51 protein-coding genes and 3 pseudogenes (2 of these 54 running past the window's edge) are annotated in these 57,272 nt (G+C 70.5%); 41 read left to right on the top strand and 13 right to left on the bottom strand.

The window, feature by feature from the left end; all coding sequences use genetic code 11:
• The 4 genes from EST54_RS02000 to EST54_RS01985 all read left to right on the top strand — a co-directional run.
• Positions 1-93 carry the end of a response regulator gene (locus EST54_RS02000; protein WP_129244315.1) on the top strand. It extends 3,918 nt beyond the left edge of the window, so 93 of the gene's 4,011 nt are visible here — the last part of the coding sequence; the start codon falls outside the window, past its left edge; the stop codon is at positions 91-93.
• Positions 83-676 (top strand): response regulator, encoded by a 594-nt coding sequence (locus tag EST54_RS01995; RefSeq protein WP_129244313.1) that lies wholly within the window; start codon positions 83-85, stop codon positions 674-676. The genes EST54_RS02000 and EST54_RS01995 overlap by 11 nt, the downstream gene beginning before the upstream one ends.
• A 552-nt stretch (positions 677-1,228) precedes the next feature.
• Positions 1,229-1,789 carry an ATP-binding protein gene (locus EST54_RS01990; protein WP_161989243.1) on the top strand — a complete coding sequence of 187 codons (561 nt, stop codon included), beginning with the start codon at positions 1,229-1,231 and terminating at the stop codon, positions 1,787-1,789.
• Between the two features lie 404 nt (positions 1,790-2,193).
• Positions 2,194-3,321 (top strand): HAD family hydrolase, encoded by a 1,128-nt coding sequence (locus tag EST54_RS01985; RefSeq protein ID WP_129244309.1) that lies wholly within the window; start codon positions 2,194-2,196, stop codon positions 3,319-3,321.
• Positions 3,322-3,442: 121 nt separating this feature from the next.
• On the opposite strand, the gene EST54_RS01980 is transcribed toward EST54_RS01985, so the two are convergent.
• Both EST54_RS01980 and EST54_RS01975 read right to left on the bottom strand, forming a co-directional pair.
• Positions 3,443-4,465 carry a TolB family protein gene (locus tag EST54_RS01980; RefSeq protein ID WP_129244307.1) on the bottom strand — a complete coding sequence of 341 codons (1,023 nt, stop codon included), beginning with the start codon at positions 4,463-4,465 and terminating at the stop codon, positions 3,443-3,445.
• A 100-nt stretch (positions 4,466-4,565) separates the two neighbouring features.
• Entirely contained in the window at positions 4,566-5,846 is a 1,281-nt protein-coding gene (locus EST54_RS01975; RefSeq protein ID WP_129244379.1) for an MFS transporter, read from the bottom strand.
• A 637-nt stretch (positions 5,847-6,483) separates the two neighbouring features.
• On the opposite strand from EST54_RS01975, the gene EST54_RS01970 reads away from it, so the two are divergent.
• The 7 genes from EST54_RS01970 to metX all read left to right on the top strand — a co-directional run bounded on the left by EST54_RS01970 (position 6,484) and on the right by metX (position 15,065).
• Positions 6,484-8,070 carry an alkaline phosphatase family protein gene (locus EST54_RS01970; RefSeq protein WP_161989242.1) on the top strand — a complete coding sequence of 529 codons (1,587 nt, stop codon included), beginning with the start codon at positions 6,484-6,486 and terminating at the stop codon, positions 8,068-8,070.
• A gap of 632 nt (positions 8,071-8,702) precedes the next feature.
• Positions 8,703-9,611: a DMT family transporter gene (locus EST54_RS01965; protein WP_161989241.1), complete on the top strand. Its 909-nt coding sequence runs from the start codon at positions 8,703-8,705 to the stop codon at positions 9,609-9,611.
• Positions 9,608-10,786, top strand: a complete 1,179-nt coding sequence (locus EST54_RS01960; protein WP_129244301.1) for a type III PLP-dependent enzyme — start codon at positions 9,608-9,610, stop codon at positions 10,784-10,786. The genes EST54_RS01965 and EST54_RS01960 overlap by 4 nt, the downstream gene beginning before the upstream one ends.
• 10 nt (positions 10,787-10,796) lie before the next feature.
• Complete coding sequence (locus tag EST54_RS01955; protein WP_129244300.1) at positions 10,797-11,864, top strand: fatty acid desaturase; 1,068 nt, start codon at positions 10,797-10,799, stop codon at positions 11,862-11,864.
• Positions 11,851-13,182 (top strand): O-acetylhomoserine aminocarboxypropyltransferase/cysteine synthase family protein, encoded by a 1,332-nt coding sequence (locus tag EST54_RS01950; RefSeq protein ID WP_129244298.1) that lies wholly within the window; start codon positions 11,851-11,853, stop codon positions 13,180-13,182. Before EST54_RS01955 ends, EST54_RS01950 begins: the two co-directional genes overlap by 14 nt.
• Positions 13,179-13,913, top strand: a complete 735-nt coding sequence (locus tag EST54_RS01945) for a gamma-glutamyl-gamma-aminobutyrate hydrolase family protein (protein ID WP_129244296.1) — start codon at positions 13,179-13,181, stop codon at positions 13,911-13,913. Before EST54_RS01950 ends, EST54_RS01945 begins: the two co-directional genes overlap by 4 nt.
• A 15-nt stretch (positions 13,914-13,928) precedes the next feature.
• Positions 13,929-15,065 (top strand): homoserine O-acetyltransferase MetX, encoded by a 1,137-nt coding sequence (gene metX, locus EST54_RS01940; RefSeq protein WP_203525399.1) that lies wholly within the window; start codon positions 13,929-13,931, stop codon positions 15,063-15,065.
• Between the two features lie 153 nt (positions 15,066-15,218).
• Here the strand turns inward: metX and EST54_RS01935 are convergent, their stop codons facing one another.
• Complete coding sequence (locus tag EST54_RS01935; protein WP_129244294.1) at positions 15,219-15,863, bottom strand: isochorismatase family protein; 645 nt, start codon at positions 15,861-15,863, stop codon at positions 15,219-15,221.
• 628 nt (positions 15,864-16,491) lie between these two features.
• Here EST54_RS01935 and EST54_RS01930 point away from each other — a divergent pair.
• From EST54_RS01930 to EST54_RS01895, 9 genes are all read left to right on the top strand, one after another.
• The gene (locus EST54_RS01930) at positions 16,492-19,338 is read left to right on the top strand and encodes a helix-turn-helix transcriptional regulator (RefSeq protein WP_129244292.1); all 2,847 of its coding nucleotides are present in this window, start codon (positions 16,492-16,494) and stop codon (positions 19,336-19,338) included.
• 290 nt (positions 19,339-19,628) lie between these two features.
• Positions 19,629-19,826, top strand: coding sequence for a hypothetical protein (locus tag EST54_RS01925; protein ID WP_129244290.1), 198 nt, complete (start codon positions 19,629-19,631; stop codon positions 19,824-19,826).
• A gap of 96 nt (positions 19,827-19,922) precedes the next feature.
• A complete protein-coding gene (locus EST54_RS34230) occupies positions 19,923-20,786 on the top strand; it encodes a hypothetical protein (protein ID WP_161989240.1) in 864 nt (287 codons plus the stop codon).
• The gene (locus tag EST54_RS01920; RefSeq protein WP_161989239.1) at positions 20,783-21,805 is read left to right on the top strand and encodes an alpha/beta fold hydrolase; all 1,023 of its coding nucleotides are present in this window, start codon (positions 20,783-20,785) and stop codon (positions 21,803-21,805) included. The genes EST54_RS34230 and EST54_RS01920 overlap by 4 nt, the downstream gene beginning before the upstream one ends.
• Positions 21,805-22,449 carry a hypothetical protein gene (locus tag EST54_RS01915; RefSeq protein WP_129244286.1) on the top strand — a complete coding sequence of 215 codons (645 nt, stop codon included), beginning with the start codon at positions 21,805-21,807 and terminating at the stop codon, positions 22,447-22,449. Before EST54_RS01920 ends, EST54_RS01915 begins: the two co-directional genes overlap by 1 nt.
• Positions 22,446-23,213 (top strand): class I SAM-dependent methyltransferase, encoded by a 768-nt coding sequence (locus EST54_RS01910; RefSeq protein ID WP_129244284.1) that lies wholly within the window; start codon positions 22,446-22,448, stop codon positions 23,211-23,213. The genes EST54_RS01915 and EST54_RS01910 overlap by 4 nt, the downstream gene beginning before the upstream one ends.
• A 302-nt stretch (positions 23,214-23,515) precedes the next feature.
• Positions 23,516-23,830, top strand: coding sequence for a type VII secretion target (locus tag EST54_RS01905; protein ID WP_129244282.1), 315 nt, complete (start codon positions 23,516-23,518; stop codon positions 23,828-23,830).
• A gap of 5 nt (positions 23,831-23,835) precedes the next feature.
• Complete coding sequence (locus EST54_RS01900) at positions 23,836-24,963, top strand: WXG100 family type VII secretion target (protein ID WP_129244280.1); 1,128 nt, start codon at positions 23,836-23,838, stop codon at positions 24,961-24,963.
• Positions 24,964-24,977: 14 nt separating this feature from the next.
• A complete protein-coding gene (locus EST54_RS01895) occupies positions 24,978-25,595 on the top strand; it encodes a hypothetical protein (RefSeq protein ID WP_129244278.1) in 618 nt (205 codons plus the stop codon).
• 233 nt (positions 25,596-25,828) lie between these two features.
• Here EST54_RS01895 and ychF read toward each other — a convergent pair whose 3' ends face one another.
• Positions 25,829-26,917, bottom strand: coding sequence for a redox-regulated ATPase YchF (gene ychF / locus EST54_RS01890; protein WP_129244276.1), 1,089 nt, complete (start codon positions 26,915-26,917; stop codon positions 25,829-25,831).
• A 364-nt stretch (positions 26,918-27,281) separates the two neighbouring features.
• On the opposite strand from ychF, the pseudogene EST54_RS36000 reads away from it, so the two are divergent.
• Positions 27,282-27,782, top strand: a pseudogene (locus EST54_RS36000) (DUF6542 domain-containing protein); the annotation flags it as partial.
• 61 nt (positions 27,783-27,843) lie between these two features.
• On the opposite strand, the gene ppgK reads toward EST54_RS36000, so the two are convergent.
• Both ppgK and EST54_RS01880 read right to left on the bottom strand, forming a co-directional pair.
• On the bottom strand, positions 27,844-28,737 hold the full coding sequence (gene ppgK / locus EST54_RS01885; protein WP_129244274.1) for a polyphosphate--glucose phosphotransferase: 894 nt from the start codon (positions 28,735-28,737) through the stop codon (positions 27,844-27,846).
• A gap of 85 nt (positions 28,738-28,822) precedes the next feature.
• Complete coding sequence (locus EST54_RS01880; protein WP_129244272.1) at positions 28,823-29,854, bottom strand: 4-hydroxy-3-methylbut-2-enyl diphosphate reductase; 1,032 nt, start codon at positions 29,852-29,854, stop codon at positions 28,823-28,825.
• Positions 29,855-29,934: 80 nt separating this feature from the next.
• Here EST54_RS01880 and EST54_RS01875 point away from each other — a divergent pair, with 80 nt between their 5' ends.
• The 4 genes from EST54_RS01875 to EST54_RS01860 all read left to right on the top strand — a co-directional run bounded on the left by EST54_RS01875 (position 29,935) and on the right by EST54_RS01860 (position 34,054).
• Complete coding sequence (locus EST54_RS01875; RefSeq protein WP_129244270.1) at positions 29,935-31,419, top strand: APC family permease; 1,485 nt, start codon at positions 29,935-29,937, stop codon at positions 31,417-31,419.
• Between the two features lie 149 nt (positions 31,420-31,568).
• A complete protein-coding gene (gene xseA / locus EST54_RS01870) occupies positions 31,569-32,804 on the top strand; it encodes an exodeoxyribonuclease VII large subunit (protein WP_174857375.1) in 1,236 nt (411 codons plus the stop codon).
• Between the two features lie 59 nt (positions 32,805-32,863).
• Positions 32,864-33,172, top strand: a complete 309-nt coding sequence (locus tag EST54_RS01865; RefSeq protein WP_239012746.1) for an exodeoxyribonuclease VII small subunit — start codon at positions 32,864-32,866, stop codon at positions 33,170-33,172.
• A 288-nt stretch (positions 33,173-33,460) separates the two neighbouring features.
• Entirely contained in the window at positions 33,461-34,054 is a 594-nt protein-coding gene (locus EST54_RS01860; protein WP_129244266.1) for a malonic semialdehyde reductase, read from the top strand.
• A 241-nt stretch (positions 34,055-34,295) separates the two neighbouring features.
• On the opposite strand, the gene EST54_RS01855 is transcribed toward EST54_RS01860, so the two are convergent.
• On the bottom strand, positions 34,296-34,832 hold the full coding sequence (locus EST54_RS01855) for a DUF4245 domain-containing protein (protein WP_129244372.1): 537 nt from the start codon (positions 34,830-34,832) through the stop codon (positions 34,296-34,298).
• A 255-nt stretch (positions 34,833-35,087) separates the two neighbouring features.
• Here EST54_RS01855 and glpX point away from each other — a divergent pair, with 255 nt between their 5' ends.
• Positions 35,088-36,119, top strand: coding sequence for a class II fructose-bisphosphatase (glpX, locus tag EST54_RS01850; protein WP_129244264.1), 1,032 nt, complete (start codon positions 35,088-35,090; stop codon positions 36,117-36,119).
• Positions 36,120-36,245: 126 nt separating this feature from the next.
• Here the strand turns inward: glpX and EST54_RS01845 are convergent, their stop codons facing one another.
• The gene (locus EST54_RS01845) at positions 36,246-36,605 is read right to left on the bottom strand and encodes a WhiB family transcriptional regulator (protein ID WP_040898418.1); all 360 of its coding nucleotides are present in this window, start codon (positions 36,603-36,605) and stop codon (positions 36,246-36,248) included.
• Positions 36,606-36,842: 237 nt separating this feature from the next.
• Complete coding sequence (locus EST54_RS01840) at positions 36,843-37,706, bottom strand: DUF1707 SHOCT-like domain-containing protein (protein WP_307825438.1); 864 nt, start codon at positions 37,704-37,706, stop codon at positions 36,843-36,845.
• A gap of 167 nt (positions 37,707-37,873) precedes the next feature.
• Here EST54_RS01840 and EST54_RS01835 point away from each other — a divergent pair, with 167 nt between their 5' ends.
• Positions 37,874-39,547: a fumarate hydratase gene (locus EST54_RS01835; RefSeq protein ID WP_129244262.1), complete on the top strand. Its 1,674-nt coding sequence runs from the start codon at positions 37,874-37,876 to the stop codon at positions 39,545-39,547.
• Positions 39,548-39,628: 81 nt separating this feature from the next.
• Here the strand turns inward: EST54_RS01835 and EST54_RS34390 are convergent, their stop codons facing one another.
• Both EST54_RS34390 and EST54_RS01825 read right to left on the bottom strand, forming a co-directional pair.
• The gene (locus tag EST54_RS34390) at positions 39,629-39,820 is read right to left on the bottom strand and encodes a hypothetical protein (protein WP_129244260.1); all 192 of its coding nucleotides are present in this window, start codon (positions 39,818-39,820) and stop codon (positions 39,629-39,631) included.
• Positions 39,817-40,059, bottom strand: a complete 243-nt coding sequence (locus EST54_RS01825) for a hypothetical protein (protein ID WP_129244258.1) — start codon at positions 40,057-40,059, stop codon at positions 39,817-39,819. The genes EST54_RS34390 and EST54_RS01825 overlap by 4 nt, the downstream gene beginning before the upstream one ends.
• Positions 40,060-40,254: 195 nt before the next feature.
• On the opposite strand from EST54_RS01825, the gene EST54_RS01820 reads away from it, so the two are divergent.
• The 8 genes and pseudogenes from EST54_RS01820 to EST54_RS01785 all read left to right on the top strand — a co-directional run bounded on the left by EST54_RS01820 (position 40,255) and on the right by EST54_RS01785 (position 48,990).
• Positions 40,255-41,103, top strand: coding sequence for a helix-turn-helix domain-containing protein (locus tag EST54_RS01820; RefSeq protein ID WP_129244256.1), 849 nt, complete (start codon positions 40,255-40,257; stop codon positions 41,101-41,103).
• On the top strand, positions 41,082-41,297 hold the full coding sequence (locus EST54_RS01815; RefSeq protein ID WP_129244254.1) for a DUF397 domain-containing protein: 216 nt from the start codon (positions 41,082-41,084) through the stop codon (positions 41,295-41,297). The genes EST54_RS01820 and EST54_RS01815 overlap by 22 nt, the downstream gene beginning before the upstream one ends.
• Before the next feature lie 51 nt (positions 41,298-41,348).
• Positions 41,349-42,770, top strand: a complete 1,422-nt coding sequence (locus EST54_RS01810; protein ID WP_129244252.1) for a class II fumarate hydratase — start codon at positions 41,349-41,351, stop codon at positions 42,768-42,770.
• A 137-nt stretch (positions 42,771-42,907) separates the two neighbouring features.
• Complete coding sequence (gene fomD / locus EST54_RS01805; RefSeq protein ID WP_174857374.1) at positions 42,908-43,651, top strand: cytidylyl-2-hydroxypropylphosphonate hydrolase; 744 nt, start codon at positions 42,908-42,910, stop codon at positions 43,649-43,651.
• Between the two features lie 210 nt (positions 43,652-43,861).
• Positions 43,862-44,149, top strand: a pseudogene (locus EST54_RS01800) (class I SAM-dependent methyltransferase); the annotation flags it as partial.
• A 157-nt stretch (positions 44,150-44,306) separates the two neighbouring features.
• Positions 44,307-44,687: pseudogene (locus EST54_RS01795) on the top strand (SAM-dependent methyltransferase); the annotation flags it as partial.
• A 525-nt stretch (positions 44,688-45,212) separates the two neighbouring features.
• Positions 45,213-47,345: a SpoIIE family protein phosphatase gene (locus tag EST54_RS01790; RefSeq protein ID WP_239013079.1), complete on the top strand. Its 2,133-nt coding sequence runs from the start codon at positions 45,213-45,215 to the stop codon at positions 47,343-47,345.
• Positions 47,346-47,529: 184 nt separating this feature from the next.
• The gene (locus tag EST54_RS01785; RefSeq protein WP_129244248.1) at positions 47,530-48,990 is read left to right on the top strand and encodes a catalase; all 1,461 of its coding nucleotides are present in this window, start codon (positions 47,530-47,532) and stop codon (positions 48,988-48,990) included.
• Positions 48,991-49,057: 67 nt separating this feature from the next.
• On the opposite strand, the gene EST54_RS01780 is transcribed toward EST54_RS01785, so the two are convergent.
• The gene (locus tag EST54_RS01780) at positions 49,058-50,050 is read right to left on the bottom strand and encodes a GntR family transcriptional regulator (protein ID WP_129244246.1); all 993 of its coding nucleotides are present in this window, start codon (positions 50,048-50,050) and stop codon (positions 49,058-49,060) included.
• A gap of 187 nt (positions 50,051-50,237) precedes the next feature.
• On the opposite strand from EST54_RS01780, the gene EST54_RS01775 reads away from it, so the two are divergent.
• On the top strand, positions 50,238-51,347 hold the full coding sequence (locus EST54_RS01775; protein WP_129244244.1) for an FAD-dependent monooxygenase: 1,110 nt from the start codon (positions 50,238-50,240) through the stop codon (positions 51,345-51,347).
• 92 nt (positions 51,348-51,439) lie between these two features.
• On the opposite strand, the gene EST54_RS01770 is transcribed toward EST54_RS01775, so the two are convergent.
• Positions 51,440-53,728, bottom strand: a complete 2,289-nt coding sequence (locus EST54_RS01770) for a transglycosylase domain-containing protein (protein ID WP_129244242.1) — start codon at positions 53,726-53,728, stop codon at positions 51,440-51,442.
• Between the two features lie 309 nt (positions 53,729-54,037).
• Between EST54_RS01770 and EST54_RS01765 the strand changes: the two genes are divergently transcribed.
• The 5 genes from EST54_RS01765 to EST54_RS01745 all read left to right on the top strand — a co-directional run.
• Complete coding sequence (locus EST54_RS01765) at positions 54,038-55,009, top strand: SPFH domain-containing protein (RefSeq protein WP_129244240.1); 972 nt, start codon at positions 54,038-54,040, stop codon at positions 55,007-55,009.
• A 73-nt stretch (positions 55,010-55,082) separates the two neighbouring features.
• Positions 55,083-55,346, top strand: coding sequence for a hypothetical protein (locus EST54_RS01760; protein ID WP_129244238.1), 264 nt, complete (start codon positions 55,083-55,085; stop codon positions 55,344-55,346).
• Between the two features lie 169 nt (positions 55,347-55,515).
• Entirely contained in the window at positions 55,516-56,040 is a 525-nt protein-coding gene (locus tag EST54_RS01755; RefSeq protein ID WP_129244237.1) for a PadR family transcriptional regulator, read from the top strand.
• Entirely contained in the window at positions 56,037-56,726 is a 690-nt protein-coding gene (locus EST54_RS01750) for an ABC transporter ATP-binding protein (protein ID WP_129244235.1), read from the top strand. The genes EST54_RS01755 and EST54_RS01750 overlap by 4 nt, the downstream gene beginning before the upstream one ends.
• Positions 56,723-57,272: the beginning of an FtsX-like permease family protein gene (locus EST54_RS01745; RefSeq protein WP_129244233.1), read on the top strand. Its footprint extends 1,871 nt past the window's final position; only the first 550 of its 2,421 coding nucleotides appear in the window; the start codon lies at positions 56,723-56,725; its stop codon lies beyond the right edge, outside the window. Before EST54_RS01750 ends, EST54_RS01745 begins: the two co-directional genes overlap by 4 nt.

The following is a 57,272-nucleotide window of genomic DNA, read 5'->3' as shown; positions in this document are numbered from 1 at the left end:
GCGGCACCGCTGGTGAACCGCATCGAAGCGGAGTACCGCGCCGCGAGAGACGGGCTGGTCGCCCAGAGAGCGGAGCTTGGCCATGACCGATAGCAACGCCATCACGGACGGAACCAACGTGACCGACGGAACCAGAACGAAAGGGCGCATCCTGGTCGTGGACGACGACCGCACGAACCGCATGGCGCTCACCTATCGCCTGGAAATGGCCGGGCTGGAGACCGCGACATCCGAGGACGGGTTCCAGGCTCTGCGGATGCTGCGCGAGGGCGACTTCGATGTGGTGCTGCTCGACATCCTCATGCCGGGGATGGACGGCTACGCGACGCTCGACGTGATGAAGCACGATCAGCAGCTCAGCCGCACGCCCGTGATCATGATGTCGGCCGTGGGCGAGCTGGACAGTGTCATCCGCTGCCTCGAAATGGGCGCCGAGGACTATCTGCCGAAGCCCCTGGACCACCTCCTGCTGACCTCCAGGGTCAACAACATCCTGCTGAAGATCCGGCTGGAGCAGGTGGAAAAGGCGCTCGCCGAGCTCACCGAAGCCGTGCGGACCATGGCCGGCGGTCCCCTCCCGGCCGGGGCCCTGGACCGGGTCGCCGGGCAAACCGACCCGGTCGGCCGGCTGGCACGACAGCTTCAGCACCTCGCGGCCGTGACGTCGGAGCGGTAGGCCCACGACGACGTCGAGCGGTGGGCCCACGACGACGTCGGAGCGGTGGGCCCACGACGACGTCGGAGCGGTGGGCCCACGACGCCCGGGAGCGGCCCGCCACTCTGAGTAACCCCGCCCCCGGCACCCGGCGCCCCGTTTGGGGGTCGTACTAGGGGGTTCCCCTAAGGACTGCCACCGGGCGCCGGGGGCACGGTAGAGGCATACGTCAGCTCCCCGACACAGCCGACGGCACGGAAAGAGGTGGGGTGGACGTGATGACCCGGGCCGTGGTGCGCACACCACGGCGCTCCCGGGTGCCCCACCGGAGCCCGCGTGGCCCCCTGGCTCCACCGGCCGCCCACGGTCCCGGAGAGAAGCGAGGGCAGACACATGGTCCCGGAACCGGAATCGCGCCCGGGCACGGCCCGACGGTCCACGGCGGGCACCGACCTGGCTCCGTACGTCTCCCCCCGGTCCGGGCCGCACGCCAGTGCTCCCGAACGGCAGCCCTCACCCCTGCCGCTCCGGCCTCCCACTGCGGCGGACTCCGCTCCGCCGGACCGCCTCGTCATGATGACCGCCCTTCGCACCCGCTGTGTCGCCGTACGTGAGGGCGTACTGCTCCCGCTGTGCCGACTGCTGGGGCGGCAGGCGGCGACCGTCGCCGCGCGGGTCGCTCAGCTGGCCCGGTACCTGAGGAGGGCACGCGGCAAAGTGGTCTCGCAGCGGCTCGAATCGCATGTACGCGCCGTGCCGCAGGCCCGGCGGATCATCCGGACCGAGCTGGCCCGATGGGGGCTGGCCGAGCATGTCGAGATCGCCGAGCTCCTGGTGAGCGAACTGGTCACCAACGCGGTCCAGCACGCCTGGGGCCCCCTCCAACTGCGGATGTCCCACTCCCCCGTTGACCGGACGCTGCGCTGCGACGTCGCCGACGGCTGCCCCGCCGCTCCGCCCGCCGACCGTCCACCCGCCCGCGCCGACGAGGACCACGGCCGGGGGCTGCACCTGGTCGACCAGCTCTCGACCCGCTGGGGCGCACGGCACACCGCCGCGGGGAAGACCGTCTGGTTCGAACTGCGCACCCCCGGCAGGGCCCGTCGGCGGGGGGACCTGCGGCGGCGAATCTGACCGGTGACCGGAGGGACACACGTCTGGGTCGTTCTGCCAGGTGCCGGGCAGGTAGATGCTGAAGCAGTACCAGTACCCTCCGCGTTGCTGAAGTGAGGTACCCCGCAGCATTCCTGACGTAGCATCAGGAACTGCCCGGTGCCGACGCCGGGCCGGCGTTCTCGATGAGGCGGCAGACCACTGCCCCCTCGCCGCGCCCGGTGGCCTGCCGTCGGCGACACCTCGACCCGCATTCCTCCGGACCAAGAGTCGAACTCCCCTGTCGATCCCTGTTGCGAAATGCAAGAGCCGTGAGCCGTGATCTCCCCCACTTGACGTGGTAACCGAGCCTCGTTAGCGTCCCGCCTCACTCCGAGGCGGCGGAGCGATGGGCGGACGTTCCACTCTCCTTGAGGAGGGGCCAGATGACACGACGTGGGCGAAGACGGCTGAGCCTGCTGGCTGTGGTGAGCGCGCTGGCAGCGCTGCTGATCGCGAGCGCCGTCGGGCTGTGGCCGCGCCAGGAAGCGACGGCCGCGGGCACGGACGGGCAGGCCGCGGCGGCCCGGCTGAAGCACTGGCCCGCTCCGGTCGCCGAGAAGCTCGGCAAGGTCATCGAAGAGCATGCCCACCAGGGCGCGTACGCGGTCTTCGACGCCGACAACACCACCTACCGGTACGACCTGGAGGAGTCCCTGCTCCCCTACCTGGAGATGACGGGGAAGCTCAAGCGCTCGACGATGGACCGCTCCTTGAAGCTCATCCCTTTCAAGGACACCTCGGACCACAAGGAAAGCCTCTACAGCTACTACAACCGGCTCTGCGAGATCGACGACCAGGTCTGCTACCCCTGGGTCGCCCAGATCTTCTCCGGCTTCACGCTGAAGCAGCTCAAGGGCTACGTCGACGGCCTGCTCGCATACGGCAAGCCCGTCCCGGCCGAGTACTACGACGGTGACCGGCTGACCAGGACCCAGGTACAACCGCCGCAGTTCTACCGCGGCATGCAGGAGCTGTACCACGCCCTCCAGGACCACGGCATCGAGGTCTACGTCGTCAGCGCCGCCGGCGAGGAGCTGGTCCGGGACATGCTGTCCGACCCCAAGTACGGCTACGACGTCAAGCCGCAGAACGTCATCGGCGTCTCCATGCTGCTCAAGGACCCGGCCACCGGGAACCTCACCACCGCCCGCAAGGAGATCGCCGAGGGCCGCTACGACCCGCGCAAGCTGGCGAACGACAAGCTGACCCCGGCCCTGTGGGCCCCGCTGACCTGGTACGAGGGCAAGCCCGCCGCCATCAACACGTACATCGACCAGTGGCGCAAGCCCGTCCTGGTCGCGGGCGACACCCCGGTGAGCGACGGCCCGATGCTCTTCCACTCCACCGACGTGGAGCACGACGGCACTCGGGTCTGGGTCAACCGCAAGGACAAGTACTTCACGCAGATCCAGGACATGCAGAAGGCCAACGCGGCCCGGCAGGAGGAACTCGGCCAGCCGGTGACGGCCGACAAGAACTGGCTCGTGGTCAAGCCGGACGAGATCCGCTGACGTTGACGTACCACTGCGCGCGCGGGACGGGCACAGACCCGTCCCGCGCCGCGTCAGGGCCCCGCCCACACCCCGCACAGCCGGCGGCCTCGGCGAGGCCGCAACGACAGGATTCCGGCGGTCAACCGATGAAAGCCGGGGTCGACGCCGCGCTCGCCAGCCGTTGTGGTGTCCCGCTGCCTTGGGCAGGCACGGTCCACAGGTCCGTGCCGGACTTCCCGGGTAGGGCATAAACGAGGGTGGTGTCCGTCGCCCAGACCGCCTGATCGTCCACGGTGCGGTGTTCGGCCGTTGCCGTCTCCCTCATGGTCCGCAGATCCAGCACGTACAGCCGCCAGGGCGAGTCGGCCGGCAGGCCGGGCACCCGCTTCTTGTAGGCGATCCGGGTGCCGTCCGGGGAGAGCGAGGGGCATTCGACATTGCTGTGCACAGTGGTCAGCGAGTGCGCCGCGATGTCGCCCTTCGCCAGGTAGGTCTGCCCGCGGGTGGACACCGTGGCGTAGAAGTGGCCGTCGTCGGCGAAGGTCACGCCCCAGACGTTCACATCGAGGGACCGGTACCAACTGCCGTCCACCTTCAGGTCGTACTCCTCCAGGTTGTCCTGGAGCTTCCACGTGCGGGTGTCCAGGATGGAGGTGCGCGTGGAGAAGGCCGTGGCGCCGTAGGAGTCCCCACTGACGAAGACCGTCCATGCGACCAGGCGCCCTGACGGCGAGACCCGGGCCCGGCTGGGAACCCCTGGCAGGGGGTAGCTGCGCCGCTCGTTCAGCCGCTCGTCGACGACCACCGCTCGGTAGCTTGCCCGCAGCGGCCCTGGCGCGCTCTGCAGGCAGATCCCGGTGCCGCCCGCGGCCGAGAAGCGCAGGCACGTCAGCTTCGACGTGGCGCGCTGTGCCTCCGGCCGGTCGGTCGGCACCGAGGCGAGTTCGTCGCGGTGTGGGCCGCCGGCCGTATTACGGAAGATCATGCGCCGCCCCGCGCCCGCGGGCGCGGCCAGCCATACCCGGCCGTCGGCGGCTGCCGGTGGCTGCGGACGACCGCGGCCGCCGGCCCGTTCGACGGCATGGTGCACCGCGAAGGCGGCGACCGAACCCAACACGAGAACGGCGCCGAGGAGAAGGAGAAGGCGGCCCTTGCCGGTCATCAGGCCCTGCCTTTCTGCGGGAACCGAGTCGACCCTTCGCAGTGCCGGCCCTCCCGGAGGTGTCCGATGCGGGTGAGGACGGAGCGGCTGGACAACGGCATCACGAGGCGCGCTCCGTCGTCACTTGGCTGTCGGTGAGGCGCAGTACGACCATCGCGGCCGCTGTGCAGACAGCGAGCCCACCCGTGGCGGCGGCCAGTGCGATGCCGGTGCCCCAGGCGGACCAGAAGGCGCCGAAGGCGAGTGAGCCGGTGAAGCGGGCCAGCGCCTGGCCCGTACCGACCAGGGCGAGTCCCGCGCCGCGCTGGGCCGGGGGGAGGGTGTCGGCCGCGGCCGCGGCCAGCACCCCATCGGTGGCGGCATAGAACGCCCCCTGCAACACGAGCACCGGCAGGACCCCCGTCCACCCGTCGGAGAGCGGCACCAGCAGCAGTCCGTACCCGACGAGCAGCAGGAGATGGCCCATGGCGAAGAGACGGCGTCGGCCGATCCGGTCGGCGGCCATGCCCAGTGGCACGGCGAGCACCAGAAACGCCGCGGCAGTGCCCAGTGGGAGCAACGGGAGGAGATGCGCGGGAAGACCGAGTCGGCGCTGGATCAGCAAGTACAGGAAGGAGTCGCTGATCGTGGTCAGGCCCAGCAGCGCCGCGCAGACGGTCAGGCGCCGCAGTCCACGCAATCTCAGCAACTGCCACGTGGCCCGCCGTCCGCGCGCGGACCCGGACGGTCGGGGAGCACCGGGCACCGTCCGCCGGTGCCCGGGCACGAAGAGCAGCAGGATCAGCACACCCAGCGCGGCGATGCACCCGCTCACCGCGAACACGGCGTCGTAGCCGTCAACCGCCAGGCGCAGCACGGCGAAAGCGGCCAGGGGTCCGAGCAGCGCCCCGGTGGTGTCCATGGCCCGGTGCACGCCGAAGGCCCGGCCCCGCTGTGCCGGCTCGGTGGCCAGGGAGATCATGGCGTCCCGGGGAGCGGTGCGCAGCCCCTTACCGGTACGGTCGACCGCCAGCACGGCACCGATGAGCGGCCCCGTGTGGGCGAGCAGGAGCAGCGGCTTGCACAGGGCGGACAGCCCGTATCCCGCGGCAGCCACGGCCTTGTGACGGTTTCCGCCCCGGTCACCGAGGTATCCGCCGAGCAGCCGCACCAGCGCGCCGACCCCGTTGTAGATCCCGTCCAGGAAGCCGAAGCCGAGCGGGGACAGGCCGAGCCCGACCACCAGGTACAGCGGCATGACGGCGGTGACCATCTCCGACGACACATCGGTGACCAGGCTGACGGTGCCGAGCGCCAGCACGGTGCCGGGCACGGCGGACCGCCGTCCAAGGACGGCGGGGGTGGGCGAGGGCGGAGTACTCCGGCTGTCGGCGAGGTACAACGGCACCACCTCCTGGCGAGAGCCGTCCGTGAGGCAATCAGAGTGACGTGCGGGAACTGCTGTGTCGAGCCCCTGGAGTCAACGGACCGCCGGTTCCCGACGCGTGCGGCGCGCCGGCGGATCCTGCCGCACAGCCGGTCCTGAGCAGCCTCGATCCGCCCGGTGACCGGGCGCTGTCCGACCTGACGTGTGGCCGCCATGCAGCGGACGCGCCCCGTTCTCGGGGCGGCTGCCGTCGCGCGGTAAAAGAGCACATAGCACCGTGAAGGGCGTTGCGCCATACGATTTCCGTCGCATCCATTGAAACAACCTGACGCCCGGCAGTAGGGTGCGGCCGACCGATAGCCAGGTCGACAGTGGCGTGTGACAGCCAGGTCGACAGTGGCGTTGTGGTGGGGGCGTCACAGGGGCGTGATCCACCTCGACGCCCCCGCACCCCATCCCCCACCTCACTACCGCCGCACGCCGGTGACGGACGCGCGACGTGACTCCTCACGGGCCGGCGGCATCCCCACAGGCCCCCCGGTGAGCCAACCACCCTGGGGCCGCACCCAATTGTCATGCACGCGCCCCCATCATGAGGAGTGGAGACATGGTTGGCTCCCGAAGACGCACACGGTTCAGACTTCTGTGTTGGTTGCTCACGCCCATAGCGCTGCTCATCGCGTTCAACGCGGCACCCGCCTCGGCCACTGCGGACACGCTCGCCCTTGACAAGACGACGTACATGCAAGGGACGACGATCAATGTCTCCTACACCACCACAGCGAACAACAACAACTGGGTGGGCATCTACAAGGCGGGTGACACGCCCGGATCGGTCAGCTCGGTCAAGTGGGCCGATGCCCAGAGTGCCTCAGGGACGCTGACCTTCGCCGTCAGCGGTGCCCCGGGCAAGTCCGAGGGGGACAGCAACCGGGCGGCCGGCACCACCCTGGTTCCAGGGGAGTATGTGGCCTACCTCTTCCAGAACGGTGGCTACACCCAACTGGCCGTCCGCCACTTCTGGGTGGGGCCCACCCTGAGCCTCGACAAGTCCAGTTACACGGCCGGGGACACCATCACGGCCACGTACAGCGTGCCGGACCAGTGGGGACTCGCGAACAACTGGATCGGCATCTACCGCGACACCGACCCCGTCGACAGCGCGCACCACGTCAAGTGGGCCTACGCACCCAACGCCTCAGGGACGGTGACCCTGCCGACGAGCGGCCTGGCGGACGGGGGGTACGTGGCCTACTACCTGTACAAGGACGGATACAACACCGACCTCGCCACCGACCCCAAACTCGGCGATCTGTACAGCGTGCCGGTGCACTTCTACGTCGGTTCGCCCCCCGCGGCGGCGGGCAAGGTTCCGGCCCTCGACCACGTCTTCATGGTCATGATGGAGAACAAGGCACCCACCGACATCTTCGGCACGAGCAACAACAAGCCCAACTGTGCCTCTCCCAATACGGCGCCCGCCCCCTACCTCTCCCAGCTCGCCTGCAACAACATCTCCCTCACCAACTCACACGGCCTGATGCACCCGAGCGACCCCAACTACGTCGCACTGGCCTCCGGCCAGCTGGGCATCCAGGGCAACAACTTCTCCTCGCTGAGCAGCGTCGGGGGCATCAACACGAAGCACCTGGGCTCGATCGCCGAGGACGCGGGCAAGACGTGGAAGGGCTACATCGAGGGCACGAACAGCAGCTGCGACCTCACCGCCAAGTCCCCGTACGACCCCGACGACCTGCCGTTCCTCTACTTCAAGGGCGTGGGGAACGACACCACGTACTGCCAGAACCACCTGAAGCCGATCTCGGACTTCTGGACGGACCTCGCGAGCACCACCACGAAAATGCCCAACTACGTGTGGTTCGTGCCCAACAGCGACAACACGATGCACAACAACTGCGGCACCCTCTCGACGTGCGTGACCGCCGGCGACAACTGGATGAAGAACAACCTGCCGAAGCTCCTCAACTCCACCGCGTTCACGAAGGAGAAGTCGCTACTGGTCATCACCTGGGACGAGGACAGGTACTGGACGCCCGCCAACCCCATTCCCACGATCCTCGTCGGGTCCCCAGGCCTGTTGAAGGCGGGCGGGTCGACGTCGAACACCTACTACAACCACTACAACGTGACCCGGACGGTCGAGGACGCGCTCGGTCTGACGCCGATGACCTCGAACGACAAGAACGCCGTCCCGATCTACGACATCTGGGCACCGTAGCCCGGCGCCGCACCACGTCCTGGTGAAGGATCCCACCTGCGGAACCGGCATCGCGCACCATGCCCGATGCCGGTTCCGCGGGCACATCGAACCGAACCGAGAGACCCGCCTCGCCCGGGGTGGCGCGGTGCCGCCCCCTCCGCCAAGGCCGCCGCGCACGGGATTCACCGCGCCGGATTCGGCTCCGGCTTCGAAATGCCGAGGCGGCCCGCCACGACAGTGGACGCACCGGCCGCGCAAGCCCCGATCTCCACTGATTTCGAAGTTCCACGCTGTCGCGGTGACGGCGGAACAAGCACGGCATCGGAATTTCCCGGGAAAGGCGGCCGTACGGATTCCGTGGCACCCCGGCCAAGCTTTGTCGGGTCTTTACCGTCGGGGCATTCGTAAATCGTGACAGATGCAGCCTGAGACGCCCAAAGGGCAGCTCTTCGAGGGGCGCGGCGACAGGACCAAACCCCTTGACAGTCAAGTGAGTTGACCTCCAGGATCATGATCACCGGCCATCAAATGTGCGGCCGCTCCGTCTCTTTTCTTCAGCATCCAGGGAGAAAGTGCGAACGGATCCCTCCGACTTCACCGCAAGAGCCGTTCCTGGAGTTGAATTGCATCGCTTACGGCCTTATGGGGCCTTGATCGCCGCTGCGGGAAGCTGGGGTGTGGCTACCGCCGTAGCGAAATACGCCGTGGACGGGATCGGCGCATTCACCACCCTTTTCATCGAGGTCGGCACCGCCGCGGCCGCGCTGTGGATCGCCATGCTGCGGGTGCGTCCCCGCAGGACCGTACCGCTGCGCCACTACCTTTTTCTCGGGCTGCTGGAGCCGGTGGTGGCTTACGGCGCGCTCGATCTGGGACTGCAGCACACCGGCGCGGCGGATGCCGCACTCCTGGACGGCCTGCAATCCGCGATGGTCCTGGTCATGGGCGTCGTCTTCATCAAGGAAGCCGTCAACCGCCGCAGCGTGGCGGGTGTTCTCGTCGCCACCGTCGGCGCCGCGCTGCTGACCGGTGCGCATTTCACCCTCAGTGGCAGCATCGGTGATGCCCTGGTGCTCCTGGGAGCTCTGGGCGCGTCGGCGTCGGTGATCGTGGTCAGCCGTCTCGCCGCGGAGGCGTCGGCACTGGAACTCACCGCCTATCAATTCGGATTCGGGTTCCTCTTCACGATTCCCGTCATGGCCGTCGTATGGGGCACCGGCTCCGAGAAGGTTCCCGACGCCGCGCAACTGCCGCATATCGTGGCCGCGATGGCCATCGGACTGGTCAGTTTCGCGCTGGGCTACCTCGCCTACAACTACGCGGTGTCCCACGTGGCCGTCGGCGTGGCCGGCATGGCCCTCAACCTGATACCGCTCTTCGGTGTCGTGGTCGCCGTGCTGTGGCTCGGTGAGGATCTCTCCATGCCCAAGGTGATCGGTGGCGCGCTGATTCTCGTCGGAGTTTTTCTCTTTCCCTACGACACGGACACCGAGTCCCCGAAAGATTCCGAGAAGCCGACGGCTTCGGAAGTCGCGATTCCTGAGGAGGCAACATCATGACGGACCGCCATATACCCGAGCCGGCTTATTCCCGGCATGACGCATACTTCCGTAGGCACAATCTGCCCACCCCCTGCCTGCTGTTCGACCTCGACGTGGTGTCCGGCAACATCGACCGGCTGCGCGATGCCATTCCCCAGGCCGAGATCTACTACGCCGTCAAGGCCAACGCCGAGCCGGCCCTGCTGAAGCTGCTGGCCGCATCCGGCTGCTCCTTCGACGTGGCAAGCCCAGGAGAAATCGACCTGTGCCTGGCGGCCGGCGCGGATCCCGGGCGGATCAGCTACGGCAACACCGTCAAGAAGGCCAAGGACATCGCGTACGCGTATGAACGCGGGGTGCGGCTGTTCGCCTTCGATTCGGCCGAGGAACTCGACAAGCTCGCGTCGGCCGCGCCGGGCGCCCAGGTGATCTGCCGGGTCACCGTGGTGACCACCGGCGCCCAGTGGCCGATCAGCAGGAAATTCGGCTGCTCGCAGGAGGACGGCACAGCGCTGCTGCGCCGGGCCCGCGACCTCGGACTCCAGCCGTACGGTGTGACGTTCCACGTCGGTTCGCAGCAGCGGAATCCCGAAAGCTGGGACGAAGGCATCGGCATCGCCGCCGAGTTGTTCGCCGCGTTGTCCGCCGACGGAATCGAGCTGGAGCTGCTCAATCTCGGCGGCGGCCTGCCGGCCGGATACGACGCCGGGGTGCAGGCTCTGGAGGCGTACGGCAAAGCCATCCGCGAGTCGCTCGGCCAGCACTTCCCGGACCCGCCGCGGCTGATCATCGAGCCGGGCCGCTTCCTGCCGGCCGAAGCGGGCATGGTGCGCTCGGAAGTGGTCCTGGTCACCCAGCGCAGCGAGCCGGTCGAGAAGCGATGGGTGTACGTCGACGCGGGGCGCTTCGGAGGACTCGCCGAGACCGAGGACGAGGCAATCCGCTTCCCGCTCGGCGTCAGCCGGAACGGCGCGCCCGTCGCTTCCCCCTCCGGTCCGGCGGTCCTGGCAGGGCCCACCTGCGACAGCGCCGACGTGCTGTACGAGCGGAATCCCAGGACCCTGCCCCTCGATCTGCGGCCGGGTGACCACATCGACTTCCTGGCAGCGGGCGCGTACACCGTCCCGTACGCGTCCGTCGGCTTCAACGGCTTTCCTCCGCTGCCCGCCTACTGCTTCTCCGGCGAGGTCTGAGGAGGAAAAAATGAGCGCAGACGAGACGACCTGGGCATACACCGGCCGCAGATACACCATGTATCGCTTCCCGGCCGCCGTGGAAAGCGGCATCAAGGAACTGAACAAGCCCGACAACTGGCATGTGCTGGCCGCCTGGGTCGAGGATGCCGTCTGGATGGCCGGCTGCGTACTGCTGTGCGTCCTCGGTTCGTACTGGTTCTATCCGCTGGCGGCGCTTCTCATCGGAGCGCGCCAACGGGGGTTGTCCACATTGCTGCACGACTGCGCGCACGGTGTCGGTATCGCCAACCGGAAATTACAGATGACCGTCGGCACCGTGCTCACCGCGTATCCGATTTTCCAGCAGCACTACGCCTACAAGGTGTCGCACGTCTACACGCACCACCCCCGTCTCGGCAGCCCGGACCTCGATCCCGACCTCCGGTTCTTCATCGAGCAGGGCGCCTATCGGCGGTCCGCCACGGGATCGTATGTGCGGCGGGTCGTGCTCATGCCGCTGCTCGGCTCACAGACCTGGGGCTATCTGCGCTATCTGATACGCAACCGCTACCGGGTGCTCAAAGGTGCCGAGAAGCCGTCCACGGCCGCGAATCCGGTACAGCGCCGCAAGAAACTGCTGGACCGCCTGGGCTTCTGGGGCTTTTGGGCCACCGTTGTGGGTCTCGCCTGGTACGGCGAATGGCTCACCGGACTGCTGCTCTTCTGGGTCATCCCCTACCTGACGAGTTTTCAGATCCTCGGCTGGTACATCGAGTTGTCCGAACACACTCCGCTGGTCCGGGATTCCGCGGTGGATCTCTACATGACGCGGAACCGCAAAAGCCGTCTGTGGGAGCGGCTGCTGACCGGTATTCACCACGATCACTATCACCTGGAGCACCACCTCGACCCGCGAACCCCCTACTACAACCTGGCCAAGGCCCGGGAGATCCGTATGCAGGACCCCGCATACGCCGCCGTCGACGCGCAGTTCGGCGGTCTCTTCCACCGCGGGCCGGAAGGCCAGCAGAGCGCGATCTCGGCCATTGTCCGATCGATGACCACGACCGAGGAGCCCGCCCGTGCCGACGCATGACCTGCCTGCCGACCGCAAGGCATTCCGCACCCCGGAGTCCGCCGCCATCCACGGCGGATACGAATGGCGCACGGGGATCACCCCGCCGGTTGTCACGCCGATCTTCCAGACGTCCGCCTTCGAGCTGCCGAGCACCGCGGCAGCGGCCGGGATCTTCGATCTCCAGCAGGACGGCCATGCGTACACCCGCCTCAACAACCCCACCTGCGATGTCCTTGAGGAACGCATGGCGGCGGTGGACGGAGCGGCGGCCGGGCTGGCCGTCGCGTCCGGCCAGGCCGCCGTCTCCCTGGCCCTGCTGAACATCTGCCAGGCCGGCGACAACATCGTCAGCTCGGACGAGCTCTACGGCGGCAGCTGGAACCTGCTCGCCAACACCTTCGCCAGGTTCGGCATCGAGACCCGTTTCGTCAGCCCGTCCGATCCCGAGAACTTCGCGGCGGCCACCGACGAACGGACGCGCTGCTACTTCGGCGAGACGCTGCCCAACCCCCGTCTCCGCCTGTTCCCGATCGAGGCGGTGTCCGACCTCGCGGAGCGGGCGGGCGTGCCGCTGGTCCTGGACAACACGATGACCCCGTACGTGTGCCGGCCGATACGCCACGGGGCCCACATCGTCGTGTACTCCGCGACCAAATACATCGGCGGGCACGGCTCCACGCTCGGCGGACTGATCCTCGACTCCGGCCGGTTCGACTGGCACCGGCACGCGGACCGGCACCCGCTGATGACCACCCCGGACGCGGCCCACGGCGGCGCGGTCTGGACCCGCACCGGCAGTGGCCTGAACAGCCCGCTGGGCCGCAGTGGCTATCTGCTCAAGGCACGCGAAACGCTGCTCCGCGACCTCGGACCGTGCCTGAGCCCCTTCAACGCCTGGCTTCTGCTGCAGGGACTGGAGACGCTGCCGCTGCGCATGCGCGCCCATGGGGAGAACGCCCGACGGATCGCGCAATTCCTCTCCGGCCACCCCAAGGTCGAAGCGGTGCGTCACACGAGCCTGGCCACCGGCGAGGAAGCCGCTCTGGTGGAGCGCTACCTGGACGGCAACAGCGGTCCGCTCCTGCAATTCGAGCTGGTCGGCGGCCGGGCCGCGGGCTGCCGGTTCATCGAGTCCCTCCGCCTTGTCTCGCACGTCACCAACATCGGGGACGTCCGCTCCCTGGCCACCCACCCCGCGTCGACGACCCACGCCCAGCTGCCGGAGGCCGAACAGCTCGCGGCCGGTGTCACCCAGGGGTCGATCCGGCTGTCCGTCGGGGTCGAGCACATCGACGACCTGCTGACCGACCTGGAGAGGGCACTCGAAGCCTCATGACCCGACCGCTTGTCGCCCTCGCCTGCACGACCGAGACATGGGACGGAGTCCCGCACACGGCGGTCCGCAGCGCCTACGTCAAAGCCCTGGAGGACGTGTCCGGCTGCGCCGTCGCCCTGATACCCGGCCCCGGCCCGGCCTGGCACATCGACGACCTGGCCGGACGGTTCGACGGGCTGGTCCTCGGCGGTCACGAGAGCAATGTGGCCCCCGAGCACTACGGCGGCCCGCCCGCCCCCGGACCCCGCGACCCGGACCGCGACACCCTCGCCCTGCGCGCCGTCCACCCGGCGATCGACGCCGGACTGCCCCTCCTGGGCATCTGCCGGGGACTGCAGGAGCTGAACGTCGCCCTGGGCGGATCGCTCCGCGATCTCGGCCCGTCGTCCGCCCACCGGGAAGACCTGTCGCTGCCGCGGGACGAGCAGTACCTGCCCGCCCACGACGTGCAACTGGCCGAGGACGGAACGCTGCGCCGGCTTCTCGGCGGCGAGGGGACCGTACGGGTCAACTCCCTGCACCAGCAGGCGATCGACCGTCTCGCACCCCACCTGCGGGTCGAGGCCACGGCACCCGACGGAGTGATCGAAGCCGTGTCCGCGCCCGGAACGGACTCCTTCGTCCTCGCCGTCCAGTGGCATCCCGAGTGGTACGCCGCCGACGACCCGGTGTCGCGGCAGATCTTCCATGCCTTCGGAACAGCCGCGGAAAAGCATGCGGCGGCCCGCTGAACACGGAGCACAGAAGTGGATGAATTCCCCGCCCCCACCAGCCCGTACATCCAGTTCGCCGGCCTGTTCTCCCCGGACCGTCCCCTGGTGCTGGAGTCCGGGAAGACCCTGCCGCACGTCCAGGTCGCCTACGAGGAGTACGGGCGGCCGGACGCATCCGGTGAGAACACCATCTTCGTCTGCCACGCCCTCACCGGGGACTCGCACGCCGCCCGCCACACCCCGGACGACCTGCCGGGCTGGTGGGACACCATGGTCGGCCCCGGCCGCCCGGTCGACACCGACGTCTTCCATGTCGTGTGCGCCAACGTGCTCGGCGGCTGCGCCGGCACCACCGGCCCCTGCTCGGCGGGCCCGGACGGCCGGCCCTACGGCCCGGAATTCCCCGCCGTCACCGTGGGCGACATGGTGGCCGTACACCGAGAACTCCTCGCACACCTCGGAATCTCCCGCCTTCACTCGGTGATCGGCGGATCGCTCGGCGGCATGCAGGCCCTGGAATGGCTGCTCCAACACCCCGGCGACGCACGGAACTTCACCCTCATCGCCACCGCCGCCCGGTCGACCGCCGACAATCTCGCGGCGAACGCGGTGTGCCGCGCGGCAATACGGTCCGACCCCGGCTTCAGCGACGGGCGGTACGCGGAAATCCCCGGTCATCCAGGTCCGGTCGACGGTCTCGGCACCGCCCGGATGATCGCTCACCTCACGTATATGTCGGCCGAATCCCTGGAAACCAAATTCGGCCGGCGCAGACAGCCGGCCAAGACCGGCACCGGCCCCTCGTACGGCCCCTACGCCGTGGAGCGATACCTCGAACACCAGGCACGGAAACTGGTCGCCCGCTTCGACGCCAACAGCTATCTCTGCCTGACCGCCGCCATGGACGCTTACGACGCGTTCGCCCGCCCCCATGCCGTCGACCCCGGCACCGCGCCGTCCGTTCACCTCTTCAGCTTCGCCTCGGACCGGCTCTTCGGCGCGGAGTCCACCCGCCACCTCCACGAGCAGCTGTCAGCGGCCGGATTGACGGTGAGGGAATACCGCGACACCTCCTCGGCCGCCGGCCACGATGCCTTTCTCCTCGAAGTCCCGGGATACCTGGCGCACATGGACACGCTTCTCGCGCCCACTGATCACATACGGGTATAGCGAAACCCGTCGGCAAGGCCGGCTTCACGATCGGTCTGCTGCTCCCGGGGCGAGCGCCGGATCGCTTTGACGAGTTCGACCAGCCGCTGCGTGAGAAGAGCTTCCTGCCTCCCCCGTGCCGGGCAACCGAGTCCGGGGCGGGGGCTGTTGGCTTCAGCCTTCCGGCGCTGTGGCACGGGCTTGCAGTAGTTCTTCGACGGCGAGGACTCGACCGCTCATGGTGCCGATCAGGTCCAGAGCTGCGGTATGGCGGTAGGCCGTGTAGTCGGCGGTGGCGTCGAAGGGGATGAACGTCTGGATGTCACGCGCGACGGCGTCCAGGCTCGTGGCCAGGATCCCGTGGCTGGCGTACACCCCGGTGATGATCAGCTGGTCGCGGCCCCGGCGGCGGAGTTCCGTCTCAAGGTCGCTGGCGTAGAAGGCGCTGTAGCTGCGCTTGATGATGCGGGTGACGTCGGGAGCGCCGAGCCTGGCTACTGCCGTCTGTGCGGCCTGCGCCGGGGACAGGCCCATCCCCCAGCATGTGCCCAGGAGCCCGCGCTGGATCAGGTGGGATGCCGGCCGTGGGCCGCTGGCGAGTACGGGGACCGCGTTGTCGTCGGCCCAGGCCAGGACACGCTCGACCTGTGTGACGAGGAAGTGACGGGACCGAGCGGAGAGCGCGTCGAGGTAGTGCGGCTGAAGGTCGTGGGCGAGCAGCGCCGTTCGCGCGGGTTCGATGTTCCACGACGGGCCGCCACAGTGGTCGCGCAGGCAGGCGACGTCGTAGTCCTCGGACGGCACGGAGAAAGCGCTCATGAATCCCTCACTGTCGTGACCACCTGTGATGGCAGCACCGGTTACTGGCTCTCCCCGCTGTGGGCGAGGGCCAGGTCGAGCGTAAGAGTTGGCCTCCGGTCGAAGACACGGGAAGGGGCCACAAGGGCGTCTCCTGCACCATGCTCCTCCGGCTCGCCCTGCACGCCGGAATCTCCGCTTCCGCCCTGACGAACGAGCGAGGCCAAATCCTGTGGTTCGCCACACCCCGTGTCCGAGGGAACCACGAAGTTACCGAAGGCGCGTTGATCGAAAGGCCGACGCCGTGTTCCTCTTTTCTGCAGAATGTCCGGGTCCTCTCATCCGGGCCTCGTGCCGCTTCTGCCGCAATTGAGGAAAATCCTTGCGCGCGGATTCCGGGGGTTACGGACCCTGCCCGAGTGGATGCGGTGGGTCATGCGCTGTGGTCGGCGGAGGTTGTAGTGCGACGGGTCCAGCGGCGCGCCGCGGCTCAGGGTGTGCGCGGCGGGCGGCCGGAAGTGCCTGGGGCCGGCACGATCAACCAGGGGCCGTGTGGTCACCCCGCCCCGCAGCGACCGGCGGGGCCACAGGCTTCGGGCGGTCCTCGGATCCTGTCGGCACGTCCGCGCACAGAACGACAGGAGCGCTGATGGTCGCCAGGCTCCCGAGATTGCTCGGCCGGGACCACGAGCTGGCTCGCGCAGGGCAGCATCTCGCGGCGGCGGCCGACGGCGTCTCAGGTCTGCTGGTCGTCCACGGGGAAGCCGGGGCGGGCAAGACCTCGCTGCTCAACGAGGGCCTGGCGATGGCGCGGGAGCGTGGCTTCACCGTGCTGTCCGCGCACGCCAGCCCGGGCGAGCGGGCGTTCCCCTTCGGTGTCGTGCGCCAGCTGTTCGAGCCGCTGCTGTACGCGGCCTCGGAGCAGGAGTGGGACGCGCTGTGTGACGGCGTCGCCGACCCGGCGGTGCGCATCCTGCGCAAGGAGACCCTGGAGAACGCCGAACCCGGTCGGCAGGCATCCTTCGCCGAACTGCACGGCCTCTACCGCCTGTTGATCAACCTGGCGCACCGCGGACCGGTGCTCGTCATGGTCGACGACCTCCAGTGGGTCGATGTGCCGTCCCTGCGCTGGCTGAGCTCGTTGCCCTTCCGTATCCAGGGCCTGCCGGTCGCCGGACTGGCCGGAGTCTGCGACGGCGAACCCTGCGACGACGACGCCCTGCTCGACGAGCTGCTCAGCCGCGCCCACGAGATCCGGGTCGGCCCACTGGACCCGGCGAGTACCGGGGAGCTGGTCGCGACCGCTCTCCGCTCGGCCCCGGCGCCGGAGTTCGTGCACGCCTGCGCGACCGCCACCGGCTCGAACGCCCTCCTGCTGAGCAGGCTGCTCGCCCTGCTGGCCGACCGCGGGACCGAGCCGACGGCCGAGGCGGTGGCGGTGATCGAGGAACTCGACCTCCGGCGGCTGCTCCCACCGCTGTACGCCCGGCTGCGCCGGGCCTCCCCGCACGGTCTGGACCTGGTCAGGGCGGCGGCGGTGCTCGACGCCCCGGCCCGCCTCGACCACCTGGCCGCCGTCGCGGACCTGGAGGCCTCCACAGCCGCGGTCGCCGTCGACAGGCTGTCCCGCATGGGCCTGCTGCACGGGAACCACGACGCCCTGGTCTTCGCCCACCCCGTGTTAGCGACAGCGGTGCTGCAGGACATGACCGAGGGCGGGCGGGCTCTCGCCCACTCCCGCGCCGCCCATCTGCTGCGGGAGACGGCCGCGCCGACCGAGCAGGTCGCCTTCCACCTCCAGCGGACCCAGGCGGTCGACGCACCGTGGGCGAGCGACGTGCTGCGCACCGCGGCGCGCAACGCCCTGACCGCAGGGGCGCCGGAGGAGGCCGCCGCCCATCTGCGGCGCATGCTGCGGGAGCCGCTGGACGACCCCGAGCGGGGAGCCGCACTCGTGGAGCTCGGCAATGCCGAGCTCCACGTGGGATTCGACCCCGCGGTGGAGTACCTGCGCAGCGGACTGGAACACCTCGACAACCCGCTCCCGCGCGCCGAAGCGGCGTACCAGACGGCCCGGGCCCTGTGGCTGACCGGCTGCCACGACGAGGCAATACGCCTGCTCGATTCGGCCGTCGACGGCCTCGGCAGCCGGGATCCCGCCACGACCCGGCGGCTCAGGCTCAGCCGGATCGCCCACACGGCGATGCGGCTGTCGACCGTGGACCGGGCGGTCGCGGAGCTGGCGGAACTCGAACGAGCCCACCCCGCGGGAGCGCCGGACGAGCAGCCAGCGCCCGCCCTCGCCGCACTGCTCAGCTGCCACGAGAGCCAGCTGGGGCACCGCGCGCAGACCACCGTGCTCCTGGCCCGGCGCGCACTGGACCAGAGCCTCCTGCACGACGACAACGAGCCCATGGTGAACGCCGCCCTGATCATCGCGCTGCTACGGGCGGACGAGCTGGAGGCGGCGTGGAGCCACTGCGACCGGGAGGTGCACGAGGCCCGGCGGCGGGCTTCCCCTCTGATGCTCGCGGTGACCCACGCTCTGCGCGCCCTGGTCGCCCACCGTACCGGTCGGGTCCCCAGGGCCCTGGCCGATGCACCCGCTGCCCTGGGCCACTGCGAGGAACTGGGCCTGAAGCCGGGAGAGGGCTTGTCCGTATGGGCGCTGGCCGCCTTGCTGGACGCGCTCGTCGAGCGGGGAGAACTCTCCCGGGCCGCCGAGGAGCTCGACGCGCGCGGCCTCGCCGGGCCCCTCCCCGAACTGCTGCCGTTCAACGACCTCCTGTTCAGCCGGGGGCGGCTGCGGGTCGCAGCGGGAGACTTCCGGCAGGGCCTCGACGACCTGCTGCTGTGCGGGAGCCGCTGGGCCGCCTGGCAAGCCCCCAGCCCCGCGGTCGCCCCCTGGCGATCCCAGGCGGCGCTCGCCTGTGCTGCGCTGGGCGACGCCGCCACCGCACACCAACTGACCTGCGAGGAAACGAAGCTGGCGCGGCAGTGGGGCACGCCGAGAGTGCTGGGCATCGCCCTGCGCGGCGACGGTGTCGTGGCCCGCGGGCCCGCGGGCCTGGAACTGCTCCGTGAGTCCGTCGGCGTACTGGAGGGCGCCTCGGCCCCGCTGGAGCTGGCTCGGTCACTCGCCGAACTGGGCGCCGGGCTGCGCAGGTCGGGCCGCCGGACCGAGGCTCGTGGGCCCCTGCGCCGCGCGGCGGAACTGGCCCGGGATTGCGGAGCCGACGCGCTCGTCACCCGCGCCCGTGACGAGCTACGGGCCTCCGGCGGCCGCCTCCGCAGAACGCACCGGTCCGGCGGCGGCGCCGGACTGACCGAGGCCGAGCGCCGGGTCGCCGTCAGGGCGGCCGGAGGACAGACCAACCGGGACATCGCCCGGGAACTGCACGTCACCAAGCGGACAGTTGAATTCCACCTCACCAACGTCTACCGGAAGGCCGGCGTCTCCCGGCGTTCCGAACTGGCCGCCGCGCTCGACCTCTGATCACCGGCACGCCGCAGCGTCGCCTCCCGTGGCCCACGCACCGCCCCACCCTCCGGGCCTGCACCCATGCACCTCGGCGCACCGTCCCCGAAGGCCGACCGGTGTGCTGTGGCTTCGGTCGCCGCCGCTAACACTGCGGTCCTGACCGTCGTGCCCGGTCCGGGGCCGCTCCGGCAGATTCTCTTTCACACCACCCGACGGTGGTGGACGGCACGGGCGTACGGCAGCCGCCCCGGCGGCCTCGGGCCGAGGTGCCGTGCATTCAGGCAACACCCTCAAGGAGGAACACAGTGAACACGATGCTGCACAAGGTGAACACCAGCGAGGAACTGCGCCGGCTCCCGATCCGCTCGGACGAGACCACGGGCCGCGACGTGTCCGCCCCGGTGCTCGCCACCCCCGCCATCGCCGCGACTGTGGGCGCGGTTTCCGCGGTGGCCGACGTCGTCGGGGCCACCTATGCCTTCGCCAAAGCCGTCGGCGGCTGAGACCGGGTCCGCAGCGTTACACCAACCCCATGATGAGCCGTTGAATTCGGACGTCATCTGAACCGGTGGCCGGGGACGGAAACGGAAAGACAACAGATGAAGATTTCCTCAGCTGCGAGGAGCCTGTTCTCCTCCCCGGCCATCGGCCGGAACCAGGCGCTGACCGCCGCGGAACAGATCAGCGCCACGACGCACCTCATGAGCAGCCTCGAACTCCTGGCGACCGACAGGGACCGCCGCGAGGGAGGGTTGAACAACTGGGCAGTGGCACGAGGCAATTTCGCCACCGGGTCGCCGCGGGTGCGCAGAATTCTCGATGCTGTCGCACACCGCAGAAGCACCCACGTCATTCACGTGACCAGAGCGATTGCCGCGGCCTCGCTGCTGGTGCCCGGAACGCACCGCCGGCACCGTGCGGCGGCGAACGGGTTCCTCGCCCTGACCTCCGTCGCCACCCATCCGCGGCATCACTACGGGAGCGACGGCTCGGACCAGCTCTCCTTTCTCGTACAGCTGGTGGCGACGGTGGCCAGGCTCGGCGAGCGGCAGCCCAGGATCGTGGACGCCTGCCTGTGGTACGTGGCCCTGCAATCCACGCTGTCGTACGCGGTATCCGGATGGGTCAAGGTCACCAGCCCGGTGTGGCGTTCCGGCGCTGCGCTGCCGGGCATCATGCGCACCGAGACGTACGGGGACGAGAAGGTCTACCGCGTCATCCAAAGGCACCCGCGGATTTCCACCGCGGTGGGGCACCTGGTACTCGCCATGGAATGCGGCTTCCCGGCGGTGTTCCTGGCCCAGGGAAAGTACGCGCCTGCCGTATTGACGGTGAGCGGCGCGTTCCATCTGGCCAATGCACGCGTGATGGGCCTGGGGCGGTTCGTGTGGGCGTTCCTGGCCACGTACCCCGCCGTGCTCTATACCGCCGGGGGCGGAGCGCACTCCGGAGGTGGGCGGTGAGCGACCGCATCGATGCCCTGCCCCGTCTCGCGGGCGGCCTGCTGGGAGCCGGGATCGCGGCGGGGACGGTGAGCCAGTTCCTGCGGCACCGCAGGGTGATGCACGGCCACGGTGACGAGCCGACGCTGGAGACCGGAGCAGGAAACCTGCTGTCCTACCGGTTCAGCGAACCGGAACGCCCCGTCGCACCGGACGCTCCTGTGCTGGTCTTCGAGACCGCGCTGCTGTCCACGGCCGAACACTGGGCCTGGCTGGAGACCGCGCTGGCCACCGACCACCCCGTACTGTCGTACAACCGGGCGGGCTACGGCCCCAGCGAATACCGTAAGTCCGCACCGTTCACCCTCGGTTCGGCCGTCGCCGACCTCGTGGACCTGGTCCGGGGGGTCTGCGGTGCGCGCCCCGTGGTGCTCACCGGGCATTCCCTCGGCGGGTACCTGGCCCTGCGGGCACTTCGGCCGCTGCGCGAGGCCGCAGCCGGCGCCGTACTCATCGACCCCAGCCACCCGGCCGAACTGCTCAGGTCGCATCGCCAGGCCGAGGGAGCCCGGCGCCTCGGCCCCACCCTGTCGCTCATGCCCACGTCCATGCGCCTGGGGCTGGGCGCGCTGCTCTCCCCGCCGCAATGGCTGGGCCGGCTCCCCACGGATCTGCAGCGGCTCGCGCTGGCCCAGTACCGGGACTGGAAGCTGTGGCAGGCCGGCGCCCGGGAATGGGAGGCGACGTATGGCGAGTTCCTCCATCACGACGGGATCCTTCCCGAGATCGGTGTCCCGCTGCGTCTGGTCGCCGCCACCAGGACCCACGAACGGGACCCGACCCAGGCGGAACTCCACCAGGAAATCGTCGCCGCGGCACCGCACGGCGACCAGTTCCTGATCGACGACACGGACCACGACGCGCTGCTGCTCGACCGGCGTCCGGCCTGCCGGATCGCGGAACTGATCAGCGATTTCGTCACCGGTCTGAGCACGAAGGATCTCAGCACGACGGATCCGAGCACGAAGGCGAGGCACTGATGCCCATGCTGGGAAAGGAGCGGGCGCGACCGGCTTCGGGGGACGCCGCCGGGCGGGCAGTGGAGTTCGCCCTGGCCGCGTGGCTGCTGGTCACCGTAGTGAGCCACCATCCGCACCAGATCTTCGACCGCCTGCGCCCGTACGACAAGGCCGGCCTGCTCATTCCGAACTGGAGGTTCTTCGCCCCCTTCCCGGCCCAGCACGACTTTCACGTGCTGTACCGGACGCTCTCGGTCTCGGACCAGGAGTCACCGTGGCAGGCGGCCTCCCGGATCAACCGGAGGAAGTGGTCCCAGGTCTTCTGGTTCCCGGGACGGCGCCAGGAGAAGGCGGTGTTCGACATCTGCCACGAACTGGTCGGGACGGCGCCGGAGAACATCCAGATGTCCACCACCCCAGCGGCCCGGCTGCTGAGCGACTTCGTACTCCGGCACATCAAGGAGCACGACGCGGAATGGCCCGGCATCACCGGATTCCAGTTCCTGGTGGCTCGCTACAGCGGCCACGACGATTCGGAGGACCCGCAGTACGACTTCGTCTCCCCGTTCGTGCCGCTGACGGAGGCGGACCGCCACGAGGGCGGAACCAAGGGCCACGCGGGCAGACCGTACGACCGTACGGAACGAAGGGAGGGCGCCGCATGATCCCCCTCGGCAACATCGCTTACGGCCGCCAGTTCGCGGACTTCTACGACCAGGTTTTTCCCAAGGACGAGTCGGCCGACCGGACGGCCGCGGCCCTGGCCGCTCTCGTGAAGGAGGACGGCACCGCCCTGGAGCTCGGGGTGGGCACCGGACGGATCGCGATCCCGCTCGCACAGCGGATCGGCTCGGTGGTCGGTGTCGACTCCTCCCCGGAGATGCTCGATGTACTCCGGCGTGACGTGGCGCAGAGCACGGCACACGTCGTACCGGTCCACGCCGACCTGTGCGGGTACGTGGACGAATCCGAGTACGCGCTGGTGTACAGCGTGTGCGGCACCTTGTCGATGCTGCTCGACGCCGAGCAGCAGCGCCAGGCGGTGCGGCACGCGGCGGACCGTCTCGCCCCCGGTGGCCACCTCGTGATCGAGACGCATCACGCCGCCGCCGTGCTGGCGCTGGCCAACGGCGACCGGACCGCGACCTTCTTCGTCCCGTACCCCGAGCCGGACACCGGCCTGCTCACCTCGTGGACGTTCGACACCGAGGCATCGCTGTGGCAGGCGTCGCACATCTGGTTCGACCACGGCACCGTCCGCATCGGTACCGAACTGAGCAGACTGACCTCGCCGGAGGAGATCGGCTCCTACACCGCCGAAGCGGGGCTGGAACCGGTCGGATGCCATGCGGACTGGAGAGGCAGCCCGTTCACCGAGAAGAGCCCGATGTTCGTCGGGATCTACCGGAAACCCGAGCGCCGCCGGTGAGCGCGGGCGAGGACTTCCAGGGCTTGGAGGTCGTCGGCCTGGTCGAGGACTTCGGCAGCAAACGGGTGCGAACCACCCAAGGAGGGCGACCAAAAGCGGCTGACAGCCGCCCAAGCACTCGGTCCGGTCCGCTGCACGAGCTGTCGGATATGCATCGGGACCAGGTGTTTTTGCCTTTCAATGGCCTCTCTCATTCTAAAAATTTCCCAGCCTTGTCACGGCCTTAATGCATGCGCGGCACTGGCCCGACCTGTCGCCCGTTAGCGTGTTCGGCGAAGATCACGTTCATCAGGGGGAGCCTCATGGCGCACGAACACTTCACCGTTCATCCAGAAAAACTCCGGGCACTGTCCAAGGACTTCACCCACACCGGCGCCCGGCTCGACGCACAGATCAAGCACTTCGCCGACAAGGCGGAGAATGTGGACGACGCATTCGGAGTTCTCAGCGAATCCACCGAAACGCTGGAGAAATACGTGGAGATGACGCAGGCCACGGTGACCAGCCTCCAGCAATTACGCCAGCAACTGGCCGGATATGCCAAGGGACTCGACCACTCAGCGGCCAGCTATGAGCACATCGATGCGCAGCATGCGGCCGCGTTCGAGGGGGCGTAGCGACCGTGGCCGAAGACCAGCAGCACATCGAGAAGAGCTTCAACATCCTCAAGCCCGGCGGAAACCCCGAGGTTCTGCGTAAGTGCGCCGCGGCGTGGCGAGATATGGCCCAGGACCTGCGCACGGTGGGCACCGATCTGAACCAGCAGGTGGCGGACCTGGACACGACCGACTGGGACGGGCAGGCGGCCACCGGGTTCCGCGCGCACTGGCAGCATACGAAGGAGCAGATCGATCATGCGCTGCCCCGCTTCCATGAAGTAGCGAAGGAGCTGGAGCAGGCGGCCGACCATATCGAGGACACCAACAAGCAGGTTGAGCACGTCCTTGAGGAACTCGCGGTCACCGCGGCAGTAGGCATTGGACTGACCGTCGTCACAGCGGGATTCTCCGATCTGGTGGCCGCCGGTAGCGCGGCAGCCGAAGTTGCCGAGGCGGGCGTCGTCGTCGCACGGCTCGGCCGGGTCCTCAAGCAGGTCGAATCGGCCCTGGAAACCCTTCGGGAGCTCATGCAGTCCAGCAAGCTCCTGAAATTCGGTGTGGAATTCGCGACGAACACCGCAGGCAACTTCACCGGAAACGTGCTGGGCCAGGTATTCACCGGCCAGGAGGTCACCGTGGGTCAGGACTTCCAGGACGCGGCAGTGGCCGGTGGCGTAGGCAGCGTATTGGGGGCGGGCGGCCGGGCGCTGGGCACGAAGCTGCCCGGTGCGCTCGGCGATGTCGTCGGAGGCAAAGGCTTCTGGGGAAGGACAGCCACGGGCGCAGTCACCAGCGGCGCCGGCCAGATGGCTGCCGACGGGGTGGACATCGCCGACAACCATGCGGGTGGCAAGACCAGCGACAGCATCGTCCCCGATCTGATCACCAGCGGCCTCGGCGGCGCGGTGGGTGGAGGGGCGGTGCACGCCGGTGACTCCTGGTACGAGCGCGGCGGCCTCGGCGGAGGGGGGCGGCACCGCGCCCCCGAGACCGGTCCGAGCTTCGGTCCCGGACGGGAGGCCGCCACCAATGGCGTGGTGTACGGAGACTTCAACGCCAATGAGACCGACCAGACAGCCGACCATCCGGACAGCCCGTTCGACAAGCCCCGATCCGCGCTGACCGACCCGGACGGCGCGTACAAGAGCTGAGGAGACAGCCAAGAATGTGGCGGGTCTGGAAGAGCGTCCGCTCATACCGCCAGGATCCCGAATGGCGTTACCGGAAACGGGAGTCCCGTGAGTGGGTGAAGGCATTCGGCCCCCCTGCCCACCCCTTCGGTAAGCGCGGCAATCACGTCAAGCACGTACTCGAAGGGCGGGTACGCGGATACGAGACGACGTTCTTCCACCTCGCCGCCGTGCATGAAGGCGGACGGCACCCCTCCGATGTCAGCAGGTATTCGGTGGCGGTGCTGCCCCTCCCGGGCGCGCTGCCCGCTACCGAGGTCTCCGTCGCCAGCCTGGTGCGCTGGCTTGGCACGGAACCTCTGCCACCCCGCGCCGGCATCGCCGTCCATCTGCTCCCCGGCCGCAAACCCCGCATGGTCGCATGCTCGGTCGATCCCGACTTCGCTGGACTGATCCTCACGGAACGGGTGGTTCGGATGACGGCGGACGCGAAGATGGGCTGGCGGCTGCACGGGGACCACATGATCGGGTGGATCAAGGAGCACAAGCCGTACCAGCGAATCATCGGGCTCGCAGAGGTGATGGCCGATATCGTCGGGGAGTTTCCCGTGTCGGTTTGGAGCCGGGACTCCGCCGAGCAAGAGCACTACTGAAGTTGACCAAGTGATTCGGTCCACCGCCAACTGGGACCGCAACGGTCGCGCACGGCGTCAAGGGCCCGTCAGGCACCCGGGCTTACTACGAAGCCGGTCACCCGCCATCTCCTCCGGCAACGGTCCCGGAGACCGTCGGCCGCCTCCCTCACCGGGCGGCCTCCACCACTTCCGAACAGAAGAAGCCCTCCGACCTGCGCGAACGCAGACCGGAGGACTCCCGTTCGAAAACGTCACACGTTGAACCGGAACTCCACCACATCCCCGTCCTGCATCACGTACTCCTTGCCCTCCATGCGGGCCTTGCCGGCCGCGCGGGCCTCGGTGACCGAGCCGGTGTCCACGAGGTCGGCGAAGGAGATGACCTCGGCCTTGATGAAGCCCTTCTGGAAGTCGGTGTGGATGACACCGGCGGCCTCGGGGGCGGTGGCGCCCTTCTTGATGGTCCAGGCGCGGGTTTCCTTGGGGCCGGCCGTCAGGTAGGTCTGCAGGCCGAGGGTGTTGAACCCGACGTGCGCGAGGGTGGCGAGGCCGGGCTCGTCCTGGCCGACGGACTGCAGGAGCTCCAGGGCCTCGTCCTCGTCGAGCTCGGCGAGGTCGGCCTCCAGCTTGGCGTTGAGGAAGATCGCCTCGGCGGGGGCGACCAGGGCGCGCTGCTCGTTCTTGAAGTCCTCGTCGGTCAGCTCGTCCTCGTCGACGTTGAAGACGTAGAGGAAGGGCTTGGTGGTGAGGAGGTGGAGGTCGTGGAGGAGCTCCTCCTTGCCGGAGCCCTGGACGATGCCCGCGGAGAAGAGGGTGTCGCCCTTCTCCAGGATCTCCTTGGCCGCCTCGACCGCCTTGACCTTCGCCACCACGTCCTTCTTGATGCGCGACTCCTTCTGGAGGCGCGGCAGCACCTTCTCGATCGTCTGGAGGTCGGCGAGGATCAGCTCGGTATTGATCGTCTCGATGTCGTCCTTGGGCGAGACCTTGCCGTCGACGTGGACCACGTTCTCGTCCTTGAAGGCGCGGATGACCTGGCAGATCGCGTCGGACTCGCGGATGTTCGCGAGGAACTTGTTGCCCAGGCCCTCGCCCTCGGAGGCGCCGCGGACGATGCCCGCGATATCGACGAAGTCGACGGTGGCCGGGAGGATCTTCTGGGAGGAGAAGATCTCGGCCAGCGCGGCCAGGCGCGGGTCGGGCACGCCGACGACACCGACGTTCGGCTCGATGGTGGCGAACGGGTAGTTGGCCGCCAGCACGTCGTTCTTGGTCAGGGCGTTGAACATGGTCGACTTGCCGACATTCGGCAGACCGACGATTCCGATCGTGAGCGACACGGTGGCGACTCGACTTCCGAAGGGGAGGTGGTGGGGTGGGCAGCCGCTCCGGGACGGGAACCCTGGACGGCCGATCCACCAGTCTACGGGGCGGGGGACGGCGCGCCGCCGCCACCGGGACCGGCCACGCGCCCCGCTCCGCCCCCGCGGGGAGCGAACTCGGCGCAAGCTCGGCCAAAGCGCGTGTCCCGTAACCGGTTAATCCCACTTAGCGGCCTACCGTGGCCGGGTGGAGCAACACGAAGCGCGCACGCACCAGGACAGTCCGCCGCGGTCCGCCTACCCGCCCGCGGGCCCCGACGCCCGGCTCCCGCGCCCCGCGGAGGCCGTGGCACCCGACCCCGACGACGCCTTTCTCTCCGCGATGCGGGCCTCCGGGTTCACGTCCGTGCCCGCCTCCGCACCGGCGGCCGTCCATGCCGCGGCGCGCGGTCCCGCACCGGCCGGGGCCGCGCGGGCACCCACCCGGGCGGCCTTCGCCGCGGCCCCCGCCCCGCTGCCGGCCGAATCCTCGACCGTCTACCGGGCGCGGCCGCAGCGGCTGCCCGCCCCGCCGCCGGGCCGGCCGCGCCGGGTGCCGGCGGCCCGGCTCACCGGCCTCGGCTGCTGGCTCCTGGCGACGCTGGCGCTGCTGGTGTTCGCCTTCCTGGACCAGTTACTGCTGGGCGGCGCCCCGAGCGCGTACGGCGTGTGCTACCTGCTGGTGGCCGTCGCCGCGGCGGTGTGGGTCAGGCCGTACGACCTGGTCTGTGCGCCGGTGACGCTGCCGATCGCGTTCACGCTCGGCGCGCTGCCGATCCAGCGCGGCGGGGAGGGGTTCGACGGCCTGCTGATGGGCCTGTTCACCGTCCTCGCGCTGAGCGCGGGCTGGCTCTATGCGGGCACGCTGATCTGCGCGCTGCTCGCGCTGGTCCGCCGGGTGCTGATCATCGCCCGTCGTCGGGCCAGCCGACCGGCGAATCGACCGCGGAGCGCACCGCCCGGGCAGCCGGGCCGGCCGACGACGCGGTCTGCGGACCGGGGGCGGCCGCGGCCCGGGAACCGTCCGCGGCAGGTGGCTCGCCAGCCCGAACGGCGTGCGCAGCCATCGCGGCCCCCACAATCCCCGCATTGTTCTGAAGCTGAGCCGGCACGATCTCGGCTCTGATGCCCTCGATCAGCGGCAGGAACTTCTCCGCCTTGCGGCTCACCCCGCCGCCGATCACGAACAGCTCGGGCGAGAAGAGCATCTCCACATGGGCGAGGTACTTCTGGACCCGGTGGGCCCAGTGCTGCCAGCTCAGCCCCTCGTCCTCCTTGACCTTGGTGGAGGCGCGCTTCTCGGCGTCGTGGCCGTGCAGCTCCAGATGGCCGAGCTCGGTGTTGGGGACGAGGCGGCCGTCGGTGAAGAGGGCGCTGCCGATGCCGGTGCCGAGGGTGAGCACGATGACGGTGCCGGCCCGGCCGCGGCCCGCGCCGTAGCGCATCTCGGCCAGGCCGGCGGCGTCCGCGTCGTTGAGCAGGGTGACCGGGCTGCCGCCGGCCTCGCCGCCGAGTCTGCTGGTGAGCAGCGCGCCGGCGGCGGTGCCGATCCAGGCCTTGTCGACATTTGCCGCGGTACGGGTCGTCCCCTCGGTGACCACGCCGGGGAAGGTCGCGCCGACCGGCCCGGACCACCCGAAGTGGTCCACGACCTGTTTGACGCCGTCCGCGACCGCATCCGGGGTGGCCGGATGCGGGGTCAGTACCTTGTAGCGCTCGTCCGCGAGGTCGCCGCGCTCCAGATCCACCGGGGCACCTTTGATGCCCGATCCGCCGATGTCCACACCGAAGACCCTCATGGGAAAAGGCTAGGCGTCGGCGGGGCCGCGCGCCCCCGGGATGGGCAGACGCCCGGTCCCGGAAGCAGGTCGAGGGCGGCCGGGGTCAGCCCTCGGTGGCGGCCTTCGCCTCGGCGCGCAGGTCGCGGCGCAGCTCCTTGGGCAGCGAGAAGGCGATGGACTCCTCGGCGGCCGTGATGGTCTCGACGTCCTCGTAGCCGCGCTGGGCGAGCCAGTCCAGGACGCCGTGGACGAGGATCTCGGGGACGGAGGCACCGGAGGTGACGCCGACCGTGCCGACGCCCTCCAGCCAGGCCTCGTCGATCTCCTCGGCGTAGTCGACCAGATGGGCGGCGCGGGCGCCCGCGCCCAGTGCCACCTCGACGAGGCGCACGGAGTTCGAGGAGTTCTTGGAGCCGACGACGATGACGAGATCGGCCTCGGCGCCCATCTGCTTCACCGCGGTCTGACGGTTCTGGGTGGCGTAGCAGATGTCGTCGCTGGGCGGCGAGAGGAGGTTGGGGTAGCGGCCCTTGAGGGCGTCCACGGTCTCCATGGTCTCGTCGACCGAGAGGGTGGTCTGGGAGAGCCAGACGACCCGGTCCGGGTCGCGGACCTCGACGTTGGCGACGTCCTCGGGGCCGTCGACCAGGGTGATGTGCTCGGGGGCCTCACCGCTCGTGCCGATGACCTCTTCGTGGCCTTCGTGGCCGATCAGGAGGATGTCGTAGTCCTCCTTGGCGTAGCGGACGGCTTCCTTGTGGACCTTGGTGACGAGCGGGCAGGTGGCGTCGATGGTGGCGAGCTTGCCGCGCTTGGCCTCGTCGTGGACGACGGGCGCCACGCCGTGCGCGGAGAAGATGACGATGTTGCCCTCGGGCACCTCTTCGGTCTCGTCGACGAAGATCGCACCCTTCTTTTCGAGGGTCTTGACGACGTACTTGTTGTGCACGATCTCGTGGCGTACGTAAACGGGCGCGCCGTACTGCTCCAGGGCCTTCTCCACGGCGATCACGGCGCGGTCCACGCCCGCACAGTAGCCACGGGGGGCGGCGAGCAGGACCTTGCGGCCGTCGCTGCGGCGCGCTGCGTCTTCGCCCGGGGTGGCGGCGGGCGTCGGGCTGGGCGAGGAAGTCATGCGTCCCATCGTAAGGGCGTGCCACCGCCCCGGAAGATCGCGCCGTGGCCGCAGACTGAGGGCGGACCCTAGGAGGCGCGATGCCGGGCACGGACGGTGACGGGGCGGGCGAGGCCGCGGGCCGTGCCGCGCGGGGACCGGGCGGGTGCGGCGGCGCGCCGGGGACGCTGCGGCGGACGCTGACGTTCCGGGATCTGATCGTCTACGGGCTGCTGTTCATCGCGCCGATGGCGCCGGTCGGGATCTTCGGCACGCTGCAGGCCGTCTCGCACGGCGCGGTCACCGCCGTGTACGCCGTCGCGACCGCCGCGATGGCGTGCACCGCGTACTCCTACGCCCAGATGGTGCGGGTCGTCCCGCGGGCCGGGTCGGTCTACGCATACGCCCGGGCGGGGCTGAGCGAGAGCGCCGGGTTCCTCGCCGGATGGCTGGCGCTGCTCGACTATCTGCTGGTCCCGGCGGTGGCGTACCTGTTCTCCGGGATCGCGCTGCATGCGCTGGCGCCGTCCGTGCACCCGTGGGTGTGGACGGCGCTGGCGGTGGTCGTGACGACGCTGCTGAATCTGTGGGGCGTACGGATCGCGGCCCGGGTCGGCTTCGCGGTGCTGGCGATGGAGATCGTGGTGCTCGGGGTGTTCGTGGTGTCGGCCCTCGTCGAGTTGCTGGCGCACGGGGCGCGGCGGGGCTGGGCCGAGCCGCTGACCGGCGCGGGCGGCTTCGCGCCCGGTGCGGTGCTGTCCGCGGCGTCGGTGGCGGTGCTGTCGTATCTGGGCTTCGACGCGATCGCCTCGTTCGCGGAGGAGGCGGCGGGCCCGTCGGCGGGCAAGGAGGGCGGCCGGGGGCCCGGCGGGCCACAGCGGGTGGCGCGGGCGGTGCTCACCTGCCTGGTGGTGGCCGGGGTGCTGTTCGCGGTGCAGACGTATCTGGCGGCGCTGCTGATGCCGATGAGCGCGGCGGAGCTGGCGGCCCGGCCGGCGGAGCAGGGCAATGCGTTCTACGCGACGGTCGACGCGGCGCTGGGCACCGCTCTGCACAACCTGGTGGCGGCGAGCAAGGCGATCGGTGCGGCGTTCGCGGCGCTGGCAGGGCAGGCGGCGGCCGGACGGCTGCTGTTCGCGATGGCCCGGGACCGGCGGATGCCGGGGGCGATGGCGAAGGTGGCCGTGGGCAGCGGGGTGCCGCGCCGGGCGCTGCTGGGTGCGGCCCTGGTGACGCTGGTGGCGGCGGTGGGGGCGGCACGCCGGGACGACGGGCTGGCCGAGCTGTCGTCGATCGTGAGCGTGGGGGCGCTGACCGCGTTCGGGCTGCTGCACGCGTCGGTGATCGGCTGGTTCCGGTTCCGGGCCCGCGAACGGGCCGGGGTGCCGGGCGTGCTGCGGCACGTGGTGGTGCCGTCGCTGGGCCTGGCGGTGGTGGTGGCGGTGCTCGCCAAGGCGTCCGCGACCGCGCAGGTCGTGGGCGGGTGCTGGCTGGTGGTGGGGCTGGTGGTGCTGGCGGTGCAGCGCCGCGGGCAGGCGGGGGTGAGCGGGGCTGAGCGGCGGGGAGGCGAGGCCGGCCACGGCTGAGCGGGCGGGCGCCGGGCCGGAGGCGAGGGGCCGCACGGGACCGGACCTGAGCCCGGAGCCGCCGGCCGACCCCCGGCATCCGGTCCGGCGCCCGGCCACGCCCCGCGCGGCCGCCGCCACTGTCAGTGGCCGCCGCTAGTCTCCCTCGTATGGCTGTTTCTACGTCCCCGGAAACGCCGATCCCGGTCGGCGAGGTGTCCCGGCTCATCGGCGGTTGGATCGACCGGCTCGGCGCGGTGTGGGTCGAGGGGCAGATCACCCAGCTCTCGCGGCGGCCCGGCGCGGGCGTGGTCTTCCTGACGCTGCGCGACCCCTCGTACGACATCTCGGTGAGCGTGACGTGCTACCGCCAGGTCTTCGACAAGGTCGCCGACGTGGTGAGCGAGGGCGCCCGGGTGGTGGTGCACGCCAAGCCGGAGTGGTACGCCCCGCGCGGCCAGCTCTCCCTGCGGGCCGCCGAGATCAAACCGGTCGGGGTCGGTGAACTCCTCGCCCGGCTGGAGCAGTTGAAGAAGTCGCTGGCGGCGGAGGGGCTGTTCGCGGCGGACCGCAAGAAGCCGCTGCCGTTCCTTCCGCAGCTGATCGGGCTGGTCTGCGGCCGGGCGAGCGCCGCGGAGCGGGACGTCCTGGAGAACGCCCGGCACCGCTGGCCGGCCGTCCGCTTCGCGGTGCGCAACGTGCCGGTGCAGGGGGTCCATGCGGTCCCCCAGGTGATCGGCGCGGTCCAGGAGCTGGACGCGCTGCCCGAGGTGGACGTGATCATCGTGGCGCGCGGCGGCGGCAGCGTGGAGGATCTGCTGCCGTTCTCCGACGAGCAGCTCATCCGCGCGGTGGGCGCGGCCGTGACCCCGGTCGTCTCGGCGATCGGCCATGAGCCGGACACCCCACTGCTCGATCTGGTCGCCGATCTGCGCGCCTCGACACCGACGGACGCGGCGAAGAAGGTCGTGCCGGACGTCGGCGAGGAGCTGGCCCGGATCGGGCAGCTGCGGGAGCGGGCCCGGCGCGCGATCGACGGCTTCGTCCAGCGGGAGGAGCGGGGGCTGGCCGCCGCGCTGCAGCGGCCGTGCATACAGCGGCCGCAGCGGATGGTCGAGGACCGCGAGGAGCAGGTCACGGCGCTGCTGGCGCGCGGCCGGCGGACCCTGGGGCATCTGCTGGACCGCGCTGACTCGGAGCTGACGCACACCCTCGCGCGGGTGGTCGCGCTCTCCCCGAAGGCGACGCTGGAACGCGGCTATGCGGTCCTCCAGAAGCCGGACGGGGCGGCGGTGCGCAGCCCCGCCGAGGTCGGCGCGGACGAGGAACTGCGGGCCAGGGTGGCCGAGGGCGAATTCCGGGTGCGGGTGGACGGCACCCCCGGCGCCGTCGCACCGCCCGCATAGGGCGAAGACGCACTCTTCCGCGCTCTTGCGGACTCATACGGACTCTTAGGGTGGGACACATGGCGAAGGCGAAGACGGACGGCGCGGCGGACGCGGAGCAGGGCGCGGCGGCCGGAGCGGAGACCGGCACGGACAGCGGAGTGGAGCCGCTGGACTCCACGCTCGGCTACGAGCAGGCGCGGGACGAACTGATCGAGGTCGTCCGCAGCCTGGAGGCGGGCGGCACGACGCTGGAGGAGTCGCTCGCGCTGTGGGAGCGCGGCGAGGCGCTGGCGAAGGTCTGCCGCCGCTGGCTGGACGGCGCCCGGGCCCGTCTGGACGCGGCACTGGCGGAGTCGTCGGACGAGGCGGGGACGGAACGCGCCTAGCCGGGTTCCGGCCGGGGCCACTGGCCCGCACGTCCCGCACCGCCGCATGACCGGCAAACCGACCAGCATCCCCCCATGGGAACCCACGTGAACCCATGTGAAGTCGTGAGAACTCACGAGAACGCACGTGAACACATGTGAACCAGGTCACAACCACCCAGATTTAGTTGAAACTTAACCTATCTGGATTACAGTAATTTCCGGTAGAACCCTCCAGTGGCCACAGCAACCACACGGTCCGCTGTGTGCCGCTGATCCTTGCCCCCAGCTGACCACGAGGTGCTCTTGATGTCTCTCGCCCTTGACGCCACCGCGCAGGACCTTCTCTTCCGGGAGGCCCAGACCGCCAACACGTTCACGGACGAGCCCGTGACGGACGAGCAGATCCAGGCCATCTATGACCTGGTGAAGTTCGGCCCGACCGCCTTCAACCAGTCGCCGCTGCGGATAACCCTGGTCCGTTCGCAGGAGGCCCGTCAGCGCCTGGTCGCGCACGCCATGGGCGCCAACGGCCCGAAGACCCTCAGCGCGCCGCTGACCGCGATCCTCTCCGTGGACCTGGAATTCCACGAGAAGCTGCCGCAGCTCTTCCCGCACGCCCCGGGCATCAAGGACGCGTTCTTCTCCGCGGCCGCGACCCGCGAGACCGCCGGCACCCAGAACGCCACCCTCCAGGCCGGCTACTTCATCGTGGGCGTCCGCGCCGCCGGCCTGGCCGCCGGCCCGATGACCGGCTTCGACTTCACCGGCATCGACAAGGAGTTCTTCGGCGACGGCAAGCAGAAGTCGTTCCTCGTGATCAACATCGGCAAGCCGGGCACCGACGCCTTCTTCCCGCGCTCGCCGCGGCTCACCTTCGACGAGGCCGTCACCGCCGTCTGAGCCCCGCCGCGGCCCCGCAGGGCCCTGCGCAACGAGGAGGCCGCCGCATCCCTTCCGGGTGCGGCGGCCTCCTCGTCCACTCGGACCCACCCGCGGTTTCCCGCCCGTCTGGCCCCTTTTCAAGCCTTTCGCAGGCGAGCGCCCACGTCGTGCGCAGGTCGGCGACTCAAGCCTTTCGCAGACCGGCGCCGTTCAAGCCCTTCGCGGAACGGCGGCGCTCAAGCGTTCCGCAGCCCGGCGCTCAGGTCTTCTTCGCGACCAGCGCGGCGGCCAGATCGGCGAGCCGCCCGTACGGCGCGGTGCCCGTGACGACCGTGGTCACCCCGGGCTCCTGGCGGACCAGCGCCCGGTACTTGTCCCCCTCGTAGCGGTCCCACTTCTTGCTGCCGACGGCCTGCTTGCCCTCGACCTTGGTCGCGCCGAGCGTGACGTCCTTGATGAACTGGCGCGGCGCCGCGTCGCTCTGCTCTATGGCCGCGTACTGCTGCTCCGGGTCGAGCATGCCCAGATGCCAGGCGCCGCCCTTGCCGTCCTCGCTCGCCCGGTAGGAAACGGAGGTGGCGCGCCAGGTCTTGGGCAGCCCCTGGGGTGCGGCGACCGGGTACGGCGCCGCCCGCCGGGCCGTGATCAGCTCCACGCGGTAGTCGACCGTCTTGACCGCGGCCTTCTCCGCGTCGGCGCTCTCGTCGTGCGGGATGAAGACGTAGATCACCCCGACGAGAATGCCGATCACCGCCAGTGACAGGACCATGTCCCGCACCGTCTGCCTGCCTCGCATACCTGCCACGCCCCTATCGTCCCCCATCCCCGCGGCGGCTCCGACACACCCCCCGGCAAAGCCCCCCACCTGCGTATTCGCCCCGGATCCCGGCTGCCCGGGGGCCGCTCATGCGAAGGGCCCACTGCTCATTTTGGCGGCCGGAAGATACTGTGAGCCTCTGGGGAGACCCCACAGTGCCTCTGGGGAAACCTCCGCACCGCCGCACAGCCACCCTCGTCCTTCACGGCCGTCGCCGTACAGAAAGGTCGCTCGATGACCGAGCATCATCTCCCGTCCCAACTTGAGGTCAGCCCCGAGGCCCCGGACCGCAACCTCGCCCTGGAACTCGTCCGGGTCACCGAGGCCGGTGCCATGGCATCGGGCCGCTGGGTGGGGCGAGGTGACAAGAACGGCGCGGACGGCGCGGCGGTGAAGGCCATGCGCGCCCTGATCCACACCGTGTCGATGAACGGCGTCGTGGTCATCGGGGAGGGCGAGAAGGACAACGCCCCGATGCTCTACAACGGCGAGCGGGTGGGAGACGGGACCGGGCCGGAGTGCGACGTGGCCGTCGACCCGGTGGACGGGACGACGCTGACCGCCAAGGGCATGGCGAACGCCGTGTCCGTGCTGGCGGTGGCCGAGCGCGGCTCGATGTTCGACCCGTCCGCGGTCTTCTACATGGACAAGCTCGCCACGGGCCCGGAGGCCGCCGACTTCGTCGACATCACGGCGCCGGTGGCGGTGAACATCAAGCGGATCGCCAAGGCGAAGAAGTCCGCGGTCGAGGACGTCACCGTGGTCATCCTCGACCGGCCCCGCCACGAGGGCCTGGTCAAGGAGGTCCGAGAGGCCGGGGCCCGGATCAAGTTCATCGCCGACGGCGACGTCGCCGGCGCGATCATGGCGGCCCGCGAGGGCACCGGCGTCGACCTGCTGCTGGGCATCGGCGGTACGCCCGAGGGGATCATCGCGGCCTGTGCGCTGAAGTGTCTGGGCGGCTCCTTCCAGGGCAAGTTGTGGCCCAAGGACGACGAGGAGCGCGAGCGCGCGCTGGCGGCCGGGCACGACCTGGACAAGGTGCTCCAGATCGAGGACCTGGTCCAGGGCGACAACGTCTTCTTCGTCGCCACCGGCATCACCGACGGCGAGTTGCTGCGCGGCGTGCGCTACCGCGCCGAGAACGCCTACACCCAGTCCCTGGTGATGCGTTCCAAGTCCGGCACGATCCGGCAGATCGACTCCCAGCACCGGCTGTCCAAGCTGCGTGCGTACAGCTCGGTGGACTTCGAGCGCCCCAGCTGACGGCGCCCCGGCAGCCCCTGCCCGCCGGCGACCACACACTTCGCCCCCGCCGGAGAGTCTCCGGCGGGGGCGAAGTGGCCCATACGCCCTGTGGTGTCTGACGAGCCGAAGCCGATGTCGCGGTGGTCAGCCTGCCGCGGGCAAATGGGCCGCACGCTGGAGTTCGGACTCCCGGCGCCGCCGCCGGGTCAGCACGACCCGGCGCTCGGCCGCGGTCAGCCCGCCCCAGACGCCGTACGGCTCGGGCTGGAGCAGCGCATGCTCCCGGCACTCGACCATCACCGGACACCGGGCGCACACCCGCTTTGCGGCCTCCTCCCTGGCCAGCCGCGCGGCGGTCGGCTCCTTCGACGGCGCGAAGAACAGCCCGGCCTCATCCCGGCGGCACACCGCCTCCGAATGCCAGGGACCGGCTTCGTCACGATCAGGCACTTGCGGGGGCGGTACGACAGCGGCATCCTGCAGGGTCTGATGCGGTAGCAGCACGGTCCACTCCTGACGACGGCTTCGGCGAGAGAATCACCCTTGCCCGTCTCGCTGCGCACGGCCTTTTTTCGCACCCCGCAGCCGCACGAGAGACGATGCACCAGCCCTACCCGCTGTGCGCACGCTTATGCACACCGTGGCGATCGTGCGACAACAAGAAAACCGCCGCTGACGGCCTTCCCCGCGCGGCCCGTCGACCCATGGCCCGGAGAACGGACTCCGCCCCGGGCCAGACGGTCACTTGCGGAAACGGTCCCGGCGTTCGCGGCGTTCGGAGCGCAGCTGCTCGTGCATGTCCCGGCGCTCCTGGCGCAGTTGCTCGTGCCGCTCGCGGTGCTCGTCGCGCAGCTGGTGCCGCAGCTCGCGGCGCCCCTCGCGCAGCCGGTCGCGCAGATCGCGTATCCAGGCGCCCCGCTTGAGCCGGGCCTCCACGCTGCCCAGTACGGCACAGCCGTTGACCAGGACCTGCGGGGCGTCGGCGTCCTCCGCGTCGTTGGCCTCGACCTCGAAGCTGCCCAGCACGCCGGAGCCGTTGCTGCGCAGCGTGATGTTCTCCGGCACCCGGATCTCCACGCTGCCGAAGATCGACGTGGCATTGATCCGGACCTGCTGCTGCGGGAAGACCGCCTCGGTCAGATCGATCTCGATGGCGCCGAAGAGCGCGAAGGCGTTGATCCGCGCGGGAACCTGCCAGCGGCCCTTGCGGACCGAGGCGCTGAAGATCGCGACGAGATTCTGGTCCGGGACCGGGGCGCCGGCCCCGTAGGCATCGCCGCCGGGGCCCGGCTGCGGACGGCCGCCGCGCGCCGCGGGCAGATCCCGCAGGACGGGCTCCAGTTCGCCCATGGTCTTGGCGCGGTAGACCGTGTCGATCCGCTCGGCGTGCTCCTCCGGGTCCAGCCGGCCCTCCGCGAGGGCCTCGCGGAGGATCTCGGCGACCCGGTCGCGGTCCGCGTCGGACGCACGGATGTCGCCCTCGGCCACCGCGGCGGGTGCCGGTTCGGCCGGTTTCACCGGCTGCCCGTCCTGCCGCGGGTCCTGCTTCTGAAGCGGTCCGGGCGGGGTGTCAGGGCCCGGTCGTCCCCCGTTGTCTGCATCCACCACCCCAGCGTACCGAAACGCGATAGATCGCGACCAGGCATCTGCCGGAGCGGTGTGCGTACCGACTGAGCCTTACCTCACAGCCGTGCCGGGCCGCCAGGGTTCTACGCTGTTCAGGCGCTGCCGTAGACGCCAGCCGGACCTCTCCGAGTAAGGAATGACCTTCGATGCCGGAATTCGCCTACACCGACCTTCTCCCCGTAGGTGAGGACACCACCCCGTACCGCCTCGTCACCTCGGAGGGCGTCAGCACCTTCGAGGCCGACGGCCGGACGTTCCTCAAGGTCGAGCCGGAGGCGCTGCGCAAGCTGGCCGCCGAGGCGATGCACGACATTTCGCACTATCTGCGCCCGGCCCACCTCGCCCAGCTCCGCAAGATCCTGGACGACCCCGAGGCCAGCGCCAACGACCGCTTCGTCGCGCTCGACCTGCTCAAGAACGCCAACATCGCCGCGGCAGGTGTCCTGCCCATGTGCCAGGACACCGGCACCGCGATCGTCATGGGCAAGCGCGGCCAGAACGTGCTGACCGGGGGCGGCGACGAGGCGGCCCTCTCCCGCGGGATCTACGACGCCTACACGCAGTTGAACCTGCGGTACTCGCAGATGGCCCCGCTGACGATGTGGGACGAGAAGAACACCGGCTCCAACCTCCCGGCGCAGATCGAGCTGTACGCGACCGACGGCGGCGCCTACAAGTTCCTCTTCATGGCCAAGGGCGGCGGCAGCGCCAACAAGTCCTTCCTCTTCCAGGAGACCAAGGCGGTCCTCAACGAGGCCTCCATGATGACGTTCCTGGAGCAGAAGATCCGCTCGCTCGGCACCGCGGCCTGCCCGCCGTACCACCTCGCCATCGTCGTCGGCGGCACCAGCGCCGAGTACGCGCTCAAGACCGCCAAGTACGCCTCCGCGCACTACCTCGACGAGCTGCCCGCCGAGGGCTCCCCCACCGGCCACGGCTTCCGCGACAAGGAGCTGGAGGACAAGGTCTTCGAGCTGACGCAGAAGATCGGCATCGGTGCGCAGTTCGGCGGCAAGTACTTCTGCCACGACGTCCGCGTCGTCCGCCTGCCCCGCCACGGCGCGTCCTGCCCGGTCGCCATCGCGGTGTCCTGCTCCGCGGACCGCCAGGCCGTCGCGAAGATCACCGCCGAGGGCGTCTTCCTGGAGCAGCTGGAGACCGACCCGGCCCGCTTCCTCCCGGAGACGACGGACGAGGAGCTGACCGAGGGCGCGGGCCCCGACCTCGACGCGGTCGCCGTCGACCTCAACCGCCCGATGGACGACGTCCTCGCCGAGCTGACCAAGCACCCGGTCAAGACCCGCCTGTCCCTCACCGGCACCCTGGTCGTCGCCCGCGACATCGCCCACGCGAAGATCAAGGAACGCCTGGACGCCGGCGAGGAGATGCCGGAGTACCTCAAGAACCACCCCGTCTACTACGCCGGCCCGGCCAAGACCCCCGAGGGCTACGCCTCCGGCTCCTTCGGCCCGACCACGGCCGGCCGGATGGACGCCTACGTCGAGCAGTTCCAGGCCGCCGGCGGCTCCAAGGTGATGCTGGCCAAGGGCAACCGCTCCCAGCAGGTCACCGACGCCTGCCACGCCCACGGCGGCTTCTACCTCGGCTCCATCGGCGGCCCGGCCGCCCGCCTCGCCCAGGACTGCATCAAGAAGGTCGAGGTCCTGGAGTACGAGGAGCTCGGCATGGAAGCCGTCTGGAAGATCGAGGTCGAGGACTTCCCGGCCTTCATCGTCGTCGACGACAAGGGCAACGACTTCTTCCAGGACCCGGCCCCGGCGCCGACGTTCACCAGCATCCCGGTGCGCTCGGGAAGCTGACGCACCCGCAGGACCCCACAGAGCCCCTGACGTTCCGTCGGGGGCTCTGCTGCCGGTGGCGACCACAGGTTCGCCATGGCTTCACCGATGACGAGGACAGGCGCAGGGCGGCCATGCCTGGCTGAGCCCGTACGGGTCGAATCGGTCACCGGCCACGACATGGACCGATGCCTGTTCCTCCGTCACCACGCCCTCACGGGTCGTGCTGTAGACCCGCATCGTCATCAGCGACTTCCGGGGCGGCCGGCCCGGCGGCGTGGATGCGGCACTCACCAGACCACCTCCGCGGGCTGCGGGCGTCGCTCGTACGCGGCGTAGTAGGGGCGCACGAGGGGCGTGGCGTCGCCGTCCACCCTTGGTTCGGCGGGCCTGTGGCGGCGTACGCGCCCCGGCAGCGGCGGCGGGTTCCAGGGCCGCACGAGGACCGTACGGACGACCACCGGGCAGTGGTGCGCCGAGGGGGCGAGCGCCCGGTGCCGCCCCGACGCCCGTGGAATGAGTAAAGCCCCCACCCAGGCGAGGCAACGGGCAATAAGCTCCACCATGTTGACGCTCCTTGTGGATCAAGCGTTGGCCATGCCCCGGGGCCGTTGTGGCGGCCGCCGGGGTAATTACCTTCTGTGCCCTCATGGTTGCTCTGAGCTGACTACGATCAACAGAGGGTTGCTGTCCCACGCCCGACTACGGGACAGAGGAGGAACGGACCAATGGCGTTTGAGCCGCATGACCTCTCACCGGACCGCTCGGCGCGCGACCTGTTCGGCGCGAGGCTCCGGCACCACCGCGAGAAGGCCGGTCTGTCGCTGAGACGCCTCGCCGAGGAGCTGAACTACAGCAAGTCCCACCTGGCACGGATCGAACGGGCGGAGTCTCTGCCGTACGACGACCTGCCGGCGAGGCTGGACACCTGCTTCGGTACCGACGGGCTCTTCACGAGCCTGTACGAACTCGCACGGAAGGAGCCGTTCCCCCGCAGGTTCCGCCGAGTGATCGAGATCGCGAGCCGGGCAACCGTCATCCGGCAGTATGCGAGTGCCACCGTCCCTGGCCTGCTTCAGACGCCGGAGCTTGCACTGCGGTCACTGCGCTGCGGCCATCCGTACGCCCCGGACGCGGAAATCGAGGCGATGGCGACGGCCCGGATCGACCGGCAGACGCGCCTGGCACTGCCGAAACCACCCAGGTGCTGGTTCATCCTGGACGAGGCGGTGCTGCGTCGCCGGGTCGGCAGCCCGGACGTGATGCGCCATCAAATGGTGTCCCTGATCGAGCGCGGGACATCGCCGCACGTCACCATCCAGGTCCTGCCGTACGACGCCGGCGAGCATGCCGAGATGGGCGGTTCGCTGACCCTCTACACGCTGCCCGACGAGCCGCTCCTGGCCTATCTGGAAGGCAGCCGGTCCGGAACGATCGTCGAGGACCGGGACGAGGTGGTGGAGCTGGAGGAGTCCTACGATCTGCTCAAGGCCATGGCCCTCTCACCTCGTGACTCCGAGGCGATGATCCGAGCAGCGACGGAGGACTGGACACCATGCGAACCGCCCCGGACCTGAGCACAATTGCATGGCGCAGGAGCAGCTACAGCAACAACGCCGGAGGGGAATGCGTCGAGGTCGCCGATCACATCCCCGGCCTCGTCCCCGTCCGTGACAGCAAGAATCCGCACGGGCCCGCCCTGCTCATCCCCGAGCGCGCCTGGGCCGCCTTCATAGCGGGCCTGAAGGGCGGCTGCCCCGCAGGCAGGTGACATCCGGCGGTGCCCGGGAACAGATCGCGGTTCCCGGGCACTGACATAGGTATGAGTGACAACAGCGCATCCGGCAGCGCCGGCGGCTTCAGGACCGAGCACGACTCGATGGGCGAGGTGCGGGTGCCCGCGCACGCCAAGTGGCGGGCGCAGACGCAGCGGGCGGTGGAGAACTTCCCCCTGTCCGGACAGCGGCTGGAGCGGGCGCACATCGAGGCGCTGGCCCGGATCAAGGGCGCGGCCGCCCTGGTCAACGGCGAGCTGGGCGTATTGGACAAGGACATCGCGGCCGCGGTCCAGGAGGCGGCGGCGGCCGTCGCCGAGGGGCAGTGGGACGACCACTTCCCCGTCGATGTGTTCCAGACCGGGTCCGGGACGTCGTCGAACATGAACGCCAACGAGGTCATCGCGACGCTGGCGAGCGAGCGGCTGGGCCGGGAGGTGCACCCGAACGACCACGTCAACGCGAGCCAGTCGTCCAACGACGTCTTCCCGTCCTCGATCCACGTCGCGGCGACGTCTGCCGTCCTCAACGATCTGATCCCGGCGCTGGAGCATCTGGCGGAGGCGCTGGAGCGCAAGGCGGAGGAGTTCGCCGAGGTCGTGAAGTCGGGGCGGACGCATCTGATGGACGCCACGCCGGTGACGCTGGGGCAGGAGTTCGGCGGCTATGCCGCCCAGGTGCGGTACGGCGTCGAGCGGCTGCGGGCCTCGTTGCCGCGGCTGGCGGAACTGCCGCTGGGCGGTACGGCGGTGGGCACCGGGATCAACACCCCGCCCGGTTTCCCGGCGGCGGTGATCGCCGAGGTGGCGCGGGTGACCGGGCTGCCACTGACCGAGGCGCGCAACCACTTCGAGGCGCAGGGGGCGCGCGACGGGCTCGTGGAGACCAGCGGGCAACTGCGGACGATCGGGGTCGGGCTGACGAAGATCGCGAACGACCTGCGGTGGATGGCGTCCGGGCCGCGTACCGGACTGGCGGAGATCGCGCTGCCGGATCTGCAGCCGGGCTCGTCGATCATGCCGGGGAAGGTCAACCCGGTGATCCCGGAGGCGGTGCTGATGGTCGCGGCGCAAGTCACCGGGAACGACGCGACGGTGGCGGCAGCGGGGGCGGCCGGCAATTTCGAGCTGAACGTGATGCTGCCGGTGATCGCGAAGAATGTGCTGGAGTCGGTGCGACTGCTGGCCAATGTGGCGCGGCTGCTCGCGGACCGGACCGTCGACGGCATCACGGCCAACGCCGAACGGGCCCGGGAGTACGCCGAGTCGTCGCCGTCGGTCGTCACCCCGCTCAACAGGTACCTGGGCTACGAGGAGGCCGCCAAGGTCGCCAAGCGGTCCCTGGCCGAGCGGAAGACCATCCGTCAGGTCGTCCTGGAGGGCGGGTATGTCGAGCGGGGGCTGCTGAGCGAGGAGCAGCTGGACGAGGCGCTGGACGTGCTGCGGATGACCCGCCCGTCACAGCCGTAGGGCCTGTCGTTCGGATCGGGCCGGGCTCGCGGGGCCCGCTCCACACGACAGACCCTGGCGGCAGACGTTACCCGTCCGTCACGCATGGTGCGGCTCATGTCACGGCGCGCGTCATGCGGCGCCTCTAAGATCTGCGCATGACAGCGGACACGGTGGACACGACGGAGGGCGGGACGGCCGGCGGATGCGGGACGCCCCGGGCGCGGCGGGCGGCTGACGGAGCCCCGGGCGGGCAGCGTTGGGCGCCCGGGGACCACATCCTGTGGCGTTATCGCGACAACGCCGATGCCGGGCGGTTCCACATCTGCCGTCCCATGACCGTCGTCCAGGACACCGAGGACCTGCTGGCGGTGTGGATGGCGCCCGGTACCGCGTGCGTCAAGCCGGTGCTCGCCGACGGCACTCCGGTGCACCGCGAGCCGCTGTCCACCCGCTACACCAAACCGCGCCGGACCACCCGCGACCAGTGGTTCGGCACCGGAGTGCTGAAGCTGGCCCGGCCCGGCGACCCCTGGTCGGTGTGGCTGTTCTGGGAGCGCGGCTGGCAGTTCAAGAACTGGTACGTCAATCTGGAGGAGCCGCGCCGCCGTTGGTCGGGCGGCGTGGACTCCGAGGACCACTTCCTCGACATCTGTGTCTATCCGGACCGGCACTGGGAGTGGCGGGACGAGGACGAGTTCGCGCAGGCGCAGCGGGACGGGCTGATGACCGACGCCCGGGCCGCCGAGGTCAGGTCGGCGGGCCGGGCCGCGATCGCACAGATCACGGCCTGGCGCGGTCCGTTCGCCGACGGCTGGGAGGGCTGGCGGCCCGATCCGTCCTGGCGGGTTCCCGCGCTCCCGCAGGACTGGGACCGCGCGCCGGATCGTTTGCGGTCGTAAGGGAGTGAAGCGGAACGACGGGAGTAAGAGGGCGAACCGTGGAAAGGTGCGCCTATGGGCAAAGCTCTTCCTCGCGGGGCGCGGAGCGGGGCCGAGCCCCCTTGCTGCGCCCCCGGCCTTCAAACGTAGGATCGTCCTCCGCAAGACTGCACAGGCGCAACTCCAGAACTGGAAAACGAACTTGACCGCGGTCGCAGGAGGGGCGAGGTCGTGAGCGCGACTAGCTACGACGGATACGAGGGTCTGAACCGGTTAGCACTGGACCGGGCCGGCCAGGCCGAGGCGTTCGACGCGATCGGCGACCGGTACGACGACGCCTTCCCGCACAAGGAGGGCCAGCTCGCCTCGGGCGCCTGGCTGTCCGAGGCGCTGCCGGCCGGCTCGCGCATCCTGGACCTGGGGTGCGGTACGGGTCTGCCGACCGCCCGTCAGCTCTCGGCGGCCGGGCACCGCGTGGTGGGTATCGATCTCTCCCCCTCGATGGTCACCCTGGCCCGGGAGCACGTCCCGGGCCAGGGTGACCATCGAGGGGGAGAGATCGATACCCACCACGCGGTGCCCGACCGCCCGTCAGCTCTCGGCGGCCGGGCACCGCGTGGTGGGTATCGATCTCTCCCCCTCGATGGTCACCCTGGCCCGGGAGCACGTCCCGGGCGCCGAATTCCACCGGCTGGACATCGCCGATCTGCGCGGCGGCCGACTCGGCGGCCCCGGCTCTTTCGACGGTATCGTCGCTTATTTCTCGCTTCTGATGCTGCCCCGTGCGGAAATCCCTTACGCACTGGGCCTGCTGCATGATCTGCTACGTCCCGAGGGGCTGCTGGCCCTGTCGATGGTCGAGGCGGATGTGGACGACTTCACGATTCCGTTCCTGGGCAACTCGATCCGGGTATCGGGTTACCTGCGGGACGACCTGCGCCGGGTCGTGCACGACGCGGGTTTCGACGTCGTCGGGGAAGACGCCTACGCATACGCCCCGGCGAGTACGGACGTACCACCCGAGATCCAGCTCTTTCTGCACCTGCGACGTGCCTGAGACGCAGCGCGTCGGGCGAGGCCGCCCCAGCGGCACGCCCGGCACCGCGGCGCGTTTGGCGCACAGCCCCGGACGGATGGAATCCCACGCGTGACGGAGCACCCCACCTCCCACGAATCGCGGCAGTCGGCCCCGACCGCCGCGCCCTCGCTGTCCCCTGCCCGCGGGCAGGCCCAGGCGGCGCCGCTCGGCGCGGTCCCGGACCCGCGCAGCGCCCTGCAGCAGCCGGCCGCACCGGGGTTCGCCCCGGTGCCCGGCAGCGGGTTCGCGGTGCGCGGCGGTGACGACATAGGCCTCGCCGGTGCCGCCGTCACGGCTTCGGCGGGCGCGCCGGGCGGCCGCTTCGATGACGAACCGGCCGCGGACCACGGCGCGGCACGGCGGGACCCGTCGGCGGACGCGGACGGCGCCGCCGGCCACACCGGCGGGCGTGCCGGCGAGCACAACCGCGACGGCCACGCCGTCGCACCGGACGCCTCGATCCGGTACGGGGAGGCGTATGGCGACGCGTACGGGGAGGTGCCCATGTCGGCGAGCGGACGGCCGGGCGGCGCGGCGGACGGGGGCCGGGAGGCGACCCGTGCCGGGCAGCGGGTGGCGCGGGGCGCGACGGGCCGCGCCGAGGCGCCCGGGCCGGGCGAGGAGCCGCAGCACGAGCCGCATCCGCGGCACGGCGGCGAGCGCATCGGGCGGCCGCGGGAGGGCGGCGGTCCGGGCGGCGGGCGGTCGCGGCCGCGCGGCGGCGAGCCGGGCGGGACGGTGCCGGAGCAGTCGCCGCCGCACGAGGGGCGGTCGGCGGTCCCGGATGCCCCGCACGCCGGGGTGTCGCGGGCGGCGGCCGGGGAGACCACCGGGGCACAGGCGCCCGGACCGGCGGGACCGCCGCCGGCCCGCTCGGCGCATCCGGGCGAGAGCGGTGAGGTGGCGGCGGCCCGGCAGGCGGGCGGCGACCGGCTGCGGTTCATCGGGGCGGCGACCCGGCGGATCGCCCGCGGCATAGACCTCGACGAGATCGTGCTCGGCCTGTGCCGGGCGACGGTCCCGACGTTCGCCGACGCGATCCTCGTCTATCTGCGGGACCCGCTGCCGGTCGGCGACGAACGCCCGACCGGCCCGGTGGTGCTGCGGCTGCGCCGCACCGACCGGATCCCGGAGGAGCCGGACACCAACGGCGGCCGGCTGCCGATGCTGCCGGCCCAGCCCGATCTGGGCCCGGCGATGGGCGGCAGCGCGGCGGAGCTGGCCGAGGTGCAGCCCGGCGGTCCGCTGGCCGAGGTGCTGCGGGGCGTACGGCCGCTGTTCGGCGAGGCCCAGGCCGCGCGGACGGCGCTGCCGGAGCTGCTGGGTCCGGATCCGCGGCTGCCCGGCGGGCACCGGGTGATCCTGGCGCCGCTGCGCGGCCGCCGCCGGGTGATCGGTGCGGCGGTGTTCCTGCGCCGCCCGGACCGCCCGGCGTTCGAGCCGGACGATCTGCTGGTGGCGGCGCAGCTGGCGACGCACACCGCGCTGGGCGTGGACAAGGCGGTGCTCTACGGCCGGGAGGCCTACATCGCCGACGCGCTGCAGCGCACGATGCTGCCGGACTCGCTGCCGCAGCCGACCGGGGTCCGGCTGGCCAGCCGCTATCTGCCGGCCGCCGAGACGGCCCGGGTGGGCGGTGACTGGTACGACGCGATCCCGCTGCCGGGCAGCCGGGTGGCGCTGGTCGTCGGCGACGTCATGGGGCACTCGATGACCTCGGCCGCGATCATGGGCCAGCTGCGCACCACGGCCCAGACCCTGGCCGGGCTGGACCTGCCGCCGCAGGAGGTGCTGCACCACCTCGACGAGCAGGCCCAGCGGCTGGGCACGGACCGGATGGCGACCTGCATGTACGCGGTCTACGACCCGGTCGCGCACCGGATCACCATCGCCAACGCGGGCCATCCGCCGCCGGTGATGCTGCACCGCGGCGGGCGCGCAGAGGTGCTGCGGGTGCCGTCGGGTGCGCCGATCGGCGTCGGCGGGGTGGACTTCGAGGCGGTGGAGCTGGACGCCCCGGCGGGCGCCACGCTCGTCCTCTATACGGACGGTCTGGTCGAGTCGCGGATCCGGGACGTGTGGACCGGCATCGAGCAGCTGCGGGAGCGGCTGGCGGAGACGGCCCGGCTGACGGGCCCCAACCCGCCGCCGCTGGAGCCGATGTGCGACGAGGTGCTGGACATGCTGGGCCCCGGCGACCGCGATGACGACATCGCGCTGCTGGCGGCCCGGTTCGACGGGATCGCGCCGAGCGATGTCGCGTACTGGTATCTGGACCCGAAGGCGCAGACGGCCGGGCAGGCCCGCCGGCTGGCCCGGCGGGCGCTGGCGCGCTGGGGCCTGGACGAGCTGACCGACCAGCTGGAGCTGCTGGTCAGCGAGGTGGTGACCAATGCGGTGCGGTACGCGGAGCGGCCGATCACGCTGCGGTTGCTACGAACGGACGTACTGCGCTGCGAGGTCGGGGACGACGTCCCGCAGCTGCCGCGGCTGCGCCAGGCCCGGCCGTCGGACGAGGGCGGGCGGGGCCTCTACCTCGTCAACCGGATGGCGCGGCGCTGGGGTGCGACGCGTCTGAGCATGGGAAAGGTCGTCTGGTTCGAGCTGAGCATGCCGCCGGGGGTGCAGCGGCGCTGACGCCGCGCGGGCGCCCGGCCCGTGTCCCACATGTTGGACCCCGTCTGAGACCGGACGGGGTCCAACTCTTGCCGACATGCCGTCGGGGGAGTTGACTGCTTGGGTGGGCTTAAGGGGCCAACTGCCCCAATTCGGGACCGACCGACCCCCTACTCCCACTCGTCGAACCAGGAGGCGCTCCTCCATGACCAGCACGCACCACGTCCCGCACACGACGAACAACGCCGGAATTCCGGTCGAGAGCGACGAGCATTCGCTGACCGTGGGTCCGGACGGCCCCATCCTGCTGCAGGACCACTACCTGATCGAGAAGATGGCCCAGTTCAACCGCGAACGGGTCCCCGAGCGGGTGGTACACGCCAAGGGCAGCGGCGCGTACGGCTCCTTCCAGGTCACCAACGACGTCAGCCAGTTCACCAAGGCGGATCTCTTCCAGCCGGGCAAGACGACCGAGATGCTGGCCCGTTTCTCGACCGTCGCGGGCGAGCAGGGCTCCCCCGACACCTGGCGCGACCCCCGTGGCTTCGCCCTGAAGTTCTACACCGAGTACGGCAACTACGACCTGGTCGGCAACAACACCCCGATCTTCTTCGTCCGTGACACGATCAAGTTCCAGGACTTCATCCGCTCCCAGAAGCGCCGGCCCGGCAGCGGTCTGCGCGACCACGACATGCAGTGGGACTTCTGGACGCTGTCGCCGGAGTCGGCCCACATGGTCACCTGGCTGATGGGCGACCGCGGCATCCCCAAGACCTACCGCCACATGAACGGCTACGGCTCCCACACGTATATGTGGATCAATGCCGGCGGCGAGAAGTTCTGGATCAAGTACCACTTCAAGACGGACCAGGGCATCGACTTCCTCACCCAGGAGGACGCGGACCGGATCGCCGGCGAGGACGCCGACTTCCACCGCCGCGACCTCTACCGCGCCATCGACACCGGCGACGCACCGTCGTGGACGCTGTATGTCCAGGTGATGCCGTTCGACGACGCGCCGGACTACCGCTTCAACCCGTTCGACCTGACCAAGGTGTGGCCGCACGGCGACTACCCGCTGATCGAGGTCGGGCGGATGACGCTGAACAAGAACCCGGAAGATTACTTCATCCACATCGAGCAGGCGGCCTTCGAGCCGTCCAACATGGTGCCGGGCATCGGCCCGTCCCCCGACAAGATGCTGCTGGGCCGGCTGTTCTCCTACCCGGACACCCACCGGTACCGCATCGGCCCGAACTATCTGCAGCTGCCGCCCAACCGGCCGCACGTTCCCGTCCACTCCTACGCCAAGGACGGCCCGATGCGGTTCGACCCGGCCCGGGTGGCCCGGCCGTACGCGCCCAACTCCTACGGCGGGCCGGCGGCGGACACCGAGCAGTTCGGGGACCCGGCGGGCTGGCAGACGGCCGGCGAGATGGTGCGCGAGGCCACCCGGCCGCGGCGCGAGGACGACGACTTCGTCCAGCCCGGGACGATGGTCCGCCAGGTCCTCGACGACGCGGCCCGCGACCGGCTGGTGCACAACATCGCCGGGCACCTCGCCGAGGACGTCACCAAGCCGGTGCTGGAGCGTGCCTTCCAGTACTGGCGCAACGTCGACAAGCACCTCGGCGACCGGATCGTCAAGAAGTTCAACGGCGGCTGAGGCACCGCACCACCCAGGGCCCGTGGAGGGCGGGGCAGGCGCCCGGAGCGTGGGGGCTCCGGGCGCCTCACCGTGTCCGGGGCGCGGCGGACGGGGCGGGGGTCCCCGCCGGGTCGGCGCGGTGCGCGTCGATGAGGACGGCCAGCCCGTCGAGCAGCGAGGTGAGCCCGATCTCGAACAGCTCGTCCAGGCGCAGGTCGTAACCGCCCTCCCCAAGCGCCTCGATGACCCGGGTGAACGTCGGATGGTCCCGGGACGCGGTGAGCGCCGCGAGCGCGGGGGCCTGGGCGTCCAGCCACTGGTCCGAGGTGAGGCCGGTGGCGCTCTCGGCCTGGGCCTCCCGTTCCAGCTGGACGGCGAGGCCCTGCACATGGCTGTAGAGGAGCACGTTCTGGTTGAGCATGGCCGCCGGGCCGAGGCCATGGCCGTCGAGGGCGCTCAGCATCCATTCGGAGTAGGCCATCAGGTGGGGCAGCAGCAACGGCCGGGTGAGCGGGCCGAGCTGGGCCAGCCAGGGGTGTGCGCGGTGGACGGCCCAGAGCGCCCGGGCCCCTGCTTCCAGCCGGGCCCGCCAGTGGCCGGAGGCATCGGCCGGGAGGGCGGCCTCGGCGAAAACCGCGTCGGCCATCAGCAGGACCAGATCGTCCTTGCCGGTCACATAGCGGTAGGGCGACATCGTGGCGGCGCCCAGGCGCGCCGCGACCGCCCGCATGGACAGCGCGGCCAGCCCTTCCGCGTCGGCGATGCCGATGGCGGTGCGCACGATGCGCTCCCGGGTCAGCTCGCGCTCCGCGGCGGGGGCCGGGCGGGGGTGCCGGGCCCCGGCGGCGCCGCGGGACGGGGCCGCCACCACGGTCCCCACGCGGGCCCGGGGCTGCACCAGCCCCTCCTGGCGCAGGGCGGTCAGCGCCTTCGTGGCGGTGGCCAGGGCCACGTTCCACTCCTTCGCGAGCTGACGCGTCGAGGGAATCCGGTCGCCGGGGGCGAGTTCGCCGTCGGTGATCTTGCGCCGCACCTCGGCGACGATCCGCAGATAGGGCGGGAGGGAGGGGTCAGCCACGGCGCTCTCCTTTGACCTGTACTAGGACAGAGGCTACCAGCGAAGACCTTGCCGCAGCACCCTTCTGTGCTAGTACAGCCCCCTCTGAGCTGCGAAAATATCCCACGGAAAGCGCTTGGCGATCCTGCGCGTACGGCGTACATTCAGAGCTCCACACCACGCGTGTACACCGTACGAAGGGGCTGTCGTGAAGACCGTACTCATCTCCGGCGCGAGCGTCGCCGGGCTCACCCTCGCCCACTGGCTGCGCCGCCGCGGCTTCGCGCCGACCGTCGTCGAGCGGGCCCCCGGTGTGCGCCCCGGCGGCCAGGCGATCGACGTCCGCGGGGTGGCGCTCGACGTCCTCGACCGGATGGACCTGCTGGCCCCGGCCCGGGAGGCGCGCACCCGGCTGCGCGGGATGTCGATGCTCGACGGCGACGGCAACGAACTGTGGCGCAGCACCGAGATGACACTCAGCGGCGGCCGGCTCGACAGCGGGGACATCGAGCTGCTGCGCGAGGACCTCACCCAGCTGCTGTACGGGCGGGCCCGCGACGGCGTGGAGTACCTCTTCGACGACTCCGTCACCGCCCTGGTCCAGGAACCGCACGGCGTCCGCATCGACTTCGAGCGCGGCCGGAGCCGGACGTTCGACCTCGTGGTGGGGGCGGACGGGCTGCGCTCGACGGTGCGGCGGCTGGCCTTCGGCGCCGAGGGCCCGTTCTTCCGTCCGCTCGGCGGGTACGTGGCCGTCTTCAGCACCGAGAACTTCCTGGACCTGGACGACTGGCAGGTCTGGCTGCAGGGCGGCGGCGCCAGCACGTGCGTCTACCCGGTGCGCCACAACACCGAGTTGCGGGTCACCCTCGGCTTCACCGCGGAGCCCCTCGCGCTCGACCACCGTGACACCGAGCGGCAGAAGGCGGAGCTCGCCGCGCGGCTGTCCGCGCTGGGCGGCGACACCCCGCGGCTGCTGAAGGCGATGTGGCAGGCGCCCGACTTCTACTTCGACGCGATGGCCCAGATACACCTGGACCGCTGGTCGGACGGCCGGGTGGGGCTCGTCGGCGATGCGGGCTACTGCCCGTCCCCGCTGTCCGGGCAGGGCACCAGCCTGGCCCTGGTGGGCGCCTACGTCCTGGCCGACGAGCTCGGTCGGGCGGCGGGCGACCACCGCACCGCGCTGCGCCGCTACGAGGAGCGGCTGCGCCCGTTCGTCGAGCTCAACCAGGCGCTGGCCACGGAGAATCCGGGCCAGGGGGCCGCCGAGGAGTCCATCGAGCGGGCCAAGAACGCCGTCCGCCTCGACGGGTGACGAAGGGGGCCCGCCTCGACGGGTGACGAAAGGGGCGCCCGGTGATCCGGACGCCCCTTCGTTCTCCTTGGCTGCCTGTCTGTCTGCCGGCCCTAGTTGAAGCCGGGCACGCTGTTGACCTTGTTCCCGCCCGTGCCGTCGGTGGTGCCGCCCGCGGTGTCGCCGCCCGCGTCACCGCCCTGCGTCCCGCCGTTCGGCGGGTTCGAACTGGTGCCGCCGGTCGGGGTGGACGGGTCGTCCGAGGGGCGTCCGCTCGGCGGGGTGCTGGGCGGTGTACTCGGCTTCGACGGGGTGGGCGAGGGCGACTTGCTCGGCTTCTCGCTCGGCGACGCGCTGGGCGAGGGGGTGTCGCTCGGCGTCGGCGTGGGCGTCGGCGGCACCCCGGCGCCGAGGGTCGCGTCCAGGTCGAAGTCCGGGCCGGGGTTGCCGTTCAGCGCGGCCTCGGTGTAGTCCGCCCACACCCGGGCCGGGTAGCCGCCGCCGTTGACCCGGCCGCCGCCTCCGGTGCCCTTGAGGGAGACCTGTACGCCGCCCTTGGGCGACTCGCCGAACATGCCGACCGCGGTGACCAGCTTGGGCGTGTAGCCCACGAACCAGGCCGACTTGTTGTCGTCGGAGGTGCCGGTCTTGCCGGCCGCGCTGTAGGCGGTGTTCTTCACGGCCTGCGAGGCGGTGCCGTCGTTGACCACGCCCATCAGCACGGAGGTGAGGGTGTCGGCGGTCTTCCGCGAGAGGACCTGGTCGCCGACCGGGTTCTTGAGCGGGAGCTTGACCTCGGCACCGTTGACGCTGTGCGTGGCCTCGGCGACCAGCGTCGGGGTGACCTTCTTGCCGTGGTTGTCGAGGGTGGCGTAGGCGCCGGCCATCTGGAGCGGGCTGGCGCCCATGGTGCCCAGCGTCATGGCCGGCTTGACGTCCATCCTGGAGCCGTCCATGCCCAGCTTGACCGCGGTCTCCTTGACGTTCTTCAGGCCGACGTCGGCGCCCATCTGCGCGAAGACGGCGTTGACGGAGTTGTTGGTCGCCGTCTGGACGGAGATGTTGCCGTACTGCGCCTCGTCCTCGTTGGGCGGGGCGAAGGGGATGTCACCGCCGACGACCGGACGGCGGTTGTGGCCGTCGTAGACCGTGTTGGGGGTGATCGGCACGCCGTTGTGGGTGACCGCGTTGTTCTCCATCGCGGAGGCGAGGATCAGCGGCTTGAACGTCGACGCCGGCTGGTAGTCGGCGCGCGTGGCGTTGTTGGTGTAGTGCTTCGGGTAGCCCGCGCCGCCGTACATCGCGACGATGTGGCCGGTCTTGGGGTCCACCGAGGTGGCGCCGAGCTGGGCGTCCGCGTCGACCTTGCGGGTCTTGGGGTCGAGGTCGGCGCTGAGCTTGCGCTGGACGGCCTTCTCCAGGTCCTTCTGCTTCTTGCGGTCGATGCCGAGGGTGACCGTCCAGCCGCCGGCCTCGAACTGCTTCTCGTCGACGCCCTGGGCGAAGAGTTCCTTCTTGGCCTCGGTCACGAGGTAGCTGGACTGACCCGTCAGACCGGGCAGCGGCTTGGGGTCCTTGGGTATCTCGAACTTCTGCTTGGCGCGCTCCTGCGGCGAGAGCCAGTGCATCTCGACCATGTTGTCGAGGGTGTACGCCCAGCGCTCCTGGACCCGCTTCTTGCCGGCCGGGCTCGCCAGGGTCCAGTCGTACTGGTTCGGCGCCTGGAGCAGCGAGGCGAGGTAGGCGCCCTCCGAGACGGTGAGCTTCTCGACGTCCTTGCGGAAGTACGCCTGGGCGGCGGCCTGGATGCCGTAGGCACCGCGGCCGTAGTAGCTGGTGTTGATGTAGCCGGCGAGGATCTTGTCCTTGCCCAGCTTGTTGTCCACCTTGAGCGAGATGACGATCTCCTGGAGCTTGCGGCTGACCGTCTGCTCCTGGCTCAGGTAGTAGTTCTTGACGTACTGCTGGGTGATCGTCGAGCCACCCTGCTTCCCCTGTCCCCGCAGCGTGTTGAAGATGCCGCGCAGGGTGCCCTTCAGGTCGACGCCGGAGTCCTGGTAGAAGGTCTTGTTCTCGGCCGCGACGAAGCTGCGCTGCACGTCCTTGGGTATCCGGTTGAGCGCGACGTTCTCACGGTTGAGGCGGCCGACGCGGGCCATCACCTTGCCGTCGGAGTACTTGTAGACGTTGCTCTGGAGCTTGGCGTCCGCGTTGCCGTCGGTCGGCACGTCCACGTACAGGTACAGCCCGACGAAGCCGAGGATGCCCAGCAGGCACACCCCGAGGAACGCTCCGAGGATCTTCTTCCAGGTGAAGAGGCGGCGTATGCCGGACTTCTTCTCCGTACGTTTGGCCCGGCGGGCGCTCCCCTGTCGCGCCCGTCTCGCTTCCGCTCGGCCCATCGCTTCAGCAACTCCAGTCGTTCCGCCCCCAGCTAATCCAGCTGTCGAAGCTAACACCGCATCTGTCAACAAATACTCATCGATCAAGGCTTTTCCTGACGTGACAAACAGCACCCGCGAGGACGGAACCTCGGAGTGGGTGTTCTGCGTCGTCGCTCTCTCACCTGGGATCTTGCGGGTGATCTGGCTCCGCACCTCCCCTGGACGCCCTGCCTCACCGCGCGCTAAAGTGCTATCACTTTGCTAGAACGGCGACATCGCCCAATGCGGCAGACATCACGTGCCGCACCTGGAGAAACGGGGATTCTCATGTCCGAACACACCGCGGCCGGCCGGACCGCCGACCCCGACGGCGAGCTCGCCGTCGACGCTCCCGAGATGCCCCGCCCGCAGGTCCGCGAGGTCACGGCGCACAGCATCCCGGGCGGCGTCGCCCTGCTGCTGACCGTGCTCGGGGTCGCGCTGGGCATCGCCGTGATCTCCGTCGGCGGGATACTCGGCTCCGGCGGCAACGACACCGCCGCCGCGCCGACGGTCATCGCCGGCGTCCTGCTGCTGTTCGGCTCGCTCTTCTGCATGACCGGCGTGAAGATGGTGGCGCCCGGCGAGGCCCGGGTCCTCCAGCTCTTCGGGCGGTACGCCGGCACCATCCGCACCGACGGACTGCGCTGGGTCAACCCGCTGACCACCGCCCGGCGGATCTCCACCCGGGTGCGCAACCACGAGACCGCGGTCCTGAAGGTCAACGACGCGTACGGCAACCCGATCGAGCTGGCGTCGATCATCGTCTGGCACGTCGAGGACACCGCCCAGGCGCTCTTCGAGGTCGACGACTTCCTGGAGTTCGTCGCCACCCAGGCCGAGGCGGCCGTGCGGCACATCGCGATCGAGTACCCCTATGACGCGCACGACGAGGACGCCCTGTCGCTGCGCGGCAACGCCGAGGAGATCACCGAGAAGCTCGCCCTCGAACTGACCGCCCGGGTCCAGGCCGCCGGCGTACGGATCATCGAGGCCCGCTTCAGCCACCTCGCCTACGCCCCCGAGATCGCCTCCGCGATGCTCCAGCGGCAGCAGGCCGGCGCGGTGGTTGCGGCCCGGCAGCAGATCGTCGAGGGTGCGGTGGGCATGGTCGAGCAGGCGCTGGACCGGATCAGTCAGCAGGGCATCGTCGAGCTGGACGAGGAGCGGAAGGCGGCCATGGTGAGCAATCTGATGGTGGTGCTGTGCGGTGACCGGGCCGCCCAGCCGGTCCTGAACACGGGCTCCCTGTACCAGTGAGCGAGCTGCTCGGCGCGCACGCCGTACGGTGCCCGCCGGGCGCATGCGAGGCCGAGCGAAACGAGGCTTGGGCATGAGCACCCCCACCCCCGAGGAGTCCGGCGCCGGGAGCGAGCCGGCTCCCGCGCGCCGGCCGCAGCAGCGCAAGCAGGTGCTGCTGCGGCTGGACCCGCTGATCCATGACGCGCTGACGCGCTGGGCCGGCGACGAACTGCGCAGCGCCAACGCGCAGATCGAGTTCCTGCTGCGCAAGGCGCTGTCGGACGCGGGGCGGCTGCCCCGGGGAGCGGGGGCGATCCCGCGGCGGGGGCGTCCACCCAAGGAGCCGGGGGACTGAGCGCCGCCGGTCCGTCGCTGGCGACGCCGGAGCAGCGCCGCGTGAGCGCCGCCGGTCCGCCGGTGACGACGCCGGAGCGGCCGGGCGAGGGCCGGCGGCCGCGGGCCCGGCCGACCTCTATACAACGCACGTATACACCAGCGACACACCTCCGAGTAAGGTGGTCGGCATGTCAATTGGTCATACGCTGCTGGGTCTCCTGGAGTCCGGCCCCCGCCACGGCTACGACCTCAAGCGAGCCTTCGACGCGCACTTCGGCCAGGACCGCCCGCTCCACTACGGGCAGGTCTACTCCACGATGTCGCGGCTGCTGAAGAACGGCCTGGTCGAGGTGGACGCGGTGGAGGCCGGCGCGGGGCCGGAGCGCAAGCGGTACGCGATCACGGACGCCGGGATCACCGATGTCGCCCAGTGGCTGGCCCGCCCGGAGAAGCCCGAGCCCTACCTCCAGTCGACGCTCTTCACCAAGGTCGTCCTGGCACTGCTGACCGGGCGCGACGCCGCCGAACTCCTGGACACCCAGCGCGCCGAGCACCTGCGGCTGATGCGCGGACTGACCGAGCGCAAGCGCACCGGCGACCTCGCCGACCAGCTGATCTGCGACCACGCGCTGTTCCACCTCGAAGCCGATCTGCGCTGGCTGGAGGTGACCGCCGCCCGGCTGGACAAGCTCGCTGAGGCGGTCCGCGTATGACGCCCGAGGGCTCCCTCCTCGCGGCGGAGGGGCTCTGCAAGACCTACGGGGCCACGCCGGCGCTCGACGGCGTGGAGTTCTCCGTCCACCCCGGCGAGGTCGTCGCCGTCATGGGCCCCTCCGGCTCCGGCAAATCGACCCTGCTGCACTGTCTCGCCGGGATCGTCCGCCCGGACGCCGGCACCGTCCGCTACGGCCCGCACGAGCTGACCGCGCTCAGCGACGCCCGGCGCAGCGCCCTGCGCCGCACCGACTTCGGCTTCGTCTTCCAATTCGGCCAGCTGGTACCGGAGTTGACCGGCCTGGAGAACGTCGCGCTGCCGCTGCGGCTGAACGGCACCCGGCGCAAGGAGGCCGAGCGGCAGGCCCGCGAGTGGCTGGAGCGGCTGGAGGTGGACGGGGCGGCGGCCCAGCGGCCCGGTGAGATATCCGGCGGCCAGGGCCAGCGGATCGCGGTCGCCCGCGCGCTCGTCACCGGCCCGCGGGTCATCTTCGCGGACGAGCCCACCGGCGCCCTGGACTCGCTCAACGGCGAACGCGTCCTCGGCCTGCTGACCGGCGCCGCCCGGGACACCAACGCCGCGGTCGTCCTGGTCACCCACGAGGCCCGGGTCGCCGCCTACTCCGACCGGGAGATCGTGGTCCGCGACGGCACAGTGAAGGACATCCTGGCGGGCTTGCGATGAGCCTGCTGCGCCCGCGCGCCACCGCAGCCGGCGGGCGCACCGGCGGCCGTGACCGCCCCGCACCCACCGTGCCCGGCGCACCTCCCACCGGCCGCGCCGCCTGGGCCCGTGACCTCGTGATGGGGATACGGTTCGCGGCCGGCAGCGGCCGCGAGGGCTGGATCCGTACGGCGCTGACGGCCACCGGTGTCGCCCTGGGCGTCGCCGTCCTGCTGCTCGGGGCGTCCGTGCCGGGCGTGCTGGACACCCTGCACGGCCGGGAGAAGGCCCGCGAGAACCTGGGCCAGGCCCACCCGCCGCGCGCCGCCGACGACACCCTGCGCTACGCCTCGGCGGACACCGTCTTCCACGGCGCCCCGATCCGCGGCCGGCTGGTGCGCCCGGACGGCGCGCATCCCCCCGTACCGCCCGGCGTCGACCGGCTCCCCGGCCCCGGCCGGATGCTGGTCTCCCCGGCGCTGAAAAAGCTGCTGGACTCCCCCCGGGCCGGCCTGCTGCGCCAGCGGCTGGACTACCGGGTGGCCGGCACCATCGGCGACGCCGGCC

The sequence above is a fragment of the Streptomyces sioyaensis genome, from assembly GCF_004122735.1.
Lineage (GTDB): Bacteria > Actinomycetota > Actinomycetes > Streptomycetales > Streptomycetaceae > Streptomyces > Streptomyces sioyaensis.
Note: the sequence above shows the minus strand (reverse complement) of the source record. Positions and strands in the feature narration are given on the sequence as shown.

Excerpts from the sequence above, each read along its gene's own strand:
- EST54_RS01995 (WP_129244313.1), top strand. The coding sequence starts at position 83 with ATGACCGATAGCAACGCCATCACGGACGGAACCAACGTGACCGACGGA.
- EST54_RS01990 (WP_161989243.1), top strand. The coding sequence starts at position 1,229 with ATGATGACCGCCCTTCGCACCCGCTGTGTCGCCGTACGTGAGGGCGTA.
- EST54_RS01985 (WP_129244309.1), top strand. The coding sequence starts at position 2,194 with ATGACACGACGTGGGCGAAGACGGCTGAGCCTGCTGGCTGTGGTGAGC.
- EST54_RS01980 (WP_129244307.1), bottom strand. The coding sequence starts at position 4,465 with ATGACCGGCAAGGGCCGCCTTCTCCTTCTCCTCGGCGCCGTTCTCGTG.
- EST54_RS01960 (WP_129244301.1), top strand. The coding sequence starts at position 9,608 with ATGACGGACCGCCATATACCCGAGCCGGCTTATTCCCGGCATGACGCA.
- EST54_RS01955 (WP_129244300.1), top strand. The coding sequence starts at position 10,797 with ATGAGCGCAGACGAGACGACCTGGGCATACACCGGCCGCAGATACACC.
- EST54_RS01945 (WP_129244296.1), top strand. The coding sequence starts at position 13,179 with ATGACCCGACCGCTTGTCGCCCTCGCCTGCACGACCGAGACATGGGAC.
- EST54_RS01935 (WP_129244294.1), bottom strand. The coding sequence starts at position 15,863 with ATGAGCGCTTTCTCCGTGCCGTCCGAGGACTACGACGTCGCCTGCCTG.
- EST54_RS01930 (WP_129244292.1), top strand. The coding sequence starts at position 16,492 with ATGGTCGCCAGGCTCCCGAGATTGCTCGGCCGGGACCACGAGCTGGCT.
- EST54_RS34230 (WP_161989240.1), top strand. The coding sequence starts at position 19,923 with ATGAAGATTTCCTCAGCTGCGAGGAGCCTGTTCTCCTCCCCGGCCATC.
- EST54_RS01915 (WP_129244286.1), top strand. The coding sequence starts at position 21,805 with ATGCCCATGCTGGGAAAGGAGCGGGCGCGACCGGCTTCGGGGGACGCC.
- EST54_RS01910 (WP_129244284.1), top strand. The coding sequence starts at position 22,446 with ATGATCCCCCTCGGCAACATCGCTTACGGCCGCCAGTTCGCGGACTTC.
- EST54_RS01905 (WP_129244282.1), top strand. The coding sequence starts at position 23,516 with ATGGCGCACGAACACTTCACCGTTCATCCAGAAAAACTCCGGGCACTG.
- EST54_RS01895 (WP_129244278.1), top strand. The coding sequence starts at position 24,978 with ATGTGGCGGGTCTGGAAGAGCGTCCGCTCATACCGCCAGGATCCCGAA.
- ppgK (WP_129244274.1), bottom strand. The coding sequence starts at position 28,737 with ATGAGGGTCTTCGGTGTGGACATCGGCGGATCGGGCATCAAAGGTGCC.
- EST54_RS01880 (WP_129244272.1), bottom strand. The coding sequence starts at position 29,854 with ATGACTTCCTCGCCCAGCCCGACGCCCGCCGCCACCCCGGGCGAAGAC.
- EST54_RS01875 (WP_129244270.1), top strand. The coding sequence starts at position 29,935 with ATGCCGGGCACGGACGGTGACGGGGCGGGCGAGGCCGCGGGCCGTGCC.
- xseA (WP_174857375.1), top strand. The coding sequence starts at position 31,569 with ATGGCTGTTTCTACGTCCCCGGAAACGCCGATCCCGGTCGGCGAGGTG.
- EST54_RS01865 (WP_239012746.1), top strand. The coding sequence starts at position 32,864 with ATGGCGAAGGCGAAGACGGACGGCGCGGCGGACGCGGAGCAGGGCGCG.
- EST54_RS01860 (WP_129244266.1), top strand. The coding sequence starts at position 33,461 with ATGTCTCTCGCCCTTGACGCCACCGCGCAGGACCTTCTCTTCCGGGAG.
- EST54_RS01855 (WP_129244372.1), bottom strand. The coding sequence starts at position 34,832 with ATGCGAGGCAGGCAGACGGTGCGGGACATGGTCCTGTCACTGGCGGTG.
- glpX (WP_129244264.1), top strand. The coding sequence starts at position 35,088 with ATGACCGAGCATCATCTCCCGTCCCAACTTGAGGTCAGCCCCGAGGCC.
- EST54_RS01835 (WP_129244262.1), top strand. The coding sequence starts at position 37,874 with ATGCCGGAATTCGCCTACACCGACCTTCTCCCCGTAGGTGAGGACACC.
- EST54_RS01820 (WP_129244256.1), top strand. The coding sequence starts at position 40,255 with ATGGCGTTTGAGCCGCATGACCTCTCACCGGACCGCTCGGCGCGCGAC.
- EST54_RS01815 (WP_129244254.1), top strand. The coding sequence starts at position 41,082 with ATGCGAACCGCCCCGGACCTGAGCACAATTGCATGGCGCAGGAGCAGC.
- EST54_RS01810 (WP_129244252.1), top strand. The coding sequence starts at position 41,349 with ATGAGTGACAACAGCGCATCCGGCAGCGCCGGCGGCTTCAGGACCGAG.
- fomD (WP_174857374.1), top strand. The coding sequence starts at position 42,908 with ATGACAGCGGACACGGTGGACACGACGGAGGGCGGGACGGCCGGCGGA.
- EST54_RS01790 (WP_239013079.1), top strand. The coding sequence starts at position 45,213 with ATGTCGGCGAGCGGACGGCCGGGCGGCGCGGCGGACGGGGGCCGGGAG.
- EST54_RS01785 (WP_129244248.1), top strand. The coding sequence starts at position 47,530 with ATGACCAGCACGCACCACGTCCCGCACACGACGAACAACGCCGGAATT.
- EST54_RS01770 (WP_129244242.1), bottom strand. The coding sequence starts at position 53,728 with ATGGGCCGAGCGGAAGCGAGACGGGCGCGACAGGGGAGCGCCCGCCGG.
- EST54_RS01765 (WP_129244240.1), top strand. The coding sequence starts at position 54,038 with ATGTCCGAACACACCGCGGCCGGCCGGACCGCCGACCCCGACGGCGAG.
- EST54_RS01760 (WP_129244238.1), top strand. The coding sequence starts at position 55,083 with ATGAGCACCCCCACCCCCGAGGAGTCCGGCGCCGGGAGCGAGCCGGCT.
- EST54_RS01755 (WP_129244237.1), top strand. The coding sequence starts at position 55,516 with ATGTCAATTGGTCATACGCTGCTGGGTCTCCTGGAGTCCGGCCCCCGC.
- EST54_RS01750 (WP_129244235.1), top strand. The coding sequence starts at position 56,037 with ATGACGCCCGAGGGCTCCCTCCTCGCGGCGGAGGGGCTCTGCAAGACC.